Origin of the sequence: Moorena sp. SIO3E8 (assembly GCF_010692445.1) — a bacterium.
GTDB lineage: Bacteria > Cyanobacteriota > Cyanobacteriia > Cyanobacteriales > Coleofasciculaceae > Moorena > Moorena bouillonii.
Genome location: NZ_JAAHHM010000029.1, coordinates 1 through 57671 on the forward strand (window position 1 = coordinate 1; position 57671 = coordinate 57671).

A 57671-nucleotide genomic window follows, 5' to 3' on the forward strand; every position below is an offset into this window, starting at 1 on the left:
TCAACGATGTCAATCTTTCAAGCTCACTAAGAAATTATTTGAATTATTTATTGAATATCGATTATTTACTATGCCTAATTTAGGCACTTATGAGGCTTTCTCTATTATCATTTAGGAGTAGTATAGCGGTTCTGATATTAATGAGGTAGACATAATTTTTTCCCTATTCCCTATTCCCTATTCCCTATTCCCTATTCCCTATTCCCTATTCCCTATTCCCTATTCCCTATTTTCTGTAATAGAGCCATAGCAATTGCTTTAGGTAAGATCCTCAGGGATATCACCGGCACTTCCGTGCTATAAATTCAATAAACTAATAGGTGGGAACTATTCATCTATCAGCTTCTCAGCCGTCAGCTTTGGAAGGGTTAACTTCTGTTGCTCTCATCTGAATGTTCGCTTTTCCAGGTTTAGATACTTGTTTAATTCTTTCATTAAATAAAACAATACACCATTAAACCTTTTAAGCAAAGCTTATGAAGCATAAGTAACAACAGGGATTAATTATGAAATAAATGTTAAATAGTTAAATAAACTCAAGTGATGATCTGAGCTCAAGTTGTGATCAAATGGCGCAGATCGACCTAGAGGTCTCCTGTCCATGGAACACTGTCAAGAAAAACCTTTTGAAACCTTCATCAACTTCTGGCTATGAGGCGGTGGATGAACCTTCCTGTAGTGGTATCAATTTAATTGTAGTTAAGAATATAATTTATATTTACTAAGTAAAGTATTGTATTATACTGAAAGGTTGAGCTAATTTGTTAAGTGAACAACATAATTATTATCTTGGCTGAAGTCAGCCTGGTCATCGTAGTTTTCTGTCTAGTCAACTGGCTGGTGGGTAGACTATTCAAGCAACTGATCAGAGTTGCTTGGTTCCAAAAGGTGAACAGCAATGCTAGAAACCTCCGCCAGAACCTCCAGGCGCTGATCGTTATCTGTTGTATAGTGCTATGCCTTCTAATTGTTGGTGGCAACGGTTGGCTGATCTATCGCGGGAAAGACCTCAAGGAATACACACTCCAGTTAGTGAGCAATATTCCCAAAGGATTCTGGATAACCCTTGGCACTGGGTTAGGCAAATGCATCTGCCTTCTGATGCTAGTTGCGTTCGCCATGAAACCCTTGCAGCGTTTGCTCAACTATGGCTGCGTTCGGGCAAAGAAACTAGAACAAATCACTGCTAGTGATGAAAGCATTGAGGATTTGTTCAGTTACTTAACCAAAATCCTTACCAGTGGACTCTGGCTGCTTTCCCTAATCTGGTGTACCCAGTTTCTGAAAGTGCCAGAATCCACAACTAAGTATCTGTACGTTCTTCTTAACATCTATCTGATTATTGGAATCGGGTTGCTCATTCTGAGATCCATCGTGGTCATTATCGATAGCATAGACAACCTGACTGTTCAATACTCTAGCCCTGATAATATCCTGCGATTCTATAGCAATCTCAGGCATCGGATTCCTTTCTTTAAGGGGTGCCTAGAATATATAATCTATGTTACCATGGCCACCCTGGTGGTTGAGCAAGTAGAGATAATTGCTAACTTAGCCACCTATGGATCGAAAGCTGTCAAAATTATCGGTATCATCTTCCTGAGTCGTGGCTTGATCGTGATCGCCAATTTGTTCCTCGAAGAAGCACTGCTTAGGTCCCCGAAGCTGACTGATGTGCAGCGAAAGAAGCGGTTAACGATTATTCCCATACTAGAGAGTTTACTGAAGTACTTGATTTACTTCGGTTCGGGTATATTGATCCTCGATACCATAGAAATTGACGCCACCCCAATCCTAGCGGGTGCTGGCATTGTGGGGCTAGCGGTCGGTCTTGGGGCGCAGAATCTCATTAACGATATGGTTAGTGGATTCTTTATTCTCTTTGAAAACTACTACCTGGTAGGTGACTATATCCAAACAGGGGAAGCCGAGGGGATTGTGGAGGCGATTGAACTGAGAACTACCCGTATTCGACACTTCAATGGTCAAATGCATATTATTCGGAACGGGGATATTGGCTCAATTACCAACTACTCCAAGGACTATATCTATGCTGTAGTGGAAGTTGGCATAGAATATGATGCTGACCTGGATCATGTGTACAGGGTGATCGAAAAGGTGGGACACCAGTTAAAAGAGAAGTATTCCGAGGTAATTGAACCGACCAAGGTGGATGGAATCGAGGACTTTGGGGATTTTGATCTGTCCATAAGAACCGTTACCAAAGTTAAACCTGGAAAGCACCGCCTGATTAAGCTAGTGCTTCGTAAAATGATCAAGGATTTCTTTGACCAGGAGGGCATTGAATTAAACTTTCAGGATCCGGTGTTTATTTTGAAACAATAGGGCCTAGGCAATGGAGGTGAGATCGCAGCAGTTGATTGGCCTTGGCCTTGGCCTATTGGCCACGCTACGCGAATGGGCCACGCGGGGCGCGTTTGGCCACGCTAAGCGAACGGGCGGTTGAAACTCCCACAGTTTGAGGGGCGTTGCACTTTTAGAGAGATGATTGGTGGTGGGATGGAACAGATGGAACAGCGGGAAGAGGGGTAAGTCAGCTGTCAGGCATCTATATCAGGCATATATCGGTCGCCTTTACATCTAATTGATTTATAAATTGAATCGTCAAGGGGAGAGGATTGTAGAGTATTTCCCCCTTACTCAAAAATAGACAAGTTAAATAGGCGACAGCTTAGTAGGGTGGGTTAATAACACACCCTACTCAAGGGAGTTACTAGGTAAGTCCTGATCAGTTGGAGTTCTGGGTAAATCCTATTTGATTTGCCGGATTTCTCAGGCTCTATCCATTGTACCAACTGTCATGCCTCCTAGTTTAAGGACTTTTGTCGATCAACTAGGGGGCTATCACCATTGGTATCAGGGCTGAAGCAAATAAGCTATATATAGCGTGTAGCAGTTGAAGCGTTCGCTCGATTGCGGGACGCGCGTCCATCGCATTCTGTTTCCTTTGAGTGTACCCTAAGCCGTGACGCGTTTTAATTTTATAATTCTGAAGCTAAAACCCAACCCTAGGCTTAGATCGCTTTTCACCCACTAGATGCATGTTTAGCAAACCTAATCTCAAACCCCTTTGAGCTTTTAACTAACTTTTAACTAACTATGGTCAATATTGCCCTGTTTGGTACCAGTGCAGATCCCCCAACTTGTGCTCATCAAGCCATTCTCCAGTGGCTATCCCATCACTATGACCAAGTGGTGGTTTGGGCCTCAGATAATCCATTCAAGTCTCATCAGACCACCCTCGAACAACGTTCCCACATGCTCAAGTTACTGATTGAGGAGATTGACCCGTATCAAAATCCGATCCGTGTCAGCCCCGACTTGAGTAGCCCGAGAACCTTGGAAACCATAGCACTAGTAAAACAGCACTGGGGATTACAGGCAAACTTGACTCTGGTGATTGGTACTGATTTAGTCCGTCAGATGCCCCGTTGGTATCAAATTGAACAATTGTTAAAACAAGTACAGTTGCTGGTGATACCTCGTTCAGGATATGGAGTAGATCAGGCTAGTTTAGAAAAGTTGAAGCATCTAGGAGCACAATTAGCGATCGCTAATATTACGGTACCATCAGTTTCCTCTACAGCGTATCGTGAGAATGGTGATACAACAGCACTGACTCCTCTGGTTAAGGACTATATCCATCAAGAGCAGTTGTACCAATGACCCAAAGCAGCAATATAAAGGTCAAACTACCAGCTCTAGCCAACGTCCAGGTCGGGGCCGGTCATGTGATTTTTTCCGTCGATACCCAACAAAGCCGCCTTTTGGTACTCCAAGAGGAAGCCTTCCTTGGTAAATGGAGTTTACCAGGAACCTTGGTGTGGCACGGAGAATCATTAGACCATGCTGCCGATTGGCCAAAAGGCCACGCTACGCGAATGGCCACGCTACGCGATTGGATTTGGGCAGAGAAAATTCGAGTTAACAACGTGAACCTAGAGCAACTGTACACTTTCGGAGAACTAGGTCGTTATCAACCAAAATTGGTTAGAGTCGAGGTTACCTATAACCACCACTACGCCATGGGTTACCTATCCGTCAGTTACTTTGCCCTAGTGCGACTAGAAGAAGCTAAATTCAACACAGATGATGTCAGTGGTATTGCCTGGTATTCCATCGAGCATGTGCCGCAGGTCCCCTTTGACCATAATCCAATTTTGGACTATGGTTATCGGCATTTGCGCAACAAATTGGCAAACAATCCTGTCTCCTTTGAGGTGTTCCGAGATGTATTTACCCTAAATAATATCTATACTATTTATCAACTGTACACTACATTTTTTTGGAAAAATATCTCGGATTATTATAATTTTAGCCGTCGTCTTTTAAAGCTATTATTCCTGGGTGACACTAGTTGATAATTGTCTCAGGGAGCAGGTGATCCCTGATTTTTTTACCGCTTTGATGCGCAGGCATATGCTCGTTTAAAGGATAAACCGTTGGTATTTATGTAGCAATGAAAAAACATCTGTAATTGTGGTTCAGAAAATCCTATTCATTGAGGATGACGATTTTAATCGAGAAGTTATCACTGAATACCTTCAGTTGCAAGGGTATGACGTTTGCGCTTTACCCCATGGGTTAACCATTAAACGAGACCTCGCCGACTTTCAACCTGACTTGATTCTGCTGGATCTCAAATTACCAGAAGTTGATGGCTTTACCTTGATCGAAAAACTCAAGAAATCCCAATGGGCAACAATCCCTATAGTTATCCTTTCTGCCTACTCCTTCCCAGCAGACAAAAAGCGAGCTCTAAGACTAGGAGCTCGTCGTTATCTAGTCAAACCAGCGCTTCTCAGAGAAATAGAACAAGCCATAGAGGAAGAAATAACCAATTGATATCCAGTCAGCTTTTTTTGTCATTTGTCTTCAGAGCCACAAGGTTGAGCCGCCTGCCAAACACTCTTGTGGTATACAATACCGATTTTACCAGATATCATAGGAGTTTGAAGTCTTAGGCAGGACTTACGCAAAACTAGGTGACAAACTCGTTTAAGTAGTAGGCTTCGTTAAGAACACACCCTACAAATAGGGTTGTTCCGTAAGTTTTGTTAGGGAAATCATTGACATTAATGTGATCATCAGTCATGGAATTAGTTTTTTTGATTCTGCTGTAGGATAAATTCCTCAACGATTTCGCTCAGGTTCTCTATAGAGCGTCCCATCTTAGCAATTTTTGCTTCTGTCTGAGACAGTCCGAGAACTGCATTTTGAAGTTGGTTGGCTAGACTTTGAATCTCTTCTCGATAACGGTTTGCGAATTCTTCTACGTTCATGATTTATTTCTGATTACTTGAATCTACACTATCAAGGATTAGGTTTGCGTTAGGGTTTACGTTTACGTTTGCGTTTATGTTTACTTTTGTTATTAATTTATAATTAATTTATAATTGCCGATCATAAAAATAATATATTAATAACAATGAAATTATCGTAATGAGACCCATAGCTGATTCTAAAAATTAGAAATTGTTAAAATTTATTTGTGTCCATAAATTAATCAAATCCATCAGCCGCAAGCTTTGGAGTTGATTTACTAACTTGTTCAAAAAATAAAACTAGTCAATCAATACAAAAAATAATAATCATGAACCCGTTACTTTTTATAGAAAAACAAAAAAACACAAAACGATATCAACTGTATATTTTCGCATTTAATTACTAACCAAAGCCAGATTACTAAAGATTGTGTGAAGTAGATGGCATAAACTATAAAAAACAAGCAAAAATGATGAAGATTGCGATCGCTCAACTCAACCCCACCATTGGTGATATTACAGGCAACGCTCAACAGATTCTTGAAGTAGCCAACACTGCTGCGAGTCAGGATGTGCGTCTGTTGCTGACACCAGAATTATCCTTGTGTGGCTATCCACCACGAGATTTGCTGCTAAATCCCAAGTTTCGAGAATCGATGACTACACAAGTGCAACAACTAGCTCAGCAGCTACCATTGTCTCTAGCTGTTTTGGTCGGCACAGTAACACGGAATACCAAAGCAGAGCTTGCTGGTGGCAAACCTTTATATAACAGCATTGCTCTACTAGAGGGGGGAAAAGTACAGCAGATTTTTCACAAGCGACTCTTGCCCACCTATGATGTTTTCGATGAAAACCGCTACTTTGAACCAGGACGGGAGAGTAATTCCTTCACCATTGATGACCAGCCATTAGCAATCACAACTGAGAATGCCCACTCCCCAATTAAAATCGGTGTTACCATTTGCGAAGACTTGTGGAACGATGAAGAGTTTTGGGGCAAACGCAGCTATCAAGTCAATCCGATCACAGATTTAGTTCAACAGGGTGTAGACCTAGTGGTAAACTTGTCCGCCTCACCCTATAGCGCAGGTAAACAGAAAACTCGGGAAGCAATGTTGCGCCATAGCGCTAGCCGTTACCATACACCTATCCTCTACGCCAATCAGCTAGGAGGCAATGATGACCTGATATTTGATGGGTGTAGTGTAGCATTTAATCAGGCTGGTGAGATGCTATGTCGCGCCCGTGCCTTTGAAACAGACTTAGTCATTGTGGAATATGACCGAGAAACACAGGATCTCGTCACCCCACCAGAAACAACTATACAGTCTCCACCATCGGCAGCAATAGCACCAGCCCCAGCCAGCCTAGACGAAGAAATTTGGTCAGCCTTAGTCCTAGGAGTCCGGGATTACACCCGTAAGTGTGGTTTTAAAAAAGTCGTAATTGGTTTGAGTGGTGGGATTGATTCTGCTCTTGTGGCTGCTATTGCCACCGCCGCCTTAGGACCAGACAATGTTTTGGGGATTCTGATGCCTTCTCCGTACAGTTCTGACCACTCCGTCAAAGATGCTCTCTCTTTAGCACAAAACCTAGGTATTAAGACTCATACCCTAGCCATTGGTTCCTTGATGGAAGGGTTTGACCAAACCTTAGCCTCTCTATTTGCTGGGACAGAGTTCGGTGTGGCTGAAGAGAATATTCAATCCCGAATTCGGGGCAGCTTACTGATGGCGATCGCTAATAAATTTGGCTATCTCCTGCTCTCTACTGGCAACAAGTCAGAGATGGCAGTGGGTTACTGTACCCTCTATGGTGATATGAATGGTGGATTAGCTGTAATTGCCGATGTTCCCAAAACCCGGGTCTACTCCCTATGTCGGTGGCTAAATTCTAGGGCAGAGCAGTCCCAGGTTAATCAGAAGTTGCAGGTTAGTACGCTCAATGTTGAACCTTCAGACTCCTCTTCTAAGCTTCAAGCTGATCAGCTTCAACCGGCTAACCTAACCGACTCGAACGCCAAAGGGGAACAACTTTTAAGCCAAACAGAAATTATTCCTTCTAACATTCTAATCAAGCCCCCTAGCGCTGAATTAAAACCTGGTCAAGTAGACCAAGATTCCTTGCCATCCTACGATATCCTAGATGATATTCTGGAGCGACTGATCCACCAGCACCAAGCCCCGGAGCAAATTATTGATGCAGGTCATCAGCCCGAAGTGGTTAACAAAATCATCCGACTAGTCGCTCGTGTTGAATTTAAGCGCCGACAAGCCCCGCCAGGCTTAAAGGTTACTGACCGCGCCTTTGGTACTGGCTGGCGGATGCCAATTGCTAGTCGTTGGCTATAGCATTAGTCATTAATCATTAGTCATTAATCATTAGTCATTAGTCTTTGGGAATTAGTTATTGCTAAAGACCAGAAAACTTCTTGTTGACGACAATGGAGGAATAACTGGACTAATAACTAATGACTATCTAGCCAGGGAAGTCTTGTTCAAGAAATCCATACTAGTATAGCAGTATCGTCATCCAGTAAGTGGGACGGTAAAAATAAACGTAATAGTTTGGTTGTTGACTGTTCACAGTCTATAGGGTTTTCAGGTGAGATGTGAAACTAGGATTGATTGAAAAAGGGTACAGGAATCTCTCCTAACCTTAATAAGGGGGGTAGGTAACAGTAGGAAAGAGCTCCAAGTATTTTTTGCTTTTATGACAAATCAGCATTGAATTTCATGATTTATTTGGAAATACTATATGACCTTTACTGTCAGCAGTGAACAGTCAATTATTAACAAAAAACCTAGTCATTTTGAGCCAAACGGTAAGCCTTTAGGGATCAGCTCCTCAGTAGTAAGCTAAAATCTACCCACACTTAGGTATTTGGGTCTGGATGCGAGTACCTGATGCTAGTACATAAGTATTCGGGCGAGAATGTTCTTTCTTAAAGGTTGATTGATTCAAGATTACTTGTAGCTAAGGGCTGATTAGGAATGGCTGAATTCTGTTCGCGTAGCGTGCGCGAATGCGCATATGCTGAATGCTGACAGGGTATTAATTTGCTGATTAATTTACTGGCGCAGTTGGTTAAAATTCTGGTGAAAGGGTAAGAGGGAGGGGGAAAACTAAAAATTTCCCTCTATCTTGACTAGTTAAATTTAAATTTTTCGCCATTTTGGAATGAATTTGTTTGATCACAATCGCTATAATTTCACCACTTCCTACTGCTAGATTGTTGAAATTTGTGCTACACTTTTACCCGATGTATTTGAACCTAGACGCAGCAATTAATAGGGATCCTCTGATTGTATCTCCCGAAACTCTAGTAACAGAGGCAATTGCCCACATGATCCAGTTGGACTCTAGTTACGTACTCGTCCAGTCCCAACTGTCATTAGTAGGCATTTTTACTGAGCGAGATTTGCTAAAGGTCATAGTCGAAGGGATTGGGCTTTCTGGACTAGCGATCGCTAACGTGATGACCACAGAGTTAATTACACTACCAGCCACTGAAGTCGAGAATGTGGAGAATATAGTCAAGCTACTGTCTCGATTGCGGCAACATCGGATTCGCCATCTACCAGTTGTAGAGAATAGTGGACGACCGACAGGTATCATTACACAAAATAGTTTGCTGCAAGTGCTAGAACCAGCAACAATGTTGGCTACGAATGAACAGCTGCTAGACGGAGTTAATCAGCCCACTGCTCAACTAGAAGCCACAAATCACGAACTAGAAGCATTTGCCTATTCAGTATCCCACGAGTTAAGCGCTCCACTACGAAGGATTAAGAATTTTATTAAGGTTCTATCAAAGGACTATCATCACCAGTTGGATCTTAAAGCACAACACTATCTCCAACGTATATCTGCTAACAGTCAGCATATGTGGAAACTCATTGACGATTTGCTAGAGCTTTCCAGAGTTAGCGGTGACCCGATGCACTACCAGCAGGTTGATTTGAGCAAGATGGTTGCCGAAATTAGGTTAGAACTCACACAAACCCAACCTGAACGGAGCTTGGAATGGGTCATTGCCAAAGGAATTCAGGCCTATGGAGATAGTAGGTTGCTCCGGATTGTTTTACAGAATCTACTCCACAACGCCTGGAAATACACATCCCATCATCCCCAAGCCAGGATTGAATTTGGAGTTTGCCCATTGTCCGCTCCTCAGACAGAGGGGCAAGAGCAAACCAGTGATCAAGCGATCGCCTATTTTGTCCGGGATGATGGAGCTGGCTTTGATATGGCTGATGCTGACAGATTATTTATCCGTTTTGTACGCTTGCACACCGAAGCCGAGTTTCCTGGCAATGGCATTGGACTCGCTACTGTAAACCGTATTATTCACCGACATAGTGGCAAAGTTTGGGCTAAAAGTGCAATTGAACAAGGAGCAACGTTTTATTTTACCCTTCCACCCTTCACAAATTATTCGCTATAATAACACCATTGCTTTGTCTCCTCCACACCTGAAAACTATTGCAATCACTACTGATATAATGATTAGCAATAGTTAAATTACAATTGATGATATCTGTGCAAACATAAAAATGGCAAAATGGCAGCCATGTGTTTCATTTTTATGATAATACAGGCTTTAAGATGGCTAAGGTAATTACGGCGCTTAGGCAATTTAAGCTGTTAGGAATTAAATTTAAATAAATCGCAGCTTGTTTGACCCAATGCTTGGTGCGGGGCATGAAAACAAGTTAGGGGATGCACACCCCTGGTCTACTTTGTTTGTGATTAGGAGGTGGTATAACTAGTGCAATACGAGACAAAGAAAATAGTATTATCTGGATTCTTGTCTGGGAACATACCCAATGAAACTAATGGCCTCCTTGTTTTCTGGTGTGAACAAGCCAACAACCTGCTGTACAAGCAGGCTTGGTAGGCAGTAAGACAGACTTCTAAACGAAAATTGTCAGTATTACACTTACTTTGATGCTTATGACATGTACCGAGTTGGTCGAAAACACAAGAGTATTAAGGTTACCTATGGTCAACGTTGCAAAGATTTCAAGGATAATCCCCACTACAAACCACTAAATGTTTAGGAAGGTCAACAGGAGGTGCGACCCGTGGCGAATTTAATTCTTAATGCGGAAAGCGCACCTATACTAAAGTCGGTAGTTAAAACCTGCTTTTCTTATAACCAATTATAATCCCCTGTGCTTGACTCGGAGGATAGTTCAATTGTTTTCACTAGTTCTAGTCTAAGTTCGTGGTATTTGGAGACTTGAGGATAAGCCATTTATCGGTTGGGATTCAACCTAAAATTACCTGACATAAGCAACTATCATCAGAGTCAGGAGCTTCCAGTCAGGAGCTTCCAGTCAGAATCATTGATTTTGCAGGAATTTTTCAAATAAATTGGCTTGGGAATCTACTAATTGTTCTTGAACCTCTCACTAACCTTGCTAAATTATTGTCCTGATTTCTGAATTATGTATCATGTCTAATCATCAAATTTTGCCCATTGAGTACATCAAAATTAGGTAAACTAAAGCTAGTTATATTTATAGTATTATGATATTACTTATCTCCTAATACACAATCTTTCTAATCAAGTAGAAACTTATTGATGAATAGATAGGATAAATCTATGAATAAACCACTGCGAGTTTTGATTGTCGAAGACTCAGAAGATGATGCTGAGTTACTGGTGGTTGAACTAAAAAATGGTGGCTACGAAGCAATTTATCAACGAGTGGAAGCACCAGGAGCAATGAACGAAGCCCTGGATAATAAAGGGTGGGATCTTGTGATTGCGGATTACTTCATGCCTAAGTTTAGCGCCATTGGTGCCTTACTCCTCTTACAAAAAAAAGGGTTAGACTTACCATTTATTATCGTCTCCGGCTCGATTAAGGAAAATATGGCAATCGCTGCTATGAAAGCGGGAGCCCATGACTATTTCCTTAAACACCAGTTAGCACGATTAGTTCCGGCGGTGGAGCGGGAGTTAAGAGAAGCAAAGGTGCGCAAAAATTACCGGAAGGCAATCAAGAGGTTAGAAGACCTGACGTTTTATGACGAATTGACCGGTTTGCCTAATCGGACATTGTTTTTATACTACCTGCGCCAGTGGTTTAAGCCAGTACAACCAACTCACAATCGCAAATGTCTACCGATGGCATACCCGATTCTACCAACTCTTTGCTGGGATGAACCAATTGTTGGAAACACTCAGAAGGATAATCAGAAGGATAATGTATTTGCTGTGCTATCTCTGACTCTTAGTCGCTACGGAATTATCCAATATAGTCTAGGTGATCTACTCAGTGAACAACTCCTAGTTGCTACTGCTCAACGCTTACAGGAATGCATCGGTGATCAGGATATAGTGGCACGGATGGGAGAGAATAAATTTGCGATTTTGCTCTCGAATATCCAAGACTTAGCTCAGGTGGAAGAGAACGCTGAGCGTATCCATCAGGAGATTTCCATCCCATTTGAACTCAATGGGCGAGTCGTGTCTTCTAATTGCTACATTGGTATTGTCCTGAGTACCATGGGTTATAAGCAACCGAAAGATTTGCTGCGAGCGGCAGATACGGCGATGTATTATGCCAAATTAGAAGGTATTGGCTCCTCAGAGGTTTTTCATCCTAGTATGCAAGAGAGAGCTATTGAGCGACTACAGTTAGAAACCGACTTACAACAGGCAATTAAATACGAAACATTGCATCTGAATTATCAACCCATTGTGTCCCTGACAACGGGTAAAACTATTGGTTTTGAAGCCTTGGCGAGGTGGCAGCACCGCACTCGCATCAAGGTTAGTCCTAGTGAGTTTATTCCGGTAGCAGAAGAAACAGGACTAATTATCCCCCTTGGGGAATGGATTTTGCGGGAAGCCTGCAAACAGTTAAGCTTTTGGCAAGACCAGTTTCCTGATTATTCTTCTTTGAGTATCAGTGTCAATCTGTCTGGTATTCAACTCAAGCAACCTCAGCTGATTGAGCAGATTGACCAAATCTGCACCATGTTAGAATTGAGTGGGGCTAACTTGAAGCTGGAAATTACTGAGAGTGTGTTGGTGGATAATGCCTCAGTTGCTACCACTATCTTACAGAAACTCAAAGACAGAAATATACAGTTGTGTATCGATGATTTTGGCACCGGATACTCATCTTTTCCCTATCTTGATTTGCCGATAGATATTCTTAAAATTGATCGTTCTTTTATTAGCAAAAAAAAACCAAATTGCAAAAATTTGCATACGGTATAAGCGATTGTAAATCTAGCTAAAAAACGAAAAATTAAGGTAATTGCTGAGGGGATAGAAACCCAAGAACAAAAGGATATTTTGCAATATTTAGGATGTGACTATGGACAAGGATTCTTGTTTGATGAAGCCCTTACTCCGGAAATGGTGACCAATTTGATGTTAACCAAGCCAGATAGGTTTTGGTAATCGCTATAGTAGGAATTAAGACAAGCAAAAGGGTATCCCCCCTTATCTCTGGGAAGATCAGGGGGCAAGCTTGCATGTAAAAGAGGCTAAACATGAAACCTGACTTGGAAAACAGATCCTACACTGCAAGAGCTGACCATAGACTAGGTGATTCAGTCTTGAGCACGTCTTACCACTTAGGAAAATGGGCGTTGCTGAATCAAGTAATGAATAGGAGTAGAGTGGGCATCCTGCCCGCGCGAAATAAGCATGAAACTGGCAAGATGCCAGTTCCACCAAGATGCCCATTCTACCTCACTCTTAAATTCATTCCATTATTCAGCAACGCCGGAAAATGCACTCAAGACAATGGACTGAGCACTCAAAACTCAGCACTGAGTTTGCTTAAACGTTTACTAATTGCCACAACGGTGCTGTTGGCTGTTGTCCCTACGACGACTAGTTGCACTCTACTGGAACGTCAGCCTCGGTCAAACTCTACCTTGGTCTACAAAGGACCAGTTACCCAGGAGGTGAAAGCTGGTTCATTGATACCAGGGACTGATATTCGGTACATCAGTAGGACGGGGGATAAAACTGCTGAAGTGTTGATCAATGGACAGCGTGCATTCAAGCGCAGTGGTGACTCTCTAGACTGGACTGGAATTCCCCTGAGGGGAGTCGAAATGGGTCTCAACCAGCGGGTATTAGTTTATACTGAGGAACGCCTACAGGCTGGTGGTACTGTTCGTCTAACGGTAGATGGGGTATCTTCTAAACCTGGTTGGGTACCGCAGGTACCGGACAAAACAAACCCCAGTCTAGTGGTTTACAAGGTTCCAGTGTTATACCGAGTCAAGCAGGGAGAAACAATTCCTGGAACCACTTTGAGTTATACCGGCAAAACCGAAAAAGGTGCGCAGTTGGGTGGATTACCGACCGGAGAGTCTCCGTACCGCCAAGGGGGTGACTCGATTAGTTGGCAAGGGCAATTACGCCCCAGAGTTTATCTCGATTTAGTAGTACGTACTGCCTTCTATAACGAAGACCGTCTGAATGTGACTGGCTTTGCAACAGTTATCCTAGCAATCGGTGGTTGACGGTTGTTCGCCCTTGGCGTCCCTTTTTGGAGTTTGGATGTTACAGTTGACACTTAAGATGGCTACTTGAATGGCGGGAAGACCCTACATTGGTCGATGGACAAATCTAATGCGATCGCAACTGAAAATCAGCATTCCCTGAAAAAACTGGCGTCGGCAGTAGAAGCCTCTCAGGGACAGTTCAAGCTGATTTTAGCCCGCTGTAATTATATCAGGGTGCGTTTCCGTTTGGTAGCGCAATTACCAACACTCTGCTCGGTTGACATTAATACCCTAACCCTTAAGCCATCGGACAACCTGCTCTATGACACCATTCGGTCAATACTGGGAGAACAACGCCCTACTGCTGTGATGGTGTTGGGCTTAGAATCGGTGCAGAATCTAGCACAGATGCTGAGTGTTACTAATCAAGTGCTCGAAGAGTTTCAGAAAAATCTTCCTTTCCCCTTAGTGTTATGGATTACAGATGACGTTCAGCAGCAACTGATCCAGTTTGCTCCAGATTTCGAGAGTTTGGGGACACCGATAGAATTTGCGAACGCAACAGAAACCTTAATTACTGAACTCCAAGAGACTACCGATGCTATCTTTGACTATATTTTAAAATCGAATAGTATAGCATATTTTGTCCCTACTGATATAGGTATTCTAGGTCACCGGGAAATTGATGCTGCTCTAAAGGATTTACAGAATCGCGGTGAAACCCTTGAACCTGCTCTCAAAGCTAGTATAGAATTCCTTCGCGGTCAAGAGGCTTATGCTAACTATCAGTTGGGTAGTGCAGTAACTCACTATGAGCAGAGTTTGGCATTTTGGCAACCAGCTCAAACAGAGACTCAGAGATCGGGAGATCACGAGATCACGAAATCAGGAGATGGGGAGAGTGGGAATAATGTTTGTTCATCTAATTTCGATAATTTAGCAGATCTAGATAATTTAGCAGATTTAGATAATTTAGCAGATCTAAATAACTTAGAAAACGGCAATGATACTACGGTCAATGAGATGACCGTTTCTGATCAGCAATTCCTGGAGCGTCAGGGAATTGTCCTGTTTTACATTGGGTTGTGTTATTTCCAGCAAGGGGAAAAGTCTCGGGAACCAGAAAACTATCTCTATTGGAACGATGCTAGAGGATTATTCCAGCAGTGTCTTGATCGGTTTGAGCAGTTGAATCGTCATGATTTAGTCACGAAGTTTATCAATCAACTAGGTGAAGTGATGCAACGTCTAGAGGATTGGGATGATTTGTATCACTTGGCTCACAATGCCCTAGGGTTACAGCAACGCCAAATCCTATTAGGGGCGCAAGGTCTCGGACCACTAAAAGCCCAGGCTTACGGATTTTTAGCAGAAGTGGCTCTTAACCAATCTCGTTGGCAAGAGGCTAAGCAAAATGCTCAGAAAGCATTAAACACTATAGGGACAGTTTCCTCTGGTGTGGCACAAGAGGGCACAGAGGAAACAGAAGGCATAGAGGGCACAAAACCATCTCTTACAGCAAATTTCGCCCCCCTAGCCCCCCAACTTTGCGGTGCGACCCGTGGCGAATTTAATTCGCCTACGGAAAGCGCACCGGAGGGGGAAATTGAGTTAAAGTCCCCCAGAATTGGGGGATTTAGGGGGCTTGCAGCTAAAGGTAGTGAGGTCAATTCATCTGAAAACGCTTGTAACTCAGGAGTCAGCATTCAGGACAATGCACTCCAGACCATGCACTCACTTCAAACGAGTCTGTATCTACTACTGTTAGCTGAATCTGAGCAACGGCTGGGTCACCCTGAAGCGGCACTCCAACATCTAGAACAGGCAAGAGTTATTGCACCTGAGGATAATCCTCGGTTTTACAGTCGGATTTTGCAGGCATTACGTTCCCTTTATTTCCAGCAGGGGCAGTATCTCCAAGCTTTCCAACTTAAGCAATATCAACAATCCCTAGGGCAACAGTATGGTTGGGGAGGATTTATTGGTGCTGGTGGATTACAGCCACGACAACGGATCAGGTTGGTGGGGTTGCCAACAAATTTAATCGGAGCGCAACCCCTTGCACCCCTGGAGGAGGAAAATCGAGAAACTATAGCGCTAGAAATTGCAGCGTCTGGGCGACAGCAGGATGTCAATCGATTGCTTGAACGGATTGGAAGCAATGATTACAAGCTAATTGTGATTCATGGGGAATCGGGGGTGGGCAAGAGTTCTCTGGTTAATGGGGGATTAGTACCAGGGTTGCAACAGACTGTGATTGGTACAGAAGAGGTGTTGCCTGTAGTGATGGCAGTCTATACCAATTGGGTAGAAGAATTGGGACGCTTATTGGCAGAGGGATTAAACCGAATAAATATAGAGACATTGCATGGAACATCTCTACAAAGTCCAGATAGTATTATACAGCAATTGCAGCAAAATGAACAGCACAATTTGCGGACAGTACTGATTTTTGACCAGTTTGAAGACTTTTTCTTTGTTTACCGGGATAAAGCTGAGCGACGGCAATTTTTTGAATTCCTAGGAGAGTGTCTTACTAGTCCTTCAGTGAAGGTGATTCTGTCGATGCGGGAGGATTATCTCCATTATTTACTGGAATGCGAACGCGCACCATGGTCGGGTAGCGTTAATCCCATGGCCAGTATGGACATTATTGGCCATGACATATTGAGTAAGCATGTGCGCTATCCTCTAGGGAATTTTTCCCGAGATGATGCCAAGTCCGTGATTGAGCAAGTAACTAAACAATCGTCTTGTTACCTGGAACCAGCTTTGATTGAAGAATTGGTACAGGATTTAGCTGGGGAGTTCTCGGAAGTACGTCCCATGGAATTGCAGATAGTAGGAGCGCAATTGCAGGCGGAAAGTATTACTACCTTGGAACACTATTGGGAACGGGGTTCAAAGCAAGGATTGATGGCGCGGTATTTGACTGGAGTAGTGGAAGATTGTGGACCAGAAAATCAGCAGGTGGCGGAACTGGTGCTATATTTACTAACCGATGAAAAATGCAATCGTCCACTGAAGACCAAGGGTGAGTTAGCTAATCATTTAGGAACAGAAGCTGAAAAATTAGAGTTGGTGTTAAGGATTTTAGTAGAGTCGGGCTTAGTGGTTAAGGTACCGGAGCCTGTTGCTGACCGCTATCAATTGGTGCATGATGTTCTGGTTTATTATCTACGACAGCGAGCACTGAAGTTAGATGAGTTAATGACAAAAATAAAACAAGCTGATCAGGCTAAGCAGGTATTGGCAAACTCTAACCAAAAAGTAAGCCATCAGATTAGGATTGGGTCAGCAGTATTGAGCCTGACATGGGTTAGGTAAAAGGTGGATCTCATTCGCAACCCTTGATGCCTTTGGAAAAATATCCTCTAGTTTATTGGCCAGAAGCCTTAATTCCCGACTGTACCAGTTAAAATCAGGAGTAAGGTGGAAAACTACTATCTTAGACTAAATCTTGAGAGTGACCAATGCCCTCATTTAGACGCTGGGAGGAAGAACGAGAAGATTTGGAAGACATCTATCAAATTTTACGCGAAAAGTTGAAGAGGCTCAGGAAAAGCTACTATATTGAAATTGATACGGAAAAGGAATTTAAGCTTGATAATGATATTAAAAAATGTCAAGAAGAGATAAATAAAATAGAAGAAAAACTTGATGATTTAGAGGAGAAAATATCTAATTATAATAGACGAAATAATTCTCAGCCTATAAAGAAACCTCAAAACGTTGATACCTTATATAAAGTTTTGCTAAAGTTGGGGTATTGGCAGCAACAACAGCTATTTGAAAAAATTCTCAACACCCATCAAGAATCTCATGGTGCATTTCTCATTCATGGTAATTATCATAACTATGGTCAAGGATGGTTAGCGAATCGATTAGCATTTAAGGTTGCCCAAGACTTGGTATATAAAAAGATAGTTATTGATTTACACAGAAGATCATTAAGGACTGATATGTCCAGTATTTGGGAAGAATTTGCAGGTAGAATTAGTTTAGCAGAAGAAAGCTCTCCTGGTGAGATTGTGACTGGACTGTTAAAGTTATGGCAATCCCAGCATGTTTTGATCTGTTTTAACAATGTCGATGAATCTATTGAAGAAAATTTAAGAGATTTAATTGATAATTTATGGACTGGGCTAGTTCAAAGGATATCCCAACATCAACCAAGTCACTTTAAGTTGTTAATCTTTTTTCTAGATTATCAAGGAATGGTAAGGTCATGGAATATTGGTTTTGTCACTGATTACCAACCTGATTTGAAAACTAGACTTCCCTTTGAATTGCCAGAGATTATCCCCTTTTGTCGCGAAACCATTAGAACTTGGCTCGATCACCAAGAAGACCATTTACCAGAGAGTCTTTCCGATGATAAAGAGGAAACTGTTAAAATACTGTTGGCAAAGAAAGGCATTCCAGAGCCTACGTTTCGTAAAATTTGTGAGCTCTGCGGCTGTAATTGGTATGACCAGGAGGAAAAATGGTTTCGCCTGTAAATAAAAATTATCCTAAATACACCGGTCGAGTTCAACCCAAAACCCCTGGAGAAACCTATCAGGGCAAACTAATTTATCCCTATCTTCCTAGCAAAGAATTAATAGACGCAGTGAATTTAGGGATTTACTTAAAGCGTCCACTACTGCTAAGGGGTGAGCCTGGATGTGGTAAAACCAAATTAGCGATCGCAGTAGCCTATGAGTTAGGACTGCCTTTCGAGGCTTGGTATATCAAATCAACTAGCCGAGCCAAAGATGGACTCTATACTTATGATACGGTGGGCAGGTTGCGGGATGCTCAATTGGCGGCATCTGGTTCCTTGACACAGGCAGAAAAGCAACGATTTGATGACCCAACCTCCTATGTGCGTCTGGGACCATTGGGACGAGCCTTTAATAATGACAAACGTACGGTGGTCTTGATTGATGAAATTGATAAAGCTGATATTGATTTCCCCAATGACTTGCTTCTAGAACTTGAGGAACAAATTATTAAAGTTGAAGAAGTTAGAGTCGATGATAAAGAAATGGAAATCAGTGCCAAAGCGGCACCGATTGTCTTTATAACTAGTAATGATGAGAAGGATTTACCGGATGCTTTCCTACGCCGGTGTTTATTCCACTATGTTAAATTTCCTAAATTCGAGCAGATTGTGGATATTGTCAAAGCTAGATTTCCCGATATTGCCGATCAACTGACCGAAGAATCCGTTTCCCGATTTTTAGAATTGCGTGAATTAATGGAAGAGGAAACCGGAAGAGCTGGGAAAAAAGTAAGTACCAGTGAGTTATTGGATTGGATTCAGGCTCTAAAGCAAGATACTCTGGAAGAGGCATTACAAAAATTATCCCAAAAACCGCTTCCCTATTTAGAAGTGTTGCTAAAGAGTTGGGAAGCACATATTAGTTATCTCAGGCTAAGTGAGGATAGGGAATGAATGAGCCAGCACTGCTAGAGTTATTCAATCGTCTCCGAGAAGCAGGACTACCCTTAGGGTTAGAGGAATATCACCTGTTGCTCCAAGCAGTGGATCGTGGTTTCGGTAAGGATGACCGCAATGCCTTAGCTCAACTGTGTTCCACCCTTTGGGTTAAATCTGAACAGGAGCAACTTATCTTTCAAGAGTATTTTGACCAGTTAATCCCCGAAGATACTAGACAACACGTTTTACCAAGTACTACGAAAGCAAGTCGATATCAAGAAAGGATTGTAGATAACTCACGACTCGGTAATGCCAATACCAAAAATGGGAAACCTGTTCGAGGGATTCGATACATTATTTTGGGAGTTATTGCTGCCCTAGTAACAGCTATCGTTATTCCTTTTATTCCTTTACTACGGCCAAAACCACTGCCAGAAAATCCTGGAACCTTAAGCTTTAAGACTGATACCTTCTCTAACTCCCTTGCCATTATACAAGAGAATGACAAAAATCCCAAAATTCTAATTGCTCGTACTGGTGGCAGTAGAGGTGAGGTTAGTGCAACAATTATTATTGATGAAACAGATGATTATTATCTAGGAAAATCAGTTAAGTTTTGGGAATTATTGATAGATGAAGGCGACGATGATTGGATAAAAATAAGAGCCTCATTGAAGGACTTTCAAGAAACTTCTATCACTGTCACCTTCACTGATGGGAAATCTGGAGTTCAGGAAGTACCTATTCCTATATTAGATGACAAAAGTTACGAGGGTAATGAGCCAATTACTTTCCAATTGACTAACCCTCAAGGGCAAGTAAAAATTATTCCACAAGACATTGCTAATTTTACTATTAATGATACCGAAGATAAAGATAATAGTAATTTTGATAATCCCAAAGATCCTATGACTGATTATCCCAAAAAAGATAATACTGAAAAGCCTTTACATCCGCTTATTGCTATTATTTATTTAGTTATTTTTTTTGGGATTATAATGACAGGATGGCTGACTATACTAATGATTGTTGTCAAAAAAATAAGTCTGCGAAAAAAAATTAGAGCTTCTGATCAGGAAGATACTGAAGATCTGACAAATTTACCGATAGCTAAACTTTCCCCTCAAGTTATTCAGACCCTATTTGACGAAATACAAGTTGCCAAAGCAATCCAACAGCCTAACACTCAGCTGGGAGAGACTTTCCTGATTATAAATAACCATCTTCCTATTACCTATCGGCAAATGAAGCAGGGGTGGCGCTATCTGCGACATTTAATGGGAGAGGGGGTACCAACGGAACTAGACCTGGAAGCAACCATAGATCAAATTGGACAACAGGGTATTCTACTCAATCCGGTACTAAAGCCTTGTCGTATTAATAAGATAGAGCTTTTATTGCTGATCGATCAAGATGGCTCGATGGTGCCTTTTAATCACTTTTCACAAGCACTGGTCGATACAGCCTCAAGAGGTGGACGTTTTAATCAGGTCAGGGTTTACTATTTCCATAACTGTCCCAGTGACTATCTTTACCAAGATCCATACCACCTAGAAGCCGTACCAATTGAAGATTGTCTGTCACAACTGCCAAAAACACGAGTAGTTTGCTTAATATTTAGTGATGCCGGGGCTGCTCGTGGACAGTTTAGTTCTAGGCGTCGTCGTCGCACCAAATTTTTTCTGAAGGAGTTAAAACACTATGTACCTCCCATTGCTTGGCTTAATCCTTTTCCCAGTGACCGTTGGGAATCCACCACTGCTGAAGAAATTGCCAAGCTAGTTCCTATGTTTGAAGTTAATCGTCAGGGACTTTATCAAGCCATCGAGACATTGCGTGGACGGGATCAAAAATTAGGAAAATCGTAGGCGTTGCTGATTATGGGTATGGTTTCGCCCCCCTAGGGTGTGTCTTCTTGCCTCGGAGATCCCCCTAAATCCCCCTTAAAAAAGGGGGACTTTGACTATGGCTCCCCCCTTTTTTTAAGGGGGGCTGGGGGGGATCATAATCTTGCGGAAAACTTTGAAAACACGCCCTAGCCCCCCAATTTTGGGGGGAACAAAACTCTCAAGCGATGCAGCGCGGTCTTGGGGAGGCAGCGCGGTCTTGGGGGTCTCCCCCATGAGCGACTGCCGTGGTTTACCCCATGAGCGACTGCATCAAGACAAGTCCCCCAGAATTGATACCGTTGGCGAAATTAATATTTCTTTACACAAGAGTAGCAGATGGGTAACTTTAAGTTCATGCTCCCCCAGAATTGTGGGTTGGGGGGCTATAAAGACTGCTGTCTTCAGGCTGATATTACTAAATGTTAAATTCGCCAGCAGTATCAGAATTGGGGGACCAACGGGGGCTTTAATAAAACCAGATTATCGCGCATTCATTCCTTAATTCAGCAACGCCCTAAATTTTATTTATTGCTCCCTGCTCCCTGCTCCCTGCTCCCTAAAACCGAGGACAAAGTAATTCACCCAATTGAGAAATATTATAGTATGACTCAGCCTAGTGTATCTACAGATATAATCCAAAGAATTCAATCCTTTAGGGATAAATTTGGTGACCCACATCTGTATTTTGCCTATCATGCCGCGTTTCCCATTGCTCTGACACCTGATTTGCTCTATTGTCTGTGGGCTAACTTTCAGCAAGATATACAAGGTGACAATTTAAACATCCCCTGGATAGCAGTGGCAGACTTACTACTATCCCCTCTGTGTCATGAAGTGGGACATGAGCTATACGAGATGGAGCCGGAAACACGAAATGTATTGCTAGAGCAACTCAACAGTAACCCTCGATTTAACAGAAATAATCATCAGCGCATTAAAATGCTAGCTCATTTCCTGCTGGCTTATATAAAACTACAACTCAATAGTCCCAAGAATTCTGTTCGGACTATTGCCCAAGCTCAACGGTGGACTGCCCTAGCATATATTGACCCTGAAGCAGCAGCTCGTGACTTGGCTTTACAACTGACCCAATTAAGTCTAGCTCAAAAAACAGAGTGGGTGCGAATGTCTAAGCTAGCAGAAACACTGGCTGCTCCCCTCAGGGAAGGGCGATTCGAGCATTTATTGATCTACCTTCAAGGGATGCGGGATTTGGCTCGTGGCCATGAACAAGGAGCAGCATCTAAGTTTGACCAGTTGCCAACCCACCATAATCGCCTACTTGTAGCAGGAGTTACTTTACCTATTCCAGAATTTGAGGATTCAGTTTGGAATATTAATACTGTAAAAGTCCCTCCTCCGTCTTTACATCCATTGGATTTTGAAACGGCTGAACTGATTCAACAACCTAGATTTATGGGATCGGGTTCACAATGGCTGATCAATCGTGGCCGGGGTCAAGCAGAGGTTTTTTATGAACAACTGGGAGAGAATACTGTATTGGAAATGGTACAGATCCCAGGAGGGGAATTTCAAATGGGTTCACCAAAGAAAGAGGGGGACTATCGAGAACAACCCCAACATCTAGTTAACGTTGCTCCCTTCTTTCTGAGTAGGTTTCCTGTGACTCAAGCCCAGTGGGGAGCTATTGCCAGGAACGATAAAGTTATGATTGACTTACCACCTGCTCCCTCACGCTTCCCAGGTGAAAAGCTGCCAGTAGAAGGGGTTACTTGGTTCGAGGCAATTGAATTTTTTGAGCGCTTGCAACTACAAACAGGTAGACCCTATCGCTTACCCAGTGAAGCAGAATGGGAATATGCCTGTCGTGCTGGCACAGCTACTCCTTTTCACTTTGGTGAAACTATTTCTCCCAAAGTAGCGACTTATGACAGCACTGAAAAATACCGTTTTGGACCAAAGGGTAAATCGAGTAAACAGACAACGGAAGTTGGCTTTCATCAAGCAGCTAATGGCTTTGGACTAGAGGACCTCCATGGTAATGTCTGGGAGTGGTGTGCTGACCACTGGTATCATAACTATATTGATGCACCGGTAGACGGAACCGCTAGAATAACTAATTATAGAGTATCCCATCAAGTGATTAGAGGTGGGTCTTGGATTGAGAGTCCAAATGTGTGTCGTTCTGGCTATCGCAATGGTGTTCCTCCTGAAAACAGGATTCTTACAATTGGGTTTCGAGTCGCTTTGTCTTTAAATAACACAAAAATAAATTAAACTTTATAGTTATTAATCATCTTAAATTATCTTTAATCGAGTATAAAAGTATGAGTATAATCTCAGAAATCAAGAATAAAAAGCTTGGATTAGTAGAAATCCTGGTGTTGGGGCATGAAATATATTTAAAAAACATCAAATTACATTTGACATTATTTTGTGCATTAATTCTTCCTTCATCTCTACCAATTATTTTTCTTATAAATTATACTATTACACAAAATTTTAACTTGATATTGATATTAGTTTATTTTCTGTATATTTGTTTTTATTTACTTGTTTTTGGTTCAATATATAGTATGTCGGTGGCGGCAGCGACAGAAAATTTTCTCTTAAAAAAAGAAACTCGATTTAAGACGTTAATGAGTCGAATATTTGCAGATATAGGAACTTTGGTTAATTTGAATTTTAGACTTAGTATTGCTTTCATTTTACGTTTATTTCTATTGGTTGTCCCAGGTATTATTTATCTTGTTAACAATGGATATTGTATTTATGCTTTTGTTCTTCGAGGTCAAAAAGGAAAAGCAGCTTTTAAATATAGTCGCACTATAGTAAAGGGGAATTGGTGGAGAGTATTCTTATTCTTACTTTTAGTTTTATTTAGTGGTTTTGGCTTACAACGTATATTAAACCAAGTCTTAAATACAATCCCTTTTATTAATTCTATAAGTGTTTTATTTCTCTCAATTTTAATTTCCGAATTTATTTTAATTGGAACAAGTATTGGAAGCGTACTGCTATTTCTAAATTTAGATTATAATAAAAGTCTGGAAAAATAACAGCTCTTAATTTTATAAATATTCAACCAAGCTTTTCTTCAATTTCCTCAATCTGCAACTCAAGTTTATCAAGTTCCCCTTGTTCTTCTTCTATCTTCACATCTAACTTAAGTTCAGTACTAGGGTCATTGGCAATAGCACGTTCTTTCCGCAATTTCCGAAGTCTTGCCCTTCCTAAATCATAAAGCTCTTGTAAATCTTCCAAGTCTTGCTGAAGGCGACGACGCTTTCCAGGTGTTAACCGTTTAGAATTATTGAAAATTTCCCCCAATTGCCCTAATTCAGACCAAAATTGATTCAAAACCTGAGTAGGAACTAAAAATCCGGCCTTAACATTCTCTCTACGCTTCTCTGCTGCTACTGCCATCCCCACCACTCCTGCTAACTGATCATCCCACACAGGAGCACCGCTAAATCCCCGCTCAACTTGATACCCAGGCACTTTAATATCTTCTATCTGTAGCCAGCCTTTGGCATTTTTGTCTCGCAATACTGCCGATGCCCATACCCCATGATCATGCCCTTTGGGAAAGCCAAAAACTCTAATCAAATGGTTCCACAAATTCTGTGCTGTCACTAACTGCACTGGTTGAGCAGAGTCAGGTAATTTACTATTGAGCCTTAAGCCAGCAATATCTTCAATTACTTCAGTCTCGGAAACAGGTTTCCAAAACACCACAGTAGCGGTTAGTTTCTGACCGGGAGCAATCAAAGGAAAATCTAAGTGAATTGCTTCAGTAGGAGCGTCTTGAGTGGTTTGTAAAATTCCCAAGGCTTCAGTAATCACATGAGCACAGGTTAGCAAATAGCCGTTGGAGACTAAAAACCCTGCTCCCACAACTGCACCATTGCTATGATAGATTCTAACAATAGAAGTTTTAAACCCTTCAAAGGAATTAGTGGTCTGGTTCGCCATTGACTTATTTAGATTTATCTTATTTAGATTTATCTTGGGACCATTTCAGAGTAATTTCGTAGCTAACCTCACCACCAACAGAGGTAAAGATTGCCCCAGCATCAGCCGTGAGCGTCAACCCAAATTTCACCTCTACTTGATCAGCAGGAGTATCGAGGTCACGCAATTTAGAAATAATCGTAGACGCTACAGGTTTAACCTTTTCCAATGCTTCTTCAAAGGACTGTTGAGCTTTGAGCACATACTTCCCGGAGGGTAAAGCTACCCGTTCAATGGCGTTGCTTTCTGGTTCTTCTACCTCCACCAGGAACGTAGTGCCATCGGACAAGAAAAATTCAGCCAGCTGTTTTTCTTTCATTAAGCTATAAATAACTCTAAATAACTCTACCCGTAAGTGCATTATCAAGGCACCCTACTATTTATCAGGTTTAGAGTCCAGTTTTCCGGAAATCATGCCAGTACATCTAGCAGCTGATATCACCCCAGACCGATGACCGGATTATTCCTTACTCCCCTTAAGTGAGCACTCCCTTCATCCCTGATAACCTACCGTCACCAGTCAAGTCAACCAGTAAAATCAAAGTTTTATTGCGCAGAATAATTTTTGAAACCAAAATGCTTGATAATGAACCTCACGAATTTAACAGACTTAACTCAAGTTCACATCTACTACCGGATTCACTATGACCTTACCCAACTTGATTGACAAGTCAATAGCTTCCGACCAACTCCAATTAACCCATCGGCCTCGACGTCTGCGCCGTACAGCCGCCTTTCGTCGGATGGTCCAAGAGACTCAACTGACTGTTAATGACCTGATTTATCCAGTATTTGTGATGGAAGGTCAGGGTCTAAAACCAGAAGTTAAGTCCATGCCAGGGTGTTACCGCTATTCTCTGGACTTATTGCTCAAAGAAGTAACCGAGGCATTTGAACTGGGGATTAATGCGATCGCACTTTTCCCTCTGATTCCCCAAGACTTGAAAGATGCTACCGGTACTGAAAGCTACAACCCGGATGGATTAATCCAACGCACCATCAGAGCAATTAAGCAAGAAGTGCCAGAGCTAGTGGTGATTACCGATGTTGCCCTTGATCCCTTTTCCAGTGATGGTCATGATGGCATTGTCACCGAAGATGGCACTATCCTAAATGACGCCACCGTGGAAGTATTGATAAAAATGGCCCTATCTCAAGCTGCAGCAGGGGCAGATATGGTAGCGCCTTCCGACATGATGGATGGACGCATTGGTGCAATTCGCAAAGCTCTAGATAGTGAAGGCTACACTGATGTCGGAATTTTGGCCTATTCCGCTAAATACGCCTCCGCTTATTATGGTCCATTCCGGGATGCCCTAGATTCAGCTCCTAAATTTGGTGACAAGAAGACTTACCAAATGGATCCCGCTAACGCCCTTGAAGCCCTCAAAGAAATCGACTTGGATATCTCAGAAGGGGCAGACATGGTCATGGTTAAACCCGCTTTAGCCTATATGGATGTTATCCACCGGGTTAGACAGCATACTAATTTACCCGTTGCTGCATACAATGTTAGTGGTGAGTACGCCATGATTAAAGCAGCCGGTCAGAATGGTTGGATTGATGAGAAAAAAGTCATGATGGAAACCCTGACTAGCATGAAGCGGGCTGGTGCTGACTTAATTTTGACCTATTTTTCCAAAGAAGTAGCTAAAATCCTGCAGTAAGGCATTGAACCGTAGTTAGCGGTCAGTTATCAGCAGTCAGCAGTCAGCAGTCAGCAGTCAGCAGTCAGCGGTCAGCCGTTGGCCTTTGGTTGATAGCTGATACGCGACACACTGATAGCTTGTAACTGATCGCTGATAGCTGATCGCTGACCGCTGAATGCTTACCTAGGCTGTAGTCTGTAGACTATAGGGAACAACACAAGCAAGCCTATAGTTGATAGTCTAGAGTCGAGAAAGGAAAAGTCGCTAGGTTACACATAATATGGTGGTGAAGCAAAATGAGCTAGAGCAATGCTATAGAGTTCTTGAACTGGAGCCTGGAGCATCACCGGAAGAAGTGAACCAGGCTTACAAGGATTTAGCATTTATTTGGCATCCCGATCGTGTGCCTGAGGATAATCCTCGCCTCAAGCAAAAAGCTGAAGAAAAACTTAAGTTACTCAATCAGGCACGAGAAAAATTGCGATCGCATCATAAATCACCCACTGCTTCACAAAAGCAAGCTAGGGCAAGAACACCGTATCGGGATTATCGCAATCCAAATCCAAGACCAAAACCACCACCATCAGCCCAGCCAAACCCACCAAACTATTACAAATACAAACAACCAGAACGATCTAGAGCCCAAGCATCCACGACCGCTCAACCTCGGACCCCCAAGACCCCTGCTAACGCTAGAGCCCAACCATACACTCCCGCCCAACCTCGCACTCCCAAGACCCCTGCTAACGCTAGAGCCCAACCATACACTTCCGCCCAACCTCGGACTCCCAAGACCCCTGCTGAATCAAAAGCCCAACCATACACTCCCGCCCAACCTCAGAATCCCAAGCCCCCTGCTGAATCAAAAGCCCAACCATCCACTCCCGCCCAAACTCGGACTACTCAAGCCCAAGCTCGGACTGCCCAGCCCCCCGGTAACTCTAGAACCCAGCCATCCACTCCCGCTCAAACTCGGGCTCCCAAAGCCCCTCCTGACTTGAGTGGTGCTGATTTTAGGGGAGCAGACCTCAAAGAACGAGACTTCTCAAATCGGAATCTCCAATCCGCTAACTTAAGTCAGGCTAACCTAAAAGACTGCTTTCTCCATCGGGTCAATCTTGCCGAGGCTAACCTCGAAGGTGCTAATCTATTTAGAGCCAATTTATTTCAAGCTAACCTCAGTAAGGCTAACTTACGAGAGGCTAATCTGATTGGAGCTGATTTGAGTGGAGCTGATTTGAGTGGAGCTGATTTGAGTGGAGCTAAAGTGGGTTCTAATGGTAAGCTCTTAGTGAAACTGACAGGGGCAAACCTAAGGGGGGCAGTTTTGCCCGATGGCAGTATCCACGACTAATACCAACTCTGTAGTAGATCGATAGCAAACATAACAGCAAATTTCAATTATTGATCATCCCTTTCCAAATCTGGGAAGGGGAGAACAGGCAATCTCTGCCCTCGAAACACTTCCTCACTACTAATACCTGTGGTTTCTAACCATGAACCCATAGCTTTTATTGAGAGTATACCTAAGAGCATTGGAGCAGTCCCTAGACTTACAAAGAATTTTGTGGGCATTTCTAAATTAAAGAAGTCAGCAGACCTGATTTCTGGTATTTCTGGTTGAGAAGAAGACATCTGGGTTATTTTTAGTACAAATAAACTAAACAAAGCCGAAAATTTAAAATCAGTTCCCAAGAGCCGTGAAGCAACAATGGGCTGCTACCGAAGTAGTATTGACTTGAGAAGCAATTGCCATTTAGTGCTGTGAGTAAGGATTTCAACCTCTATTGTCAGCTACATTAATTTGATTTGCCCACCAAATCAGTAGTCCAGGACTTACGCAAGTGCCCCCTAAATCCCCCAATTCTGGGGGACTTTGACATCATTACCCCCCAAAATTGGGGGGCAGGGGGGCAAAAACAACTAAACTCCATAACTACTATAGTCTTGAGAAAATTGTGCTTAAATCAAGGCGAGCATCTAAGATATGAAGAAATCAATCGTCCGTTACCAGTCCAGTTAATCAATTTGTGATGTTGGATGTCGATCAGCGTCTCCCAAAAGCTCCTCCGTCCTCCCTTACCAAGTGGGCTTATTGTGCCATTAAGCAACCTGGGTTATCCATACGAATCCGTTTGCGAGGCAACAATTTACACATTCTGTGTGAACACCCTCAGGGAGTAGAAGCCAATAAGGTGGTTAACCGCCTTATCAAATCCCTGAAACTGCAACAGGGAGAAGTTCAGTTTCCCCTAGACTTAGCAAACCCCATCTATCAAATAATTGTTTATGGGCGTCGAGTGGGCCAGAAGCGTCCAGACTGGATTAAGCAAATCGCTATCAAACTACCGACCGATGATACCACTCATGCTTCTAACCAATCTTCCCAGACGTCTTTCGATGCCATAACCACTGATGCGGACCTAACTGTCTCAAACGAAAGTCTTGCCCGTTCTGGTTCGCCAGATGCGATCGCTCGTTATCTCAGTGAATCCCTCAGTTACTTAGGTGTCAGTGTTAAAGTCCGGATCCAAAACCAAGATTCGAAAGCTAGAAGATTCTCAGGGGCAACTTCTAACCTTCACCCTTCACCCCCTAACCGACGGCTCTGGATAATTTGTAATTCTAACTACAGCCCAGATCCGTCCTTACTATCTGAGCCAATCATCGACCGGTTACATTCCTTGCAACTCCAAGGGTTTCGAGATGCCGTGATTTGCTTTCAGGTAAGTGGCGAAGCCACTCCTGATTGGAAGCAGCGAGTGGATTTGACCCCTCCAGAACAAGTCCTCAAGGAATGGGCTCGTTGGGGAGATGTAGAAGCAATCCAGCGGTTATTAAATCAGGGGTTGGCAGCGGTAGGAATAACAGTTAGAGCCATTCTCAAAGAAAGCACCCTACATGTATTTTGTAGCGTCATTAACCGCCGGAAAACTATTGCCCCAGAAAAAGAAACAGTAGTCAGTGCCATTGCCTCAGTACTGGATTTAATCGCTCCTCAAGGAATCCAGGGTGCAACTATTTATGGTGTAGACTCAAGTCAGTTCCCTAGTCAAACATTACTGTCTCAGCAAGCTGACTCTCTGCAACCCCCCTTTGGAAACAATGGTCAACGGGGAAACAATTCCTTACTGCCAGAAACCGAATCCCCAGCCTGGATTCACTGGCTCAACTTACCAGCAGCAGACCACCAGAGTTTAGGAGAATCCACCTATTCCTTAGCCCAAACAGGGCATCACAATGCCTTGACCTTTTTGTTGGAGCGCTTACTCAATCCCGACATTGACCAACGATTGGTAACAGGTGGAATAAGGGTGAAAATTCGCCGTAAACAAGACTTGTTGCACATCATGAGCGAGGCAACGGTCTGTCCTCGAAAATCTCAGGTCACTCGAAAAATTACCCGCTTCCTAGAGCAACTGGCTATGTCCGAAATTACTGGGTTACGGCTCTATGGACGTCGAGCTGGTGCTACCTCCCCCTCCTGGAACTATGGAGTTGATTTTGTTCATCGACAGCGTCTAGTCCCAGAAGCTACCCCAGAGTTTGCTGCCTCAGATGCCTACCTGAGTGATTTGGTAACTCCCACTGGGGAACCAGTACTGCGTCGTGATCTAACCCACTACGATCTCAACCAGGGTTTAAAAGGAGCAGTTGATGGTGTAGTTTACATACTCCAGCGTTTACTATGCTACTCTCAGCTATTTGTACCCACTGTAGAAAACCAAGACATGGCAGCCTTCTCAGACAAGAGACAGGCCAAGGGTAAATTATCTATCCAAGGCGTAGCAGTAGCCATGGTATGGGGCGTAGCAGGATTACTACTAACACTGATCACAGATTGGCGTTTTAGTGAGCTCCTACAGTCTCAAGCCTCACCATCAGCAGAAGTAAAGGCAGTGACTAACTCATCACCGAAACCCATTGCTTTGCCCCAACTATCTTTGCAAAAAGGGGCGGGTCTCGGGACTGAAAACTTCAATACCTCTGGGTTTACTGCTCCTGGGGATACCATGGTGATTGTGAATGAAAACGGCAATGCCACCATGGCAGCCATGCTGGCTGCAGCGCGATCGCCCAATCCTTCATTCAATAACCAGATGTTAGATGAAAAGCTAGCTCTGTACCAACAACGCCTGCTTCAAAATGGTATCCCTGATGTCCTGATTATGGGGAGTTCCAGGGCCATGCGGGGAATCGATCCCATTGCCCTGCAAGATGCCTTAGAAGAACAGGGCTATCCTGACATTGACGTCTTTAACTTTGGGGTTAATGGTGCCACAGCTCAGGTAGTAGACTTCATGGTTCGGCGCGTCTTAACTCCCGAGCAACTGCCTAAATTGATTATTTGGGCTGATGGGGTCAGAGCCTTTAACAATGGTCGAGTTGATGCTACCTACAACTCGATTATCGCATCACCAGGCTACGAAGCTCTAATGGCAGGAGTTTTTCCGAACCGCACTAAAGAACCGCCATTACCGACAGATACCACAGACCAACCTCTAGAGGTTTTGAATGATGGATATCAGTTCATCAGTGGCTGGCTAAATCAGTCAATAGCCAAAATTTCGTTAACTTATCCTCACCGAAGCCAACTCAAATCTCTGTTACAGGAAAAGTTGGTTGACCTAGAAAAGTTCCTGCAACCAGACACAACCGAGACTGCCAAAAAGCCTCAAAATACATTATCCCCAACCTGGAAAATTGACTTTGATGGATTCCTTCCCCTGTCAACTCGTTTTAACACCGCTACCTACTACCAAAAACATCCTAAAGTTCCCGGTATTTATGATGGTGATTACCGGTATTTTCAGCTAGGAGGTCAGCAAGACAGAGCCCTAAGAAATTTGATGGAATTTGCCCAGAAGCATGACCTTAGTATCGTTATGCTCAACCTACCCCTGACTAAAGAATATTTAGATCCAGTGCGGACCAAATATGAGAAACAATTTCAGCGATACATGTACAACTTTGATTTAGAAGGGGGATTGATTTTCCGAGATTTCAATAAAATGTTGCTAACTAAACATGACTACTTTTCCGACCCCAGCCATCTCAACCGCTATGGTGCTTACCAAGTTTCTAAGCAGTTGGCTAAAGATCCAATGATGCCTTGGTCATTAGTGATTAGTGATTAGTGATTAATCATTAATTATTAATTTTAAATTGAATAACAACCAATAATTATATAGCGGTTTGCAACCCGCGCTAATTACCATAACAACAAGTAGTCAGTAGTCAGTAGTCAGTAGTCAGTAGTCAAGATTCGTAATTATACTTAACCTACAAGCAAACCGCTATAACTATTCAAACGGAAACGATATGTAAGCATATGCGCGTAGCGCATATGCTGATGGCTGATAGCTGAATGCTTACACGCTATCAGGCGAACATCCTTAATCCTTTATCTTTATGTCATTTATTTCGATTACCTACAGCTGTTTCTTGCTAGCCGTTTTGGGAATCTACTGGTTGGTGCAACGTTCTACAGCTGCCACAGGTTCTCCCAAACTAAAACTTTTGGTTTTAGTAATTAGCAGTCTAATCTTTTATGCTTCATTACAAATCCAATATATTCCCCTGTTGGTATTGATTACCCTAATTAATTTTTACTTTGGACAAGCACTAGGGACGAATACAGTTGCTGGTTCCCATGCTACTAATTATCATCTCTCCAATGAAGAATGGCTATTAGCTGATAGTTTTTGGAATAACCGACGATTAAGACTACTGTGGCTAGGTATTTTCCTAAATGTGCTCTTTTTGCTAGGCTTCAAGTATCTTCCTTTTCTATTGTCAAACTTAGCAGTAATTACCAACTTTACCATTGCCCAAGATGGGGCTAATTGGATTAGGGATAACTTAATTGTGCCTCTAGGAATATCATTTTTTATCTTTGAGGGTATTGCTTATCTCATTGATGTCTATCGTGGGGCTCATGCCACTCGTAATCTACTCCAGTTTGCTGCTTATAAGTTATTTTTTCCTAAACTTATTTCTGGTCCAATTACTCGTTATCATCCGTTTGCCCTTGAACTTAAAACCCTACAATTTCCAAGTCTTGACCGAGCAACAGAAGGACTTTGGTTGATTACATCTGGTGCGATCAAAAAAGCACTGTTAGCGGACCACATTGGGATTTTTGTTGATTTGTGTTTTGGCAATATAGAACGGGCTGGTAGTGGAGATTTATGGTTAGCTATCTTTGCCTACGGTTTACAACTCTATTTCGATTTCAGCGGCTATGTAGACATTGCCCGTGGTAGTGCAGTGTTACTGGGCATTAATCTTCCAGAAAACTTTGATTTTCCCTATTTCAGTATCAGCATTGCGGATTTCTGGCGTCGCTGGCACATCACTCTAGGGGATTGGATCCGCAACTATCTCTACTTTCCCTTGGGCGGTTCCCGTAAAGGGGTTGCTCGTACCTGCCTTAACCTATTCATTGTAATGGTCATTATTGGTATCTGGCATGGAGCAGCTTGGGGATTTGTAGCCTGGGGTGGCTTGCATGGTCTAGCGTTAGTCCTTCATCGCTTGACCGAAGCTTTCTGTGAAAATAGAGATGGCATAAAACGTTGGTGGCAAAGTTGGTCAGGGGTCTTAGTCAGCTGGTTTTTGACCCAATTTATGGTGTTTACTGCCTGGATTTTTTTCCGCATTCCCAATCTCAAACAAGCCAGTTTAGTCATCCAGAATCTCTGGGGTCACCCAGCTGACATCCAATTTGGTCAAAAAGTCTACTTAACCGCTATTGGTATGGAACGCTTCTGGGTGCTTCTGCTGTTAGTTAGCTTAGCAGCCTCAATGGCTGGGGTTTACAGTATCCGAAGGGGTCTGAAATTACAACTCAACTGGCCGGTGAAGTTGTTGTTGGTACCAGTAGGTCTCTACGTAGTTTGGTTGTTTGCTCCTCAGAGTGGTCTCCCTTACATTTATTTCGATTTTTAAAGTTAGTTAAATAAAGATTAATTAAAGCAAATAAATGTTTAATTAATTGAATAAATGCAAAATCAACTAAGTAAAAATTTCGTTGATATTAAGAAATATAAAAAAACGTGCAGATTCAAGATTAGTGTTAATAGTATTAATCATAAGCCAAGGCAAGAAGACTATTTTCTAGGTGCGCCTTCACGCTTGTCGGGAAACCCGACCGGGGTCGCACCGCATCTTCACCTCTGGCACTTTCCGTTAATTGCCATAATATTTGAACCATGACAACTACATTAAGAGGTCGTGAAAGCGGCAATCTTTGGGATCGGTTTTGTAACTGGATTACCTCCACCAATAACCGCCTCTACGTAGGCTGGTTTGGTGTTTTGATGATCCCTTGCTTGCTAACCGCTACCATCTGCTTTATCATCGCCTTCATCGCTGCTCCTCCAGTGGACATCGACGGTATCCGTGAACCGGTGGCTGGCTCTCTGATCTACGGTAACAACATCATTTCTGGTGCCGTTGTACCTTCTTCAAATGCTATCGGCTTGCACTTCTACCCGATTTGGGAAGCCGCGTCCTTGGATGAATGGTTATACAACGGTGGCCCTTACCAGCTGATTGTGTTTCACTTCCTAGTTGGCATCTTCTGCTGGATGGGTCGTCAGTGGGAGCTGAGCTATCGTCTGGGTATGCGTCCTTGGATTTGCGTAGCTTACAGTGCCCCTGTGGCTGCCGCTACCTCTGTTTTCCTGATCTACCCCATTGGTCAAGGCAGTTTCTCTGATGGCATGCCTCTAGGAATCAGTGGTACCTTCAACTTCATGTTCGTATTCCAAGCAGAGCACAACATCCTGATGCACCCCTTCCACATGCTCGGTGTAGCTGGTGTATTTGGTGGTGCGCTGTTTAGTGCGATGCACGGTTCTCTAGTGACCTCTTCCCTGGTGCGTGAGACTACCGAAATCGAGTCTCAGAACTATGGTTACAAGTTCGGTCAAGAAGAAGAAACCTACAACATCGTTGCGGCTCATGGCTACTTTGGCCGTTTGATCTTCCAGTATGCTAGCTTCAACAACAGCCGTTCCTTGCACTTCTTCTTGGGTGCTTGGCCAGTGGTTGGCATCTGGTTTACCGCTTTAGGTATTAGCACTATGGCCTTCAACCTGAACGGCTTCAACTTCAACCAGTCCGTGCTCGATTCTCAAGGTCACGTCATCAACACCTGGGCTGATGTGCTTAACCGGGCTAACTTGGGCTTTGAAGTGATGCACGAGCGTAATGCTCACAACTTCCCTCTCGATTTGGCTGCTAGTGAGGTGGCTCCAGTTGCTGTGAGTGCTCCTATCATCAATGGTTAATCTTGACCCGGGAAAGAGGCGCGAGCGATCGCACCTCTTGCAATAAAGCGTTCTTCTGTGAGGAAGGGCGCTTTTTTTGTAGGAAGGAACCGCAAGTCTCAAACTTGAGGGGGCGGAATGTGGGTACTCATACCAAGTTGCGGTCAAACATACAACTTTCTCTTCCCCCAATTTCCCCATCTCCCTATCTCCCCATCTCCCTATCTCCCCATCTCCCTATCCAACCAATCTACTATTTTTGAATACAACTCGGTATCAGGCACTAGCACTCTATCAAAAGGGGCACATCTAACCGATAGGATAGTAGTAATGCTGCAATAATATAAGCTTTATACAAAATTAACTTGAGAGAGAACACTGTATGGATCTGGTTACACTCCAGAACAAATTAGATAATATTGCCTTTTTCGTCCTGTTTGTGACGATGTTAATTTACTGGGTAGGAGCCGCTTTTCCTAAAATCCCTTATTTGTCACCCTTAGGAACATCAGGGATGGCAACCGCCAACCTTTGCACTGCTACCCTACTCGGAGCAAGATGGCTAGAGGCGGGCTACTTCCCGATCAGTAATCTCTATGAATCCCTATTTTTCCTGACCTGGGGAATTACCACAGTTCATCTAATTGCTGAAAACATGAGTCGCAGCCGATTTGTGGGCGTGGCTACTGCACCAGTCGCCATGGGAATTACCGCGTTTGCCGCTCTATCCCTACCACCAGACATGCAGGAAAGTGCTCCATTGGTACCTGCTCTGAAATCCAATTGGTTAATGATGCATGTTAGCATCATGATGCTCAGTTACGCCACCCTGATGGTGGGTTCCCTGGTAGCGATCGCATTTTTAGTGATTACCCGTGGTCAGAACGTGGAACTGCGAGGAAGTTCTGTCGGCACTGGTGGCTATCGCAGCAAGACTAACGTACCGAATAACTTACCAGGGAATTCCACTTTTAAACTACAGCGCAACGGTAAAGCCTCAATTTCTCAGCCTGTAGTTACCTCTGATACCTCATCCCCTTTAGCTGAACTGGGACAGAGTAATGCAGCTAGTACTACAGCAGTGCTCGATTTAGTAACTACCCCCGACTCATCCGTACCATCAGTATCCACAGCACCCACCCTCTCACCCCAGAGGCTAAATATTGCCGACACTCTTGATAATATCAGCTATCGTATTATTGGACTGGGGTTTCCTCTGCTCACCATTGGGATTATTGCCGGTGCCGTTTGGGCAAACGAGGCTTGGGGTTCATACTGGAGTTGGGACCCAAAAGAAACCTGGGCATTAATTACTTGGCTAGTGTTTGCTGCCTATCTCCATGCCCGCATTACCCGTGGGTGGCAAGGACGCCGACCAGCAATTTTGGCAGGGACAGGACTTCTAGTTGTCTGGGTTTGCTATCTAGGAGTCAATCTATTGGGTAAAGGCTTACATTCCTACGGCTGGTTCTTCTAAGAACTCTATATTTCCGTGATTGAGTGCATGCCCTAAATTGCTTCTACTGAAAACCTGCTTTAATGCCTAGAGGCATCGGAGAATTAACCCTAGAAAAACTACCTTTGACTCAAAGGAATAGTTGGGTCTATGGTTGGAAAGCGATGCAGAGGTGCGACCCGTGGCGAATTTAATTACGGGTCAAACGCACCATTACGGTCTTGGGGAGGCAGCGCCGACCTGTGGGGGTTCCCCCCATGAGCAACTGGCGTGGTTTCCCCCACTCGCGCTTTGCATGGCTGACAATGAAACTCCTGGCCTCTAGGCATGGAAGCTTATCGAAAAGTTTGATCGGGGAAAATAGTTGTGGATAATCAGTTCAAGCCACTCGCTGTTGGTGAAGTACTATCAGTGGATGAATCTGCTCAAATCTTTATTGGTAACCGTACCTTTAGGGTCGGTGAATTCTTAGTTGCTATCAAAAAGAAATTGGTAGAAGTTTTAGGGGATGAATGGAGTGCAGAACAGGAAAGTTGGTTTAGCGAATCCGGTATTCCCTGTGAAGTGTTGCAATTTTCTGCTAATGACTGGCAGCAAGGCAAGGTAAGAGTTAATCTAGAATTTTGCCTTGTCGAGGCTGAGAATAATGTTGATAATATATCAGCTATTGGTGGTGAAACATTACAAAGCACATCAACCCAGATAGCAGCACCGCCAGACCTCACAGAGCCAGAAACTAGCAATGATTCTGGATTGGAGCTTGGAGTTGGAGCAGCCACAGCCGCTGTGACTGCTACTGGAATATCAGTAGCTGAAGCACTGGAAGAAGATGCCTCAACTGCTATCTCAGATGAGATGACACTTAAACCAACACTTGATGCAGATGAAGACATTGCTCTCGATCAAACCCTAACCAGTACTGAAGATGACTTTGATTTAGGAGACTTTTCCGATAGTCAGGAAAGTGAAGAAGATATTGGTTTTGAACAAACCCCAACCAGTACTGAAGATGACTTTGATTTAGGAGACTTTTCCGATAGTCAGGAAAGTGAAGAAGATATTGGTTTTGAACAAACCCCAACCAGTACTGAAGATGACTTTGATTTAGGAGACTTTTCCAATAGTGAGGAAGATATTGGTTTCGAACAAACCACAACCAATACTGAAGATGACTTTGATTTAGGAGAATTTTCCGATAGTGAAGAAGATATAGAGTTCGTAGAATCACCGACAGCAGAGGAAGAAGATTTGCTGGATTTGTCAGCAGTATCAACAGACAGTAGTAATGATTTTGATCTGGGTGATATGTCTGATGATAGTGATGAAGACATGTTTAAACTGGACGATATTTCCTTTGATGAGGAATCAGAAAACGGTGATGATAATTCCCTAATGGATGATGTCTGGCAGGAAATGAATGAACTTAAATAAGGGTAAATAATAGTCTATTGGTAAATGTTGTGGTAAATGTTGACATAGGAGCATCGTAGTGAACACGCTGATTTCAAGGCTTTTAAGAACCTTGAGCGTTTAGGATTTATAGGATTCTAGGGTATCTATGACCTACAAAATTCAAAATCTCAAAGTTTTGGATAACTATTCATAACCACTCTAATGTCTGAGATACCGAGTTGGACACCTCTTCATGCACGGCTACATAGAACCCTGCGGCAAAAGAAGCTACTACCAAAGAATCAGCAGGTTTTAGTAGCCGTATCCGGTGGGCAAGATTCCCTTTGTCTAACCAAACTACTCCTAGATTTACAGCCCAAGTGGAAATGGCAGCTAGGAATCGCCCACTGTGACCACCGTTGGCCCTATGATGAAGGAATTTCTCTTCATGTACAGCAAATTGCTCAAAGTTGGGGGCTTCCATTTCATCTACGAACTGCCCCTGAAGTGACAAAGAGCGAATCAGCAGCGCGGCAGTGGCGTTATCAAGCCCTGATTGACATTGCCCAAACTCAAGGTTACCCCACTGTTGTCACAGGTCACACAAAAAGCGATCGCGCTGAAACAGTCATCTATAACCTGATCAGAGGTTCAGGCACTGATGGCTTGCAAGCCTTGACCTGGGAACGACCTCTTGCTCCTGGAGTAAGTCTGGTGCGTCCCCTACTTGAGACATCCCGTAGCGAAACTCTCCAGTTTTGCGAGCAGCAGCAACTGTCCATTTGGGTAGATGCTTACAATCAAGACCTTAACTATGCCCGTAACCGCATCCGCCAAGAGCTAATACCCTATATAAAAACCCATTTCAACCCACAAGTTGAGACCGCATTGTCCCAAATTGCTGAAATCTTGCGAGCAGACGTGGAATATCTCGAAAACACTGCTGAGCAAATCCAAAAGCAAGCCATGGCAGTACCTACGGTCGAGGAAGATCCTGGTAGCAATAGCCCTCCACGATTGAATCGTCTGGTATTACAGCAAGCTCCCCTAGCTCTGCAACGTCGTGTGATTCGGAAGTTCCTTCAGGAAAACCAAGTCAAAGCCCTCAACTTTGAACAAATCGAAGCGGTGACTGGTTTAATTGCTGCTCCCAACCGTTCTCGAACGTCATCCTTTCCTGGTGGAGTAACAGCCTTGGTAGAAGAAGAATGGATTATTCTTAATACTGAAGTATGAAGTATTAAGTATTAACTATAAAGTATAAACTCCTAAACAGTTCTATCTCTTAGTTTCTGAGAAATTGAAATTTTTATCCTTCAACCTACCCTACACCGAATACGGGGCGAGCAACATTCAACCTTGGCCAAAAGGCCACGCTACGCGAATAACATTCAACATTCAATAGTAAACCTTAAACCTAAGAAGCTGCCAACTCGGGAGATTGGCTTAAGCTACTGATGATTTGGGATATTTGAGCGATCGCTTGTTGTTGAGAATCACCTGTTTTCTGGATGTGATTCAGAGCATTTGCGATCGCATCCAGCTTCTGTCGAATTTTATTGAGACCATCTTGCAATGGCTGTAGGGTTTTTTCATAGAGATGAACTTTGCCCCAAAGTTGAGCTACCTTCACCTGATTGGAGAGCCAACTTTCCTCCAAATTGTTTACCTGAGCCAGCTTAGCATCCTTTTCTTGGGTTTGTTGATTCATCAATTCTTCAGCTTGGCTAACCCTAAGGCGCATCTGTTCAATTTCTCGTTCTAGTTGTTGCAATTGATCTGACTGTTGTTTGCACTGTGCTTCTAGTTCGATCAAAATTGGTCCTAAGTCAATTTTCTGGTTTTGTTGACCATTACTATCCACAATTCCTTGCCGCAGTCGCAACACTCGTAGGTGCTGATTTAGAATTTCTTCTCGTTCCCATAGAGTCCGGCGTTGACCCACCAAGGTTCTGTCCAGCATCTGGTAACGGTCTTGCTCATCTGCTAACTGGGTTTCTAGACTAATACGATCGTACTCACTAGCGACCCTAATCTGTTCTTGTAGTTCTTCAATCCCTTGGTGTTGGAGTGTTAGTTCTTCTTCTTGGTCATTGACGAAGCGTACAACTTTTTCCAAATCCTGCTGCAAATTCTGAACTATATCCTGTAACTCACCCAAGGGCATTTTTTCTAGTGCTGCAATATCCACCATTTGGCTAATCTTGACATCCCCTGATGTTGCTGCCATTCGAGCCAGTTCTTGGTATAATTTTTGCTGAGTTTGGAGTTGCAGACTCACCATCCTAGCTGATTCAACCTTGATCTCTAGATTGGTTTGCTGCACTTGCCTTTCTCGGTTTGCCTGTTCACAGGATGCTTGTAATTGTTGTAGTTGTTGGGTTTGATGTTGGACTTCTTCCCCTTGACCCTTAACATCTGCTTCCAATTTTTGAGCTAATAGACGCTGTTCATTTAACTGCTGCCAGTGAGTATCCAACACCGAATGCTGATGCTTGACGACTTCCAAGGCTTGATTCAGTGGTTCCCAGACAGATTGTGTTGATTCTGCTCCTCCTGATAAGCCATTGAGCAATTGCTGAATCACACCAGCCTGCTGAGCATCTAAACCAGCAGAGTATTGACCATCTGAAACTTGTTCTTCTAAGCGTAGCTGCTGTCCCCGGAGTTGTTCCCAAGCCCCTTCAAGCTCCTTACTTTTACGCTCCAATTCTTGGCTGAGTTTAGCAGTTTCTGTCTGAGAACTTTCCAGTTCTTGGCGTTGTTGCTCTATTCTAGAAAAATCCTCCTCCATCGTTTGCATCTGCTCAAGCCGTGCTTCCATTTCCATCTCGCGACGGTTGAGTTCTTGACTTTGATAGGTCAAAGATTGCTTCCACTGCTCAATTTCTTCTTCCTGGTTTTTTGACTTTTCTAGCAAGCGAGAAAAATTTTGCAACAGATTGACTAACCTTCCCCCCGCTGCCTCGATTGTCCCCTGTATTTGTCGATTCCCACTCAGGTTAACAATCACCAACGCACCATCACCAAAGTTATTGGCTTGTTCTGTCGGAAGCACTTCCTCCCCAGACACCTTATTCCAACTCTGGTCAGTCCGCTGAAAAGCCAGCAGTTTGAGTTCGGCCTGAGCTCTACCCATAAACCCAGTTTTCTGCTTTCTTACCTCTGCGAGATACAGCACACTGATCGTCCTCTTTTAATTGTATTGTGCCCAATTCTTAATTAACACATTTGAACGCTTAACCCCTTTGGGGTTGCAGGGTGGTAATTTTCGGAGATGATTGGTCAACCGATTTTGTTTTGATCCTTAAGGCTATTAGTCCTTTAAAGGATGACGGTATTCAGTATATTTAGACCCTAAAGGTATTTTAAGGTATTTCCCAGACTTGATCTGCCAGTCAATCAAGGTTAGCAGAATAAAAATAGATTTATGAGGATAGTCTTAGGAATCTTCCCACAGGGGGGGTCTAGTTTCCCCAACCCGTCTAGTTTGCCCAACCATAGATTTTATCCACCCAGAGGGTCGAATTTTCTAGATTGAACATAACATTTTACCCCATCACTTTCTTCCCTTGTGCCTAATCCCTATTCAAATAAATATACTTAATTTATATGCTTATATGCTATCCAATGGTGTTTAAAGTCCTAACCTATAACCTTGGACATCTTAGCTTAAGTTTCCAGTAACCGTCAAAATCCCAGTCTTACCGCTAATCAGTTACTTCGCGCTTTGGTTAGCTGTCTGCAGCCATGCTAAGCTTCCACCAGTTGGCTTACAGAAGTGATTCCTTAGCAACTCTCCTAGCCTCACCCAATTTTTGGGGATATTTTCATTGTACAGTTAAGCCATTTCTTGAGCAAAGATAGATCAGTACCAGTTTATGGGCATCCTTAAACTCAATGACAGGTCATAATCTCAGATACATCAACAGGTTGTTAGGAGCACATTGTCTTTAAATGCAGGGAACTTTGAGTGAAATTGATATCCGTAGCATCCTGCAACTGATCGAGCTAGGTCAGCGAACCGGGGAACTCTTAGTCGAGGCATACAGCTCTCACCCTAGTAGCAAGGCTAGCAATAGTGGCAGTCATCGTTTTGCCTCAGGTAGACTTTACCAGCAGCCAAAACTACCAAGTCCCGGTCCTTATTGGTTTGTCTTCTTCCTGAATGGCCAGATTGCCTATGCTGCTGACAGCGATGGGAGCTTGTCGCGCCTGCATGATTATCTGCGCCGCTATAAAGCCAATGATGCTCTCAAGGAATTGGAAAGTCTGTCCATTGCGGCTACCAATGCTCTAGAGTATGGTTATCTTTGGGCTTTGTTAGAAAAGCATGTGATCACACCAAACCAAGGGCGAAGCATTATTCAAAGCATGGTTAATGAAACCCTTTTTGATTTGCTGAGCTTTCACCATGGCTACTTTGTATTTGAAATTGGTCCGGCATTAGCACCGCAACTTACTACCTTAGAAATAGGACCATTGGTCACAGAGATTATGAAGCAGGTGCAGGAGTGGAAGCAATTGTGCCCTCATATCCAATCTCCCCATCAGTGTCCAATGATTACTGCCCATGACCAGTTACAGGCTACACTGCCCGAAAAATCCTTTAGACTCATCAGCAGTTGGGTAGATGGCAAAACTTCTCTACGCCAGTTGTCCCGTTATCTCCATCGCGACCTGATCACCGTAGCTCGGGCTATTTATCCCTATGTACAACAGGGGTCAATCCAAATGGTGACCCCCAAAGAAGCAGATACGCCAGCCATTGAAGAGCAATGGGAGTTGAAGAAAGTTACACGATCTGTTGTCTGTGTTGATGATGATCTCGCAGTTGGAAAAGCTGTGGAATATACCCTAGAAGCCAAAGGTTATAAAGTTACAGCAATTCAGAAGCCCCTAAAGGCTCTGAGTCAGGTTTTTCAACTCCAACCGGATCTCATCCTCTGTGACCTAGTAATGCCTGACCTAGATGGTTATGAGCTTTGTGGCATGTTACGCCAATCCAGAGCATTTCGGCAAACCCCCATCATCATGCTCACAGGCAAAGATGGCTTTATCGATCGCGTCAGAGCCCGGATGGTAGGCGCAACTGACTACTTAACCAAGCCCTTCGGAGATCATGAGTTATTGATGCTTTTGGAGAAATACATTTGGTCGAGGTGACCAACGAACAATGCCAAGATAGTAATGCCCTGACCAAAGAATTAGATCAAGGGGAAAATATTGCTGTGTCAGCCTTTGAGTTATTAATACAGGCGTCTAACCCATCAGTTCATTAACCAACACTATCCTAATTAAACCCACTGGTCAAGCTAGGGGCTTCCACAAATTCAAGAAAAATCTAGTCTTTCTTGGTATCACCACCAATAGATGAGCGATACTGTAATCATGATTCAGTTTATAGACCCAAATCGGGCTATGGTTTAATTTCACGACCTTTCCCGAGGGTCGAGCTAGGAGTTATGAGTAAAGTTTTAGTTGTAGAAGACAGCCTTGCTCAACGGCAGATGATCTCAGACCTCCTCAAAGGTAGTGGTTTGAAGGTGGATGTTGCCAGTGATGGTGTTGAGGCTTTAGAACATATTTTAGAGTATTGTCCAGATGTAGTTGTCTTGGATATAGTGATGCCACGCATGAATGGCTATGAGGTCTGTCGGCGTCTTAAGGCTGACCCCAAAACTCAGAATGTGCCAGTGGTGATGTGTTCTTCAAAAGGCGAAGAATTCGACCGCTATTGGGGCATGAGGCAAGGTGCAGATGCATACATTGCGAAGCCTTTTCAGCCAACGGAGTTGATTGGAACAGTTAGACAGCTACTCAGAAGATAAATATATTGGTATTTGACGGTAATGGTTGCTAATCCGGACTTTGTAACTGACTCGGTTCTTGAACAAGCCCCAGAATTGCAGGAATTGGAAAGTCCTGAAGGCGAACTATACCTGCGGTTTTATCTGCCATCTGGTGATGAATTTGCTCTGCCTGCTACTGGTATCAAAGAGGTAATTGACCCCTGCCCTGAACAAATTACTCCTATTCCTAATGCTTCCCCTCTATTGTTGGGGACCTTCAATCGACGTGGGCGCGTAATTTGGGTCTCAGATCTGGGTCAGTTTCTAGGGGATAAAACGGTTTTAAATACAGACCGTATGGAAATCCCCGTTATTGCTATTGAAGATCAAGACACTATGCTGGGGTTGGCAGTTCAAAAAATTGTCTGTACAGACTGGCTGGATGTGGAAAAGTTACATATGCCTACCAATGTTGCCGATAGTATGGCTCCTTTCTTACGCGGTGAGTGGTTGCTAGATATTGAGTCTAATCAGGTTCTGAGACTACTTGATCATGTGGCGATTATACGCTCAGCAAGGTGGGCAGCCTAAAACTAATTATTAAAAATTGAACATTAAAAATTAGTGGGATTAATTATTATTAAACATTAAATTAATTTTTAATGCTTCGGGAGGAGGTAAATGGCATCCAGTATAAATTACCCCCAGCAGTATGGGGAAGCCGAAAAAGCCTATATGCAGGGCAAATACCAAGAAGCGGCAACAATTGTTGATCGTTTGATTGAGGATTTCCCTAATGAACCCAGTGCCCTGCTACTGCGGGGTCATATTTACTGCTATGGTCTACAGCAGTACGATGTGGCTCGCCAACAGTATGAATCAGTACTCAATCTGACCTCTGAACCAGATTTTGTTAATTATGCCAACAACGGTCTAGAGTACGCCCAGCAATCTACAAATGGTGATCAGGAGGCTGGGTTATCACCTGATGATGATGTCAATACATCACAGGTAAAACTAGATGATACTGAGGAGTTGAGTGCAGAACCCACAGCAGGAAATTGGCAAGACTTCGCTGATTTTAATGATATCAGTGAATTTGACCCGGAAAGCTTAAGTTTGGATAACACAGGGGTTGATGATTTTGCTTCAGAATCAACCTCACCCTTTAACGATTCTTTTCAAGATTCCACTAGTGATGAAGGCACCATAGATTATCAGTCTTCTTCTAATCTAGACCCCTTTAGTATCGTTAGTGACCTAGAAGAAGACAGTGAGGATTTAGAGAGTTGGGAAATTGCCTCTGAGGATTTAGAACTCGATGTGAACCCTGTCAGTAGTCAGACTTCTTATAATGGCACAGAAGGACACTTTCCTGAACTCTCTCAAGAGGAGGGTCTACAAACATTTATGGTGTCTCCTGAGGTTAATTTAGACGAAGATATATCTTATGGTTCAGAAGAGTTAACTAGTGAATATAGCACAGTTGAGTTTAACGTCCTGGCTGAAGAAGAATTAGAATCCCTGCCGGATTACGAGTTTAGCGATATCGAGGAGCAATCAAAGAATTCCTTTGTTGAAGCTGCAACCCTGTTAATGAATTCAGCAGAGCTTGAGGAGCATTTTTACCCGACTCCAAGTTCTGAGCCTACCGCGACTACCCAAGAAAATTATGCCAGCACCGAGCAGTCTTTGGAACCTGAGGAACCAACGGGGGATACTCAAGCCTATGCTGACAATCAAGAGGACTTAGAATATCTCAATGATGAGGCGACTGACTCTACTGAACCCTATTTATCGGAAAACTATGGCTCGGATGAGCAACTTTTGGACTCAGCTTACGAACAAAATGGGTTCAACTCTCCAAGGCCAAACCAAATTAATTTGGAATCCTTTGATGATGATTCTTGGACAATGGATGATGTAACGGAATCAGAAGAGGAAATCTTGTCAGGAATTGAAGCACATCAAGGGGTAAAAGAGGGTTTTTTAGATGAGTTTGACCTATTTGATGATGATTTAGATTCAATCCCTGATTTCTCTGTTGATGATCAGCAACCACTGTCCAATGAGAGTGGTGACAATAGTGATTTTGATGTCTTAAGCAGTACTGGCTCAACACTCGGAAGTACTGGGTCAATGGATATGAACACAAGTGGTGTAAGTGCTGTAGCCAATCATGATTATCCGTCAGCCACTGGCAATGAGGAGCTATTTAGCCTTAGTAGTGCCACCGAGCCAATCCCTATTTATAATCCTACTAAAGACATTGACAAAGAGCTGGTTGTTAGTATTGACCAAGGTCCACTAGCTCCCATAGAAAACGCTCCTGTCAACCAGAAGAATTGGATGACTGCCTTGATTACTGGCGCGGTATCAATGGTGGTGGTAGCAGCGGTGGGTGCTGGAGCACAATACATGGTTCGAGATCAGCCATCCTTCAAAAATCATGTGCGAAATACTAGTATTCTGATGACCCTAGCCGCTGGTGTTGCCAGTTTTGGTACGACTCTGGCTGTCGGGACTATTACAGCTAGGCAGATTAGACGTAGTACCGAAAACCTGAAAACCCAGTTTGAAGGAGTATCTCAGGGTAATCTCAATGCCCATGCTACGATTTATTCCCAGGACGAATTGGGTCAGTTAGCCCATAGTTTCAACCAAATGGCCAGAGTCATCTTGACAACGATGACTGAAGCACAACGAAAGGCAGAAGAGCAAGAACAGGCCAAAGAAGACCTCCAACGCCAGGTAATTCGATTGCTTGATGATGTGGAAGGGGCAGCACGAGGGGATTTAACCGTACAAGCAGAGGTAACTGCTGATGTTTTGGGGGCAGTTGCTGATTCCTTCAACCTGACGATTCAAAACCTACGGGAAATTGTACAACAAGTCAAGCAGGCAGTCCGTCAGGTGACCAAATGTTCCACCGATAGTGAGTCCTTTGCCCGTAGCTTGTCTTCTGATGCTTTACGGCAAGCTGAGGAACTGGCGGTTACCCTGAACTCTGTACAGGTGATGACCGATGCTATTCAGCGGGTGGCAGAGAGTGCACGAGAAGCTGAGGAAGTTGCCCGCTCAGCCTCGGCTACCGCTCTCAAAGGTGGTGAGGCTGTGGAGCGCACTGTGGCCGGAATTTTGCAAATTCGTGAGACAGTAGCAGAAACGACTCGTAAAGTCAAGCGTTTGGCAGAATCTTCCCAGGAAATTTCTAAAATTGTTACATCGATTTCTACCATTGCCTCCCGAACAAATTTGTTAGCACTCAATGCTAGTATTGAGGCGGCAAGAGCTGGAGAAGCTGGTCGAGGCTTTGCTGTTGTTGCGGATGAGGTACGACAGCTCGCTGATAAGTCAGCCAAGGCACTCAAGGATATTGAACATATTGTGTTGCAAATCCAGAGTGAAACTGGTTCAGTGATGACAGCTATGGAAGAAGGCACCCAACAGGTGATTGAAGGTACTAAACGAGCAGAACAAGCCAAGCGATCGCTTGAAGATATTGTGCAAGTGGCAAACCGGATCGATGCTTTAGTACGTGCAATCACTGCGGATACTATCGAGCAAACTGAAACATCCCGTGCTGTTGCCCAAGTGATGCAATCCGTTGAGTTAACCGCTCAAGAAACCTCCCAAGAAGCCCAAAGGGTTTCTGGAGCTTTGCAAAACCTGGTTGGTGTGGCGGGAGAGTTGCGGACATTTGTTGAGCGTTTCCGTGTGGAAGCGAATGATGGGAAATGATCGACTAATGGCTAAAACTACCAGCCTCGGGTTATGGAGTCAGCGTTTATTGGCGGCGATTTTCTTAGCTGGGCAAGTGATACTTCATATACTGAGTGGGAAGATTCACCGCCGCAATACGATCGAGCAAATGGTAACCGTTGGACCAGAGTCTCTGATAATTGCTCTGCTCACTGCTACTGTAATCGGTATGGTGTTTACCATTCAGGTAACACGAGAGTTCATTAATTTTGGTGCCACCAATGCCATTGGGGGAGTCTTGGCTCTAGCTTTGACTAGGGAATTGGCTCCAGTGTTGACTGCTGTGGTTTTAGCAGGACGAGTTGGTTCGGCATTTGCTGCTGAAATTGGTACGATGCGTGTTTCAGAGCAAATTGATGCTTTGTATATGCTCAAGACTGACCCGATTGATTATTTAGTGATTCCTCGGGTGATTGCTTGTTGTCTGATGCTGCCAGTGTTGACCATTCTCGCTATTGTGACTGGTATGCTAGGAGGATTGGTGCTGGCTCAAAATCTTTATGGTATTCCCCAGTCTGTGTTTCTTGATTCGGCTCGTAACTTCTTAGGAATTTGGGACTTGTTCTCTGCTGCTATTAAATCTCTAGTATTTGGGCTGTTGATTGCTGTGATTGGTTGTAGCTGGGGATTAACCACCACAGGAGGGGCTAAAGGTGTCGGTCAATCTACCACCACTGCTGTGGTTACTGCTTTGCTAGCAATTTTTATTAGCAACTTTTTCTTATCATGGTTGATGTACCAAGGGATGGGTAGTGCGGTGATCAGCTAAATCGGTTGTTGATCGTTAATTGTTAATTGCCTAAGAGCAATCAGTTAACAGACACTCACAAACCAGTAATCTTCTGTCAAGGTCTGTAGCTTTTCAAAATTCCCTAAAACCTGACCTGATCAGGAGGAATCGACAAATGAGTTAATTTAGAATAGATCAATCGCACTTTGTGTAGCGGTCGATTCCAATTCCTTTCCGAAACTTCCCATAGCTCCACTTAACCCTATTGTCCACACTGTTCAGTTCTACAACTTCACTAATGTCCCAGTCGTATTTTGATACCGAAAGCAAAACTCACAAATCGTTTGAATTACCTGGTGCTAAACCCCAATACAATCCTGACCGCCCAGGACAAGTGGAGCATATTTTCCTGGATTTAACTCTGGATATCCCCCTCCAAAGCGTTAGCGGTACCTGCACTATCACCCTCAACCCAATACGCGGCATTAAACAGCTAGTAATTGATGCGGTCAACTTGACTATCGCTTCAGTGCAGGTTGACCAAATCCCCCAACCCTTTGACTATGATGGGGAACAACTAAAGATTCAGCTACTTAACCCGGTTGTTGTTGGAAAAGCGATTAAGATTGCGATCGCATACAGTGTAGACAACCCCCAGCGGGGTATTTACTTCATTCATCCAAACCAACACTACCCCAACAAACCCACCCAAGTTTGGACCCAAGGAGAAGATGAAGACTCTCGCTACTGGTTCCCTTGTTTCGATTATCCTGGTCAACTTGCTACCTCCGAAATCCGGGTTAGAGTGCCAAAACCCCTGATTGCTATCTCCAACGGGGAACTAATTGCTACAGAAGAACAAGGGGATGAAACCATATACCACTGGAGGCAACAGGAAGTTCATCCCACTTACCTGATGACTCTAGCAGTAGCAGACTTTGCGGAAATTCGGGATGAATGGCAGGGCAAACCAGTCAGCTACTACGTGGAGAAGGGGCGAGAGGAGGATGCTCGCCGTAGCATGGGCAAAACTCCTGGAATGATAGAGTTCTTGAGTGAAACCTTTGGCTATCCCTACCCCTATCCGAAATACGCCCAAGTCTGTGTAGAAGACTTCATCTTTGGTGGTATGGAAAACACCTCCACCACTCTGTTAACAGACCGTTGCTTGCTTGATGAACGAGCAGCTACCGATAACCAACGGACTGAAAGCCTGGTGGTTCACGAACTTGCTCATCAGTGGTTTGGGGACTTAGTGGTGATTAAACACTGGTCCCATGCCTGGATTAAGGAAGGCATGGCATCCTACACAGAAGTGTTTTGGACCGAACATGAGTATGGTAAAGATGATGCTGCCTACTACCTACTCAATGAAGCACGCAGTTATATCTCAGAAGATAGTTCTCGTTACCGCCGCCCCATGGTTACCCATGTCTATCGAGAAGCTATTGAACTCTACGATCGGCACCTTTATGAAAAAGGTGCTTGCGTCTATCATATGATTCGGGCAGAGTTAGGGGAAGACTTGTTCTGGAAAGCAATCCAAACCTTTGTTAAAGATAATGCTCACAAAACCGTAGAAACCATTGACCTGCTAAGGGCGATTGAAAAAGCTACCGGTCGTAATCTGTTATTCCTATTTGACCAGTACGTCTTCCGAGGTGGTCATCCTGAATACAAAGTTGCCTATTCCTGGGATGGGGATAGCCAGTTGGCTAAAGTTACAGTAACCCAAACTCAGGCAAAAGATAGTAACACCGGTAGCGATAGTGAACTATTTGACCTCAAAATCCCGATTGCCTTTGGTTACACCCAGCTCGAAGACGATTCTCCTGTGAAAACGTCTAATGAAACCTGTCTACAGACATTTACGGTCAGGGTTCATGAACGGGAACAAAGTTTCTATTTCCCACTGCAGAAAAAACCTAACTTGATTAGCTTCGACCACGGGAATAATTACCTGAAAACCGTTTCCCTAGAATACCCCATAGCCGAGCTCAAAGCCCAGCTGAAATTTGACCCAGACCCTATCTCCCGTATCTATGCAGGGAAAGCCTTGGCGAAAAAGGGAGGATTAGAAGCAGTAAAAGCCTTGTGTGATGCCCTAAAGAGTGACTCATTCTGGGGTGTTCGTTTAGAAGTCGCCAAACAATTAGCTAAGGTAAAACTAGATCAAGCCGAAGCCGCCTTAATTGCTGGCTTGTCCGATCAAAATCTCCGTGTGCGTCGTGCCGTTGTCCAAGCCTTGGGTGAGGTGAAGACTCTAGAAAGCTACAATGCTCTCAAGCAATTACTAGAAAAAGGGGATGCCAGCTACTACGTAGAAGCAACAGCCGCCAGGTCACTTGGGGGAATGGTTTCGGCAAGCCTTAAGGATAGAGAAGATGAAGTAATCCAATTGCTGACAAAAGTACTCAAAGAAAGGAGTGGTTGGAATGAAGTAGTACGTAGCGGTGCCATTGCTGGCTTAAGTCAAATTAAATCGTCACCCATTGCCCTAGACGTAATTTTAGAATATACCACTCCTGGCATACCTCAACCCCTTCGTCTAGCAGCGATTCGATCTTTAGGAGACATTTCTAAAGGTCAGACTCCCAATAAAATAGAGTCGATCCTGGAGCAATTAGAAGAACTGTCCCGTGAAACCTTCTATTTGACTCAAGTCACCATAGTTGGGGCTCTAGGAAAAATGGAAACCCCGAAAGCCATGGATATTTTGCGATCGCTTTTAGAGAATACGCCTGATGGGCGAATTCGTCGGATTGCAGAAGAAGCTATTCAGAAAGTTCAAAAAGCAATTGGCTCTGACAAAGCCCTTAAACAGTTACGGGACGAACTTGAAAAACTCAAAAAAGATAATCAGGCACTCAAAAGCCGCCTGGAAAACTTGGAAGCAAAATCTAATTAAGTAGGAAGTCTTTCTTTGACAGCTTTTACTTAAATTTATAGTCAGCTATCAGCTCTCAGCTATCAGCATTCAGCTCTCAGCATTCAGCTCTCAGCATTCAGCTCTCAGCATTCAGCTCTCAGCATTCAGCTCTCAGCATTCAGCTCTCAGCTCTCAGCTCTCAGCTCTCAGCATTCAGCTCTCAGCTCTGAGCTCTCAGCCAAAGGCTGACGGCTGACGGCTGTTGGCGTAGCCTGCGCGTAGCGCATATGCTTACAATTTATAACTAAATTTCTACAGTGAACACTGAACCCGATGGTTGATTATTTTCTACAAATATTCTACCACCATGAGCTTCAACTGCCATTTTACAGAACGTTAATCCCAGACCAGTTTGAGAAATTCCAGTCATTAAATTTCCCACATCGTACTTATCAAAAATACGTTTTCGCAATTCTTCTTCAATCCCAGGCCCAGAATCAGCAATGCGAATTCTAGCTTGGGGTTTGGGATCTACTGGATAATCTACTTGCAGTAGAATTTTACTTTGTGAAGGAGAAAATTTGATGGCATTTGAGAGCAAGTTATCTAAGACACGACGGATTAAATTGGCATCAATTAAAAGAGTCTTACTGGATTCTGGTAGCTCACTAACTAGCTGAATATTTTTCTCATGAGCAATGGCTTGGAAATCTAAAACTACCTCTTGTTCGAGTGCATTTAGATCCACCAAGTCTCGATTAAGGCTAAGTTTTACCGATTGTAACTTTGCCATCATCAATAAGTTATCCGTCATTGAGCGCAGCTGGAGAGCTGATTTCAAGATTTGTTCAGTCTTTCTTTGCTGTTTTTTGTCGAGTTCAGTTTGCTGCAAAATCTCACAAGATATGATAATATTAGCCAAAGGATGCCTCAAATCATGCACGATCATATGAGACATATCTTCCCTCAGCTGTAGAGTAGCAGCTAGCTGATCATGTTGTTTTTTAATCCGCAACATCGAACGCACTCTAGACCGCAGTTCGAGTCCACTAACCGGTTTACCTAGGAAATCATCAGCTCCTGCATCCAGGCATCGGGCAAGATCTTCCTTAGAATTCAGAGCCGTTACGATAATAATTGGGATATGGTGCCAGTTTGGGTGAGACTTGATCCGATGGCAAACCTCTATACCATCAAGTTCTGGCATCATCACGTCCAATAAGATTACGTCCGGCTGAATTTCCTCTAGACGGTTCAATGCCTCTTCACCACAAGAGGCATAGCTCAAGTTGTAACCTTCCTTGAACAGTAGAGCCTCAATGACATCAAACCCACAGGGTTCATCATCAACTACTAGTATAGAGTTTTGACTATCCATCAATAACACCCTTTATGCGCTTGAATAGTTCACCATATTAAATACAGATGTTTGGGATTGATTTTGGTTAATATCCATTAATATAGCGTTTTTAAATAGGTTGTAAACACAGTTATGGCAGAAATTGGCAAGCCTAAAATACGCAAAAGGCAATATAAGAAAGAGATCTAGAGTTTTATTGAACAATCAAAAAAGACCTCCCAGGTTTACATTTCATTTATAAACGCTATATACTATTAATTTATATACCAACCATGGATTAGTAGGTTTAAACCTACTTGGAACTGATAACTTAATGATTAATCACGCTAATCACGAATAAGTAATACAAATAACTAATTACTAACTAATTGCAAATCCTTAACCTCTACATGAACATACTTTTGAATAGTACTGACTAAGTTCTTCAGACTCACTGGTTTAGAGATGTATTCGTCCGCGCCAGCCCCTAGGCATTTCTCCTTATCCCCTGGCATCGCCAGTGCTGTTACGGCAATAATGGGAATTTCCCTAGTTTCCTGATTGTCTCGAATTCGCTTAATCGCTTCAATACCGTCCATATCTGGCATCTGAATATCCATCATAATCAGCTGTGGGTGATACTCTTTAGCTTGGCTAATCGCTTCCCAGCCATTCTTGGCTAATATCAACCGATAGCCTTTGTTGAGCAAGTAATCCCAAATCGTCTTAATGTTAGTTTCATTATCCTCTGCAATTAAGATTAACGGTGACTCTGGAGCTTTGTGAGGCGTAACCATCAGAGCAGTTTCGCCATGCTTGACTGACTCTGGTGTTTCTAAAGGACCCAAAATTTTGCTAATTGTTGAGCGCAACAGTTGGCGGGAAACGGGTTTAACCAGATATTCAGACGCACCCATCTCCAACGCTTGCGATCGCTCATCCACTACAGAAAGAATAATCACTGGGATGTGTTCGGTTTGGGGATGAGCTTTTAGCTGAGCCAAAACCTTCCAGCCAGACACCTTCGGCAATTGCAAATCTAGGATAATCACCCCTGGATTGACCTGTATAACCTGCTCGAGAGCGCCTTCTCCTTCAGGGTAAGTCAAGGTTTGTAGCCCTATTTCCCTGATATAGCGAGAAATCACTTCAGCTGCAGTAATAGAGTCTTCGATGATCAGCACTTGGGGATTGGAGATGCCAGATTGAGTAAATTGGCTTAGCTGTTCCAAATCACTGTGGTATTCTCCGTTTGCCTGACCGCTTTGTTTGATCGGCAGAGTTACTGTGAAGCAACTACCTTGACCCACTTCACTCTCGACATCTACCCTACCCCCGTGAATTTCTATGGTTCGTTGCACCAAAGCCAAACCCAATCCTGTACCGGCGTAGCGACGGGACAGACGGCTGTCAATTTGGACGAAGGATTGGAATAACTTACGCATATTTTCTTGAGCAATGCCAATACCAGTATCAATGACACTAAAACAAATAGTGTTTCTTAATAAGTCTTCCTCAGCTTTTAAAATAACGCTTCCTCCGGTTGGGGTAAACTTCACAGCATTGCTGAGCAAATTGATCAGGACTTGTCGGATACGTCGCTCATCCACTTCTATTTCCCATAGCCTCTCAGTTACCTGAGAAGTCAGCTTAATATTTTTGTGATGGGCTTGGTTTCTAACAAACATCAAGCTGGAATTGCAGAGTTTTTGGAGGGAAACAGCACCGATGTGGAGTTCCATCTTCCCAGATTCAATTTTGGCAAGGTCAAGCAGATCATTGATTAGTTCTAGCAAATGTTGACCACTGCCCTGAATTGTGCTGAGAGACTTACGCTGCCTATCTGTAATTGAACCATACACTTCCTCTTGCAAAGCTTCTGATAAACCAAGAATGGCGTTGAGGGGAGTACGTAATTCATGACTCATGCTAGCCAGAAACTCGTCTTTGAGACGAGTAGCCCGTTCTAACTGGGCATTAGCCAGAGCCAGTCTTTGATGATTTTGCCGCATCTGCTCTTCAGCATTTTTACGCTCTGTAATATCTCGACAGACTCGGATTAAACCACCATCCTCAAGTAATGTTAGAGAAAATTCCTCAGCAAATGTGCTACCATTCTTGCGCACAGCCGTAGCTTCTCCACTCCATTTTCCTGTTTTAAACAATTGGGGAAAAACTGACTTCTCAATACGCTCAATTTCTTCTGGCGGATAAATCATATGCCATTGCCGACCCACCAGTTGATCCGGTTTAGTGTAGCCAAACAATTCCAGGTGAGTCTGATTGAGGTAAAAGTATTCACCTGCTGGATTAACTAATGCTATGCCATCAGTAGCTGCTTCGAGAGCTGTTAACTGACTTTTGAGAGCTTCTTCTGCTTTTTTACGCTCTGAAATATCGGTGTGAGAACCTGCTATGCGATAAGGCTTACCTGTTTTATCCCACAGCGCCGCTCCACGAGTCAGCAGCCAACGGTAGGTGCCATCTTTGTGTAAAGCACGGAACTCTTCTTGATACTGAAAAAGCTTGCCCTCTAGATAATTATTAAAACTCAGTAAGGTTTGCTCTAGGTCGTCTGGGTGAATAATCTCTGTCCAAGATTCAAACGTATTGCTAATTTCATCATCTTCATACCCCAACATACTCTTCCAACGAGGGGATAAATACATTTCACCAGTTTGGAGATTGCAATCCCAAATCCCGTCGTTGACTCCTTCTACAGCTAAGGCAAATCGCTCTTTACTATCCCGAAGTTCCTGCTGAGCCTGTTTTCGTTGTTCTTCTACACCAATAGCGCTGGCAATCAGGTTAAGCAGTTGTTTGTCTTCTGTAGTTGGTTCTAGCTGCTGCTGATACAAAACACACAGGGAACCCATTACCTTTTTGTTCCATTTGACCGCAATACCGATGTAAGTACACAAATTATAAGCTGTAATGTTGGGATCAGTTTGAGCATAAGCTGTATTCTGGAGATCCTGCTTGACCACTGACTCATCAGTTCCTTGTCGGATCACGTCGTAGCAAATACGTCCTTTAGCGCTATCCATCGTCGGATAATCTGGCGGGACTTGCCACTGTCCTAATGTCACCAGTTGATTGTATTCCAGGCAATTATAGAGAGCGAAACTAGCATTGAGTAATTGCCCACAAACGGCTACCAGATGATTAATATTTTTGTCGGGATTGCTACCAAAATCAAGAAAGCATTCATTAAGTTTCTCCAGTCGGTCTTCAAATTGCTTCCGATGAGTCAAGTCTCGAATAACCCCTACAATATAGGGATTATTTTTAGAATCGAAGAAACGAGTTTTCTTGGTAGAAATGAAATGAAGGATACCCTTAGCATCAGTAAAGTATTCTTCATTTTCATTAACGACACCATTCTTGATGACGAGTTGATCGGTTTTTCTAAAAACCTCAGCTTCTTCTGATACGAAAAATTCAGAATCTGAATGACCTAATAGTTGCTCTCTAGAATATCCGATAAACTCACAAAAGCTATCATTAAAGAATTTCCATTTATAATATCTATCTTTTACAAAAATTGGATCAGATACTGCATTAATTATGTTCGTGATAAAGTCTTTGGTTGCTGCCAGTTCTGTGTTAGCTACTTCTAGTTCCAAGGCATGATTACTCAACTCTTGATTGAGCTGAGTAACTTGGGCTTCTACTTGCTTTCTCTGGGTGATATCTCGGAAATACCAGATTCTAGTATAGTAATCACTAGCTTCAGACACCACAGAGCCAGAGTAACGGTCAAAAATCCGACCATCATTCAAGTAAATTTCATCACGACTTACTTCGCTCGGATGTTCATACAGATACTTCAACCTGTGGATAAATTCTTTAGGTTTATTTAGCTTAGATAGCACACTTTTCAATATTTTTTGGTCGTCACCAGAGTTGAGAATCTCCTCTGGGATATTCCACATCTGACCAAAACGGCGATTGTGCCATAGGATTTTTTGGTTTTCGTCAATAACTAATATACCATCAATTGATGCCTCTTGTTGCGCCCTTAACAGAGAGTTAGTTCGTTTCAGTAAATTTTCTCCCTGTTTACGCTCGGTAAGATCGCGAGCAATAACACAGTTGTATTCTTGATCATTAAACTGTAAATAATTAACTCCAATTTCTACAGGAAATTCCCGCCCGTCTTTAGTGCGATGTACTGAATCTTGCTTAAAACAACCTTGCTGTTTCAGGTTTTTCCAAAACGGTGACCAGTTATCTTTTGACAGTAAGGTATCGATATCATAAACGTGCAACGTCAGTAATTCTTCACGGGAGTAGCCAAGGAAATGACAAGCAGCTTCATTGACATAACAAAATCGGCCATCCTGTTTTGATAAAAAAACTGCATCCCCTACCCGATCTAGAGAAAACTCGATCAGCCTTAGTGTTTCCACAGTAAGGAGACGTTCTGCAATCTCTTGCTGCAATTGAGTGTTTAGTCGTGATTGCTCAGCTGCATAACGTTCCCTTTGCTTAAAAGCAGTCAACAGACTATCAGCCATACGATTGAAATTGATACTAAGTTTCCCTACTTCATCTTTCGTCCACACCTCGACTCGTGCTTCCAAATTGCCAGCAGCAAATTCTTGGGTAGTTTTTTGTAGCTGTTTGACCGGTTTAGCAATTGATCGTCCAAGCAAGATAGCTAAAAAGATATCTGCGATTAAGGCTATAGCAAGGACGATCAGCTCAAGTTCTAAATTATCCCTAAGAAATTGATTGAAGCAGTATTCAGTAGTTCCTCTGACTAACACTACTGTCGCTTTACTATCAAAATTAGTTAGAGCTTTAGCGACTATGATGTAAGATTGCTTACCAAAGGTTTGGCGTGCGTAAACTACCTGTGATGTTTGGGCAACTGCTTTCTCCAACAGGGATTGATCCACTACATCTAAACTCGATTCCCCTTGCTCTAAATCTTTAACATCACTGTTATCCAAAGTAGCAGTGGCTAAGTTAAATTCCCCCGAACCCTGGCGATAATAGATGGCACTATAGCCTTTGTCAACCCCCTGCAGGGTGTTGTGAACTATGGGCAATTTGCCATTGACCAAGTCACCAGACACCAAGACAGCTACTATATTTCCAGTCTCTGGGTTCTTGACTGGAGTGAGTGTGTAACGAATTAGGGCGTCTTGTTCAACAAAACCATTCGGTAACTGAGGTGACTCCTTAGCTAACTCAACCCAGCTGACAATTTGACTGCTCCCAATCCCCGTTCGATTCTGGAAAACTTGACTGACTAATTGATTAGGATTAAACCTCTCTCCTGTACGGTCAGCGTTAGCATTAGCAATAATCTTGCCATTGGTACCTACTAAAGT

35 protein-coding genes and 2 pseudogenes (1 of these 37 running past the window's edge) are annotated in these 57671 nt (G+C 43.3%); 28 read left to right on the plus strand and 9 right to left on the minus strand.

What is annotated here, in order from left to right; genetic code table 11:
• Window positions 1-768 precede the first annotated feature (768 nt).
• The 4 genes and pseudogenes from F6K46_RS15075 (at window position 769) to F6K46_RS15090 (ending at window position 4866) form a co-directional block, all read left to right on the plus strand.
• Entirely contained in the window at window positions 769-2346 is a 1578-nt protein-coding gene (locus F6K46_RS15075) for a mechanosensitive ion channel family protein (protein ID WP_293053865.1), read from the plus strand.
• A 774-nt stretch (window positions 2347-3120) separates the two neighbouring features.
• Window positions 3121-3687 (plus strand): nicotinate-nucleotide adenylyltransferase, encoded by a 567-nt coding sequence (locus tag F6K46_RS15080; RefSeq protein ID WP_293053868.1) that lies wholly within the window; start codon window positions 3121-3123, stop codon window positions 3685-3687.
• Between the two features lie 215 nt (window positions 3688-3902).
• A pseudogene (locus tag F6K46_RS15085) lies at window positions 3903-4478 on the plus strand (NUDIX hydrolase).
• A 22-nt stretch (window positions 4479-4500) separates the two neighbouring features.
• Entirely contained in the window at window positions 4501-4866 is a 366-nt protein-coding gene (locus F6K46_RS15090; RefSeq protein ID WP_008179375.1) for a response regulator, read from the plus strand.
• 254 nt (window positions 4867-5120) lie between these two features.
• Here the strand turns inward: F6K46_RS15090 and F6K46_RS15095 are convergent, their stop codons facing one another.
• The gene (locus F6K46_RS15095; RefSeq protein ID WP_293053873.1) at window positions 5121-5303 is read right to left on the minus strand and encodes a hypothetical protein; all 183 of its coding nucleotides are present in this window, start codon (window positions 5301-5303) and stop codon (window positions 5121-5123) included.
• Between the two features lie 455 nt (window positions 5304-5758).
• On the opposite strand from F6K46_RS15095, the gene F6K46_RS15100 reads away from it, so the two are divergent.
• The 10 genes and pseudogenes from F6K46_RS15100 (at window position 5759) to F6K46_RS15145 (ending at window position 24109) form a co-directional block, all read left to right on the plus strand.
• Window positions 5759-7639 carry an NAD+ synthase gene (locus F6K46_RS15100; RefSeq protein WP_293054012.1) on the plus strand — a complete coding sequence of 627 codons (1881 nt, stop codon included), beginning with the start codon at window positions 5759-5761 and terminating at the stop codon, window positions 7637-7639.
• Window positions 7640-8550: 911 nt separating this feature from the next.
• Window positions 8551-9735: an ATP-binding protein gene (locus F6K46_RS15105; protein WP_293117133.1), complete on the plus strand. Its 1185-nt coding sequence runs from the start codon at window positions 8551-8553 to the stop codon at window positions 9733-9735.
• Window positions 9736-10899: 1164 nt separating this feature from the next.
• A pseudogene (locus F6K46_RS15110) lies at window positions 10900-12714 on the plus strand (EAL domain-containing protein).
• A gap of 263 nt (window positions 12715-12977) precedes the next feature.
• On the plus strand, window positions 12978-13793 hold the full coding sequence (locus tag F6K46_RS15115; protein WP_293053879.1) for a hypothetical protein: 816 nt from the start codon (window positions 12978-12980) through the stop codon (window positions 13791-13793).
• 96 nt (window positions 13794-13889) lie between these two features.
• Window positions 13890-17102 (plus strand): hypothetical protein, encoded by a 3213-nt coding sequence (locus F6K46_RS15120; RefSeq protein WP_293053881.1) that lies wholly within the window; start codon window positions 13890-13892, stop codon window positions 17100-17102.
• Between the two features lie 185 nt (window positions 17103-17287).
• The gene (locus tag F6K46_RS15125) at window positions 17288-18277 is read left to right on the plus strand and encodes a hypothetical protein (RefSeq protein ID WP_293053884.1); all 990 of its coding nucleotides are present in this window, start codon (window positions 17288-17290) and stop codon (window positions 18275-18277) included.
• Window positions 18262-19215, plus strand: coding sequence for a MoxR family ATPase (locus tag F6K46_RS15130; protein WP_293053887.1), 954 nt, complete (start codon window positions 18262-18264; stop codon window positions 19213-19215). The genes F6K46_RS15125 and F6K46_RS15130 overlap by 16 nt, the downstream gene beginning before the upstream one ends.
• A complete protein-coding gene (locus tag F6K46_RS15135) occupies window positions 19212-21068 on the plus strand; it encodes a hypothetical protein (RefSeq protein ID WP_293053890.1) in 1857 nt (618 codons plus the stop codon). The genes F6K46_RS15130 and F6K46_RS15135 overlap by 4 nt, the downstream gene beginning before the upstream one ends.
• A gap of 624 nt (window positions 21069-21692) precedes the next feature.
• The gene (locus F6K46_RS15140) at window positions 21693-23327 is read left to right on the plus strand and encodes a formylglycine-generating enzyme family protein (protein ID WP_293053893.1); all 1635 of its coding nucleotides are present in this window, start codon (window positions 21693-21695) and stop codon (window positions 23325-23327) included.
• A gap of 50 nt (window positions 23328-23377) precedes the next feature.
• Window positions 23378-24109 carry a hypothetical protein gene (locus F6K46_RS15145; protein ID WP_293053896.1) on the plus strand — a complete coding sequence of 244 codons (732 nt, stop codon included), beginning with the start codon at window positions 23378-23380 and terminating at the stop codon, window positions 24107-24109.
• Window positions 24110-24131: 22 nt separating this feature from the next.
• On the opposite strand, the gene F6K46_RS15150 is transcribed toward F6K46_RS15145, so the two are convergent.
• The gene (locus tag F6K46_RS15150; protein WP_293053899.1) at window positions 24132-25025 is read right to left on the minus strand and encodes a serine protease; all 894 of its coding nucleotides are present in this window, start codon (window positions 25023-25025) and stop codon (window positions 24132-24134) included.
• A gap of 19 nt (window positions 25026-25044) precedes the next feature.
• Entirely contained in the window at window positions 25045-25383 is a 339-nt protein-coding gene (locus F6K46_RS15155) for a CU044_2847 family protein (RefSeq protein ID WP_293053902.1), read from the minus strand.
• 325 nt (window positions 25384-25708) lie between these two features.
• Between F6K46_RS15155 and hemB the strand changes: the two genes are divergently transcribed.
• Together hemB and F6K46_RS15165 are read left to right on the plus strand one after the other, a co-directional pair.
• Window positions 25709-26731 carry a porphobilinogen synthase gene (hemB, locus tag F6K46_RS15160; protein ID WP_293053905.1) on the plus strand — a complete coding sequence of 341 codons (1023 nt, stop codon included), beginning with the start codon at window positions 25709-25711 and terminating at the stop codon, window positions 26729-26731.
• Between the two features lie 262 nt (window positions 26732-26993).
• A complete protein-coding gene (locus F6K46_RS15165; RefSeq protein ID WP_293053908.1) occupies window positions 26994-28067 on the plus strand; it encodes a pentapeptide repeat-containing protein in 1074 nt (357 codons plus the stop codon).
• Window positions 28068-28114: 47 nt separating this feature from the next.
• Here the strand turns inward: F6K46_RS15165 and F6K46_RS15170 are convergent, their stop codons facing one another.
• Window positions 28115-28348, minus strand: a complete 234-nt coding sequence (locus F6K46_RS15170) for a hypothetical protein (protein WP_293021538.1) — start codon at window positions 28346-28348, stop codon at window positions 28115-28117.
• A gap of 398 nt (window positions 28349-28746) precedes the next feature.
• Between F6K46_RS15170 and F6K46_RS15175 the strand changes: the two genes are divergently transcribed.
• Both F6K46_RS15175 and F6K46_RS15180 read left to right on the plus strand, forming a co-directional pair.
• Window positions 28747-31851 carry a DUF1574 family protein gene (locus tag F6K46_RS15175; protein ID WP_293053911.1) on the plus strand — a complete coding sequence of 1035 codons (3105 nt, stop codon included), beginning with the start codon at window positions 28747-28749 and terminating at the stop codon, window positions 31849-31851.
• 274 nt (window positions 31852-32125) lie between these two features.
• Window positions 32126-33664 carry an MBOAT family protein gene (locus F6K46_RS15180; protein ID WP_293053914.1) on the plus strand — a complete coding sequence of 513 codons (1539 nt, stop codon included), beginning with the start codon at window positions 32126-32128 and terminating at the stop codon, window positions 33662-33664.
• Between the two features lie 136 nt (window positions 33665-33800).
• Here F6K46_RS15180 and F6K46_RS15185 read toward each other — a convergent pair whose 3' ends face one another.
• Window positions 33801-33929: a hypothetical protein gene (locus F6K46_RS15185; protein WP_293053917.1), complete on the minus strand. Its 129-nt coding sequence runs from the start codon at window positions 33927-33929 to the stop codon at window positions 33801-33803.
• On the opposite strand from F6K46_RS15185, the gene psbA reads away from it, so the two are divergent.
• Together psbA and ccsB are read left to right on the plus strand one after the other, a co-directional pair.
• Window positions 33928-35010 (plus strand): photosystem II q(b) protein, encoded by a 1083-nt coding sequence (gene psbA / locus F6K46_RS15190; protein WP_070396249.1) that lies wholly within the window; start codon window positions 33928-33930, stop codon window positions 35008-35010. The genes F6K46_RS15185 and psbA overlap by 2 nt on opposite strands.
• 361 nt (window positions 35011-35371) lie before the next feature.
• Window positions 35372-36466, plus strand: coding sequence for a c-type cytochrome biogenesis protein CcsB (gene ccsB / locus F6K46_RS15195; RefSeq protein ID WP_293053920.1), 1095 nt, complete (start codon window positions 35372-35374; stop codon window positions 36464-36466).
• Between the two features lie 173 nt (window positions 36467-36639).
• On the opposite strand, the gene F6K46_RS15200 is transcribed toward ccsB, so the two are convergent.
• Window positions 36640-36774, minus strand: a complete 135-nt coding sequence (locus F6K46_RS15200; RefSeq protein WP_293053923.1) for a hypothetical protein — start codon at window positions 36772-36774, stop codon at window positions 36640-36642.
• Between the two features lie 37 nt (window positions 36775-36811).
• Here F6K46_RS15200 and F6K46_RS15205 point away from each other — a divergent pair, with 37 nt between their 5' ends.
• Together F6K46_RS15205 and tilS are read left to right on the plus strand one after the other, a co-directional pair.
• On the plus strand, window positions 36812-37876 hold the full coding sequence (locus F6K46_RS15205) for a KGK domain-containing protein (protein WP_293053926.1): 1065 nt from the start codon (window positions 36812-36814) through the stop codon (window positions 37874-37876).
• A 183-nt stretch (window positions 37877-38059) separates the two neighbouring features.
• Entirely contained in the window at window positions 38060-39073 is a 1014-nt protein-coding gene (gene tilS / locus F6K46_RS15210) for a tRNA lysidine(34) synthetase TilS (RefSeq protein ID WP_293053928.1), read from the plus strand.
• Between the two features lie 181 nt (window positions 39074-39254).
• On the opposite strand, the gene hmpF is transcribed toward tilS, so the two are convergent.
• Window positions 39255-41018, minus strand: coding sequence for a pilus motility taxis protein HmpF (gene hmpF, locus F6K46_RS15215; protein ID WP_293053930.1), 1764 nt, complete (start codon window positions 41016-41018; stop codon window positions 39255-39257).
• Between the two features lie 776 nt (window positions 41019-41794).
• Here hmpF and F6K46_RS15220 point away from each other — a divergent pair.
• The 6 genes from F6K46_RS15220 (at window position 41795) to F6K46_RS15245 (ending at window position 51029) form a co-directional block, all read left to right on the plus strand.
• Complete coding sequence (locus tag F6K46_RS15220) at window positions 41795-43003, plus strand: response regulator (RefSeq protein WP_075896445.1); 1209 nt, start codon at window positions 41795-41797, stop codon at window positions 43001-43003.
• Window positions 43004-43302: 299 nt separating this feature from the next.
• A complete protein-coding gene (locus tag F6K46_RS15225) occupies window positions 43303-43668 on the plus strand; it encodes a response regulator (RefSeq protein WP_070396243.1) in 366 nt (121 codons plus the stop codon).
• Between the two features lie 21 nt (window positions 43669-43689).
• On the plus strand, window positions 43690-44220 hold the full coding sequence (locus F6K46_RS15230; protein ID WP_293053938.1) for a chemotaxis protein CheW: 531 nt from the start codon (window positions 43690-43692) through the stop codon (window positions 44218-44220).
• A gap of 90 nt (window positions 44221-44310) precedes the next feature.
• Window positions 44311-47370 (plus strand): methyl-accepting chemotaxis protein, encoded by a 3060-nt coding sequence (locus F6K46_RS15235; protein ID WP_293053940.1) that lies wholly within the window; start codon window positions 44311-44313, stop codon window positions 47368-47370.
• A gap of 7 nt (window positions 47371-47377) precedes the next feature.
• Window positions 47378-48160 carry an MlaE family lipid ABC transporter permease subunit gene (locus F6K46_RS15240; protein ID WP_293053943.1) on the plus strand — a complete coding sequence of 261 codons (783 nt, stop codon included), beginning with the start codon at window positions 47378-47380 and terminating at the stop codon, window positions 48158-48160.
• 259 nt (window positions 48161-48419) lie between these two features.
• On the plus strand, window positions 48420-51029 hold the full coding sequence (locus tag F6K46_RS15245) for a M1 family metallopeptidase (RefSeq protein WP_293053946.1): 2610 nt from the start codon (window positions 48420-48422) through the stop codon (window positions 51027-51029).
• Between the two features lie 265 nt (window positions 51030-51294).
• Here the strand turns inward: F6K46_RS15245 and F6K46_RS15250 are convergent, their stop codons facing one another.
• Both F6K46_RS15250 and F6K46_RS15255 read right to left on the minus strand, forming a co-directional pair.
• The gene (locus F6K46_RS15250) at window positions 51295-52368 is read right to left on the minus strand and encodes a hybrid sensor histidine kinase/response regulator (protein ID WP_293053949.1); all 1074 of its coding nucleotides are present in this window, start codon (window positions 52366-52368) and stop codon (window positions 51295-51297) included.
• Between the two features lie 335 nt (window positions 52369-52703).
• On the minus strand, window positions 52704-57671 hold the 3' portion of the coding sequence (locus F6K46_RS15255; protein ID WP_293053952.1) for a PAS domain S-box protein. Its footprint extends 402 nt past the window's final position; only the last 4968 of its 5370 coding nucleotides appear in the window; its start codon lies off the right edge, out of view; it ends in the stop codon at window positions 52704-52706.

Bases quoted from the DNA above. Each gene is read 5' to 3' on its own strand.
- F6K46_RS15080 (WP_293053868.1), top strand. From the start codon at position 3,121: ATGGTCAATATTGCCCTGTTTGGTACCAGTGCAGATCCCCCAACTTGT.
- F6K46_RS15095 (WP_293053873.1), bottom strand. From the start codon at position 5,303: ATGAACGTAGAAGAATTCGCAAACCGTTATCGAGAAGAGATTCAAAGT.
- F6K46_RS15100 (WP_293054012.1), top strand. From the start codon at position 5,759: ATGAAGATTGCGATCGCTCAACTCAACCCCACCATTGGTGATATTACA.
- F6K46_RS15105 (WP_293117133.1), top strand. From the start codon at position 8,551: ATGTATTTGAACCTAGACGCAGCAATTAATAGGGATCCTCTGATTGTA.
- F6K46_RS15115 (WP_293053879.1), top strand. From the start codon at position 12,978: ATGCCAGTTCCACCAAGATGCCCATTCTACCTCACTCTTAAATTCATT.
- F6K46_RS15120 (WP_293053881.1), top strand. From the start codon at position 13,890: ATGGACAAATCTAATGCGATCGCAACTGAAAATCAGCATTCCCTGAAA.
- F6K46_RS15130 (WP_293053887.1), top strand. From the start codon at position 18,262: ATGGTTTCGCCTGTAAATAAAAATTATCCTAAATACACCGGTCGAGTT.
- F6K46_RS15135 (WP_293053890.1), top strand. From the start codon at position 19,212: ATGAATGAGCCAGCACTGCTAGAGTTATTCAATCGTCTCCGAGAAGCA.
- F6K46_RS15140 (WP_293053893.1), top strand. From the start codon at position 21,693: ATGACTCAGCCTAGTGTATCTACAGATATAATCCAAAGAATTCAATCC.
- F6K46_RS15145 (WP_293053896.1), top strand. From the start codon at position 23,378: ATGAGTATAATCTCAGAAATCAAGAATAAAAAGCTTGGATTAGTAGAA.
- F6K46_RS15150 (WP_293053899.1), bottom strand. From the start codon at position 25,025: ATGGCGAACCAGACCACTAATTCCTTTGAAGGGTTTAAAACTTCTATT.
- F6K46_RS15155 (WP_293053902.1), bottom strand. From the start codon at position 25,383: ATGAAAGAAAAACAGCTGGCTGAATTTTTCTTGTCCGATGGCACTACG.
- hemB (WP_293053905.1), top strand. From the start codon at position 25,709: ATGACCTTACCCAACTTGATTGACAAGTCAATAGCTTCCGACCAACTC.
- F6K46_RS15165 (WP_293053908.1), top strand. From the start codon at position 26,994: ATGGTGGTGAAGCAAAATGAGCTAGAGCAATGCTATAGAGTTCTTGAA.
- F6K46_RS15170 (WP_293021538.1), bottom strand. From the start codon at position 28,348: ATGTCTTCTTCTCAACCAGAAATACCAGAAATCAGGTCTGCTGACTTC.
- F6K46_RS15175 (WP_293053911.1), top strand. From the start codon at position 28,747: ATGTTGGATGTCGATCAGCGTCTCCCAAAAGCTCCTCCGTCCTCCCTT.
- F6K46_RS15180 (WP_293053914.1), top strand. From the start codon at position 32,126: ATGTCATTTATTTCGATTACCTACAGCTGTTTCTTGCTAGCCGTTTTG.
- psbA (WP_070396249.1), top strand. From the start codon at position 33,928: ATGACAACTACATTAAGAGGTCGTGAAAGCGGCAATCTTTGGGATCGG.
- F6K46_RS15185 (WP_293053917.1), bottom strand. From the start codon at position 33,929: ATGGTTCAAATATTATGGCAATTAACGGAAAGTGCCAGAGGTGAAGAT.
- ccsB (WP_293053920.1), top strand. From the start codon at position 35,372: ATGGATCTGGTTACACTCCAGAACAAATTAGATAATATTGCCTTTTTC.
- F6K46_RS15200 (WP_293053923.1), bottom strand. From the start codon at position 36,774: ATGCCTAGAGGCCAGGAGTTTCATTGTCAGCCATGCAAAGCGCGAGTG.
- tilS (WP_293053928.1), top strand. From the start codon at position 38,060: ATGTCTGAGATACCGAGTTGGACACCTCTTCATGCACGGCTACATAGA.
- F6K46_RS15220 (WP_075896445.1), top strand. From the start codon at position 41,795: ATGCAGGGAACTTTGAGTGAAATTGATATCCGTAGCATCCTGCAACTG.
- F6K46_RS15225 (WP_070396243.1), top strand. From the start codon at position 43,303: ATGAGTAAAGTTTTAGTTGTAGAAGACAGCCTTGCTCAACGGCAGATG.
- F6K46_RS15230 (WP_293053938.1), top strand. From the start codon at position 43,690: ATGGTTGCTAATCCGGACTTTGTAACTGACTCGGTTCTTGAACAAGCC.
- F6K46_RS15235 (WP_293053940.1), top strand. From the start codon at position 44,311: ATGGCATCCAGTATAAATTACCCCCAGCAGTATGGGGAAGCCGAAAAA.
- F6K46_RS15240 (WP_293053943.1), top strand. From the start codon at position 47,378: ATGGCTAAAACTACCAGCCTCGGGTTATGGAGTCAGCGTTTATTGGCG.
- F6K46_RS15245 (WP_293053946.1), top strand. From the start codon at position 48,420: ATGTCCCAGTCGTATTTTGATACCGAAAGCAAAACTCACAAATCGTTT.
- F6K46_RS15250 (WP_293053949.1), bottom strand. From the start codon at position 52,368: ATGGATAGTCAAAACTCTATACTAGTAGTTGATGATGAACCCTGTGGG.